Genomic DNA, 51749 nt, shown 5'->3' with positions numbered 1-51749 from the left:
TCAATTGGCAGAGCATTCGACTGTTAATCGAAGGGTTGCTGGTTCAAGTCCAGCAGGAGGAGCAAACCGGAAAATCCCCGTCCCGCCGCTGGCAGGACGGGGATTTTTTGTTCCCTAGGCAAAGTCCATTTCAACCTGGAGGAAGCGCTCAGCTTCAACAACCGCGGCCAGGAAGGCTTCCTGTTCGGTGGGGGAGGTGCGCGGCTGGCGCGGGTTCCATTCGTGGGGCGCTGAATGGACGCGGACGAAGCCGGCATCGGCGGGCGCGTAGAAGATCCCGAAGCGCTGCACGGGCCATTCAGGGGACGTTTCCGGGGCTACCAGCAGCGCGGCGTTGAAGGCCGGATTGAACCACTGGGCGATGGGCCGCCGCCGGTCCCCGTTGAACAGGCCTGCAGCGTACAGGGCAGCGGACTGCTGGCCTGTCTGGGCGCACAGCCGGTCCCACCACAGTGGCAGTATCTGGTTATCGCACCGTTGCCATGTGGCCGGTAGTGGCGGCTGGTCCTGCCGTTTGGGCACGGGCCCATTTTATCGCGGATCAGCCGATTATCGGCGGCCGTTGTGGTTTCCGGTGCGTCATCGCCGCTTGCGGGGTCCGGGATTAACCCGGTAGAGCACTGCGGAGCCCACCAGCGCGCCCAGCACGATGCCAACGGCCGGGCTGCCCAGCATCCGGCCGGCAAAATAGCCGGCGACGGCGCCCAGCACCGCGCCGAGGAAAAGGCCCCTGCCGTTGCGGTGCGGACGGCCGCGGGTCATGCCGGGCTCCCGGGCTGTGCCGGGCGTGCGGGTGTCACTGGATGGCCGGAACGGTGCGGGGCCGGACCACCAGCCACAGGGACGCGATGGAAAGCAGGATGCAGGCGGCCTGCACCGCACCCATCGGGGTGGCGCTCTCGATCCCCAGCCAGCCCACCACAGGTGAAATCAGCCCGGCGGCCATAAACGTCGCGGCACCCAGCAGGGACGCCGCCGTGCCGGCCTGGGCTGCGTGGTTGGCCAGCGCCAGGACCTGGACGCACGGGAACATAAAGCCAGTACCCAGGATGTAGAACCACAGCGGCACCAGGACGCCCCAGAGCCCGAAGCCCAGCTGGTCGAACACCACAATCAGCACAGCCATCACAAACATCCAGGCGGTGGCGCAGGCCAGGATCCACTGCGGGGGCACCCGGCGGATCAGCCGGGAGCTGGTCTGCACACCTGCCACAATCCCCAGCGAGTTGATGCCAAACAGGAGTCCGTACTCCTGCGGGGAAAATCCAAACACGTCCTGGAACAGGAACGGCGAGGCAGAAAGGTACGTGAACAGGCCACCGAAGTTCATCCCTGCAACGATGAGCAGGCCCACAAAGATCCGGTCGCTGAACAGCACCCGGTACCGCTGCCGCATGGTCAGGCCGCTTTGGCCCCGCTTTTCGGGTGGAAGCGTCTCGCGGACCAGGAACAGGGCCGCGATGATCACCAAGGTGCCGTAGGAGGCGAGGAACACAAAGATTCCCGGCCACGGCATCACCAGCAGCAGCTGCGAGCCGATGACGGGTGCCAGGATCGGGGCAAGGCCGTTGACCAGCGCCATCCGGGAGAACATCCGCACCATGGCGTACCCCGAGAACAGGTCCCGCACCATTGCCATGGCCACCACGCCGCCGCCGGCGGCACCGATGCCCATCAGGACACGGAAGATACCCAGCGTGGTGATGTCCGTTGACAGCGCTGCGCCGAGGGACGCCATGATGTGAAGGGCAGTGGCCAGGATCAGCGGCGCCCGGCGGCCAAACCTGTCACTGATGGGTCCCACCACCAGCTGCCCCAGGGCAAAGCCCACCGTGGTGCCCGCCAGGGTCAGTTGCACCTGGGCTTCCGTGACTCCAAGGCTCGCCTCCAGCGCCGGGAACGCAGGCAGGTACAGGTCGATGGTGAACGGGCCCAAGGCCGTCAGGGCGCCGAGGAGAAGGATGTACAGGAGTTTCCGGCGCCGGCTCAGCAGGTCGCCCGGATTGGCGGAAGTGGTCACGGACAACAATCCTAGGCCCGCCGGCGTACCTTTTTTCAGCGTTGTAGTCCGCGCCGCTCCGGCAAGCCCCGAAGTTCGCCCTGAACCTGAATGATAGTTTTGGTGGCGGGGAAGGTGCACGTGCACCATCCCGCAGCGCAGGGAAGCAATATTGACCCCCAGATTTTTAGTAAGGCGGAACCGATGAGTGGACGTCACAGCGGGCGGACCAGCCCGGGATTGCGCTTCACCGCGCTGCCGGGGACGCTGAAGCTCCTTTCCCGGCTGGCGCCCCGCCAGCTGAACGACGAAATCGCATTCGCCAAGGTGGAGCTCAAACGCAAGGGGATCCAGCTGGGCGTCGCCGCTGCGTTCTTCGGCGTGGCCCTGGTGTTCGTGCTGATGCTGGTGGTTGCCCTCATCGTGGCAGCGATCATGGGGCTGGCCACCATCATGCCGGCGTGGCTTGCCGCGCTGGCCGTGGCCGGTGTGTTCCTGCTGATTGCCCTGATCGGCGGCCTGATCGGACTCAGGAAACTCAAGCAGGCAATGCCGCTGGTGCCGGAGGAAACCATCCGCGGCATCCGCCATGACCTCGGCGTCGCCAAGGAAGGTTCCGCCTTCAACCCGGCAATCCTGGACCCCAACAGCCCCGAAGCCAAGGCAGCGAAGGCCGCCAAGGAAGAGGCCGCGGCAAAGGCCAAGGCCGAAAAGGAAGCCAAGGAGGCGGAGCACCGGAAGGAATTCCCACACGCCTCCGAACCCGAACTGGCCCGCCGCCTGGGCCAGCGCCGCCACCACCTGGCCGAGGTCCGCGACGACCTCGGCACCCAGCTGGACGTCCGGACCCAGTCCCGGTACCTGTTGGGTGTGGCGCAGGACAAGGCCCGCGAGGGACAGGCCGCAGCCGCGCACGGGGCGGACGTGGCCGGCCGGAAGCTGGCCGGTTTCTCCGAATCGACTGACTTGCCCAACCGGTGGAAGCCGCTGGCAGCCCTGGCCGCCGCAGGCGCCGCCCTGGTGGTCCTGATCCGGAAACTCATCCGCACCTACTAGCCCCCGCAGCACGCAGCGGCCGCCGGATCACAGCACAACAAGAAAACCGCATGACGCGGAACAAGGGAAGGGGACCTGGTGAAGTTTATTGGCGCCGGTTCCAGCCCAGACCGCCCCCAGGTGGACCACGACCTCATCTTCACCATTCCCAACCTGCTCACCGTCATCCGGTTCATGGGTGTCCCGCTGTTCATCTGGCTGGTCCTGGCCCGGCAGGAGTACGGTGCCGGGGTAGTGGTCCTGGCGGTGATGGCCGGCACCGACTGGGTTGATGGCTATGTGGCCCGCCGCTTCGACCAGGCTTCCAGACTGGGCCGGGTCATGGACCCCATCGCCGACCGCCTGGCGCTGATCGCCGTCGCGGTCACCCTGGTGATCGCCGGTGTTGTGCATTGGCTGTACCTGGCCGCACTGGTGGTTCCGGACGCCGTGCTCCTGGTCCTTACGCTGTTCTTCTTTCGCGGCCACCCGGACCTGCCGGTCAGTTCCGTCGGGAAGATCCGCACCGGCCTGCTCCTGCTGGGCACGCCCATGCTGCTCCTATCCCGGCTGGATACCGGATCCTCCGCCGCTTTGTTTACCGCGGCCTGGATTGTGCTCATCCTGGGCCTGATCGGCCACTGGATTGCCGCCTACAACTATTTCTGGGCCATCCTGCGTAAAGGCCGGCTGCATGCCGCTACCGACGGCGGGAACGCCTGATGGTGTGGCTTGCCGTCATCCTGGCGGTCCTGGGCGCCTTCTGCCTGGCGCTGGGCGCCCAGCGCCAGGGGAGCGCCGTCAAGGCCGATACCGGCGGCCTTGCCTTGAGCTCGAACAGTTTCCTGCGCCTGCTGCGGAACCCGCGCTGGGTTTTCGGGCTGGTCCTGCTGGCGGTGGGCATGGGCATGAACGCCGTGGCGCTGGTGTCTGCACCCCTGACGGTGGTCCAGCCCATCGGGGCCATTGCCCTGGTCATCACCACCATCGTCAATGCCAGGGACCAGGATCTCACCATCAACCGGGCCACGGTGGTGGCCATCAGCGCCTGCGTGGCAGGCTCCGCCCTGTTTGTGCTCCTGGCGGTCAACGTCACCCAGGAAAACCACCACGTGAGCGTGGACAACGAGCTGACCATCGTGCTGCTGCTGGCGCTGGCCGTGGGGCTGTTCGGCACCCTCGCCGTCCTGTTCCGGCACCGGCTGAACGCATTCGTCTACATCCTGGGCGCCGGCGTGCTTTTTGGTTTTGTCGCCGTCCTTACCCGCATCATCGGCAAGCACCTCCTCGACCCGAACGGGCAGTTCCTGCTGAACGTCCAGTGGTACACCGTGGTGGCCATCATCGCTGCCGGCGGACTGGGGTCCTGGTTTGTGCAGAGTGCCTACTCGGCAGGACCGCCGGACCTGGTGATTGCAGGGCTGACGGTCATCGACCCGATCGTGGGCATCGCGATCGGCATTGTGATCCTCGGCGAACTGCGCCCGGATGTGCACGCCGTCATGGCGATTGCCATGGGAACCGCCGCTTCCCTTGCTATCGTTGGGGTGATTGCCCTTTCGCGGCACCATCCCGAGGTCACCAAGCGCAGGAAGGACGCGCGGAAGGCCGCGGGCCGGCCGCCGTCGTGAACCGCACCAGCGTGAACCAAACCAGCCCAGCAGTCGAGTAAGCCCAGCAGTCCAGTAAGCCCACGAGGCCCGGCGCCACCCCTGCCGGCAGCCAACCGTGCTGTCAGCCTCCGCTGTCCGCACCGTGACCATCAGGAGAAGTCCCCATGACCACGCCCGCAGACCAGCAGAAGCTGACAATTCTTATTGCCGCCGAAACCTACCCGCCCAATGTCAACGGCGCCGCCCAGTTCGGTTACCGCCTGGCAAAGGGGATGACCGGGCGAGGCCACAACGTGCACGTGCTGGCCGGCCGCCCGGAGAGCGGGAAGAGCTACACCGAATTCCGGTCCGAGGCCACCGTGCACCGGCTGCGCTCCCACCGGGCCTTCACCCACGAATCGTTCCGGATCTGCCTGCCGTGGGAGATCAAAAAGGAGATCAGCCTCCTCTTCGACCGGGTGCAGCCGGATGTGGTGCACATCCAGAGCCACTACATGATCGGCGAGCACGTCCTGTACGAGGCCGCAAAACGCGGCATCCGGATCATTGCCACCAACCACTTCATGCCGGAAAACCTCAACCCGTTCCTGCCGTTCCCGCAGTGGTTCAAGGACATTGTGGGCAAGGTGTCCTGGCGGGACATGGGCAAAGTGATGGGCCAGGCGGACGTGATCACCACCCCCACCCCGCTGGCAGCCAAAGCCATGCACGAACACGCCTTCCTGGGCAAAGTCCTGCCGCTGTCCAACGGGATCGATTCGGCCGCCTACGAACTGCAGCCCGGGGAGCAGCTGGAGCCGCACCCGCATCCCACGGTCATGTTTGCCGGCCGGCTGGCGGAGGAGAAGCACGTTGATGTGTTGATCCGGGCCATTGGCAAGACGCCTCCGGAACTGAACGTTCACCTGGAGATCGTGGGCGGTGGCGAGGTGCGTCCTGCCCTCGAAGCGCTGGTCCAAAAGCTTGGCCTTGGCAACCGGGTGAAGTTCCTGGGCCTTGCCACCGACGAGGACCTGCGGAAGGCCTACATCCTGGCGGACCTGTTCTGCATGCCCGGCACCGCCGAGCTGCAGTCCCTGGTGACCCTGGAAGCCATGTCGGCGTCCACGCCCGTGGTCCTCGCGGACGCCATGGCCCTGCCGCACCTGGTCCGGGACGGCGCCAACGGTTACCTCTTCATCCCCAACGACAGCGATGACCTGGCCAAGAAGATCACCCAGATCCTCGAACTGCCGGCTGACCAGCGGGCCGCCATGGGCCAGGCGAGCCGCAGGATGGTGGAACCGCACAGCATCGAAGGGACGCTGCAGACTTTCGAGGACCTCTACCGGGGAGCCTGCTACGAGGACAAGGTGGTCTGAACGCTTTCGCAGGTTTGCTAGAGTGTTTTTGCCCTCCGGTCCACCGGCAGGCGCCCACCCGGCGCCGGGCATCACGGGGCTATAGCTCAGCTGGTTAGAGCGCGGGACTCATAATCCTAAGGTCCTCGGTTCAAGTCCGAGTAGCCCTACCGCTCAAGTAATGCCCGGTTCCCGACACCTGTCGGCGGACCGGGCATTTTTTCGCTTTCCAGAGCCGGCGTTAGGGTCAGTGCCCTGCGCCCCCGCCGGATCAGTTCGCATCGTCGCTGAGCCTATGCCCAATGGCTCCACAGGGTGAGTCAACTGCGGAAGGGTGGCCGCGGTGCTTGGCTATTCAGCCTTCGTGCGGTAAGTTACTGACCAGTAACATCTGCTTTTTCGGGCGATCCCCGGTCAACGACGATTCCGCTGTGAGGTAACCATGTCCGCCACCCCTGCAGGCCTTAATACCCTTCCGTACGCCGACGGCGACTTCTTCGCGTTCGAGCAGCTCCTCACGCAGAAGGAGCAGGACCGGCTGGCTGAGATCAGGGACTTCCTGGCCCGCGAAGTAAAGCCCATCGCCGTTGACTGCTGGAACCGCGGCGAGTTCCCCATGGACCTGATTCCCAAGCTCGCGGAAATCGACCTGATCAGCCCCGTCCGGCGGCAAGGCCACTCGAACCTCTTCGCGGGGCTGGTTCACGCCGAACTGACCCGCGCCGACGCCTCCATCGCCACCTTCCTCGGCGTCCACGATGGCCTGTTTACCGGCTCCATCGAAGCCCTTGCCTCGCAGGAACAAAAGGATGCCTGGCTGCCGGACATCTACGCCATGAAGAAGATCGGCGCGTTTGGCCTGACCGAGCCGCTGGGCGGAAGCGACGTGGCCGGCGGGACCCGCACCACAGCCCGCCGCGACGGCGATTCCTGGATCCTCAACGGTGAAAAACGCTGGATCGGCAACGCCACCTTCTCGGACTGGGTGGTCATCTACGCCCGGGACCTGGACGACAACAAGGTCAAGGGCTTCCTGGTGGACACCAGCCTGCCGGGCTACTCGGCCACAAAGATCGAGAACAAGATCTCCCTGCGCACCGTCCAGAATGCCGACATCACCCTGACCAACGTGGTGGTGCCCGACTTCTTCAAGCTGGCGCACGCCAACAGCTTCCGCGACGTCAACAAAGTCCTCAAGGTCACCCGCCTCGGCGTTGCGTGGCAGGCAGTAGGCCAGCAGCTGGCAGCGTTCGACGTGGCCCGGAGTTATGCCGTGGAGCGCCAGCAGTTCGGCAGGCCGCTGGCATCCTTCCAGCTGGTCCAGAGCCAGCTGGTCAGCATCCTGGGCAACGCCGTCAGTTCCATGGGCATGATGGTCCGGCTGTCCCAGCTGGAGGACGCGGGTCAGGCCAAGGATGAGCAGTCGGCCCTGGCCAAGGCCTTCACCACCGAACGGATGCGGGACAGTGTGGCAATCGGCAGGAACATCCTGGGCGGCAACGGGATCGTCACCGACTACGGTATGGCCAAGATCTTCGCGGACGCCGAAGCCATCTACTCCTATGAGGGAACACACGAGATCAACACCCTGGTGACCGGCCGTGCCGTTACCGGGATCTCAGCGATCGTCTGACCGGGGCCCACTCCGCTGTCCCTCTTTAGCGATCCGTGCCTCACGGCGGTTCGCCGCTTAGCGGCAGCAGGACGGATGGGCGCAGGTCCATCACAAACTCCAGCGGGTCCAGGTAGGCGCCTCCCTGCCGGACGCCCCAATGCAGGCAGGGAACGGAGCCGCAGTGCCCGCCCGCGGCGGTCCCCGCCAGCTGCCCCACCACCTGTCCGGCGGTCACGGCCGTGCCCGTCGGAAGGGTGCTGAGTACCGGTTCGAAACTGCTCCGCAGTCCGTTTCCGTGGTCGATGGTCAGCACCGGCCGGTCAACCACCACCCCGGCGAAGGACACGGTGCCGGCGGCAGGCGAGGCGACCGGGGCGCCGTCGAACGCTGCGACCAGGTCCACCCCGCGGTGCCCGCTGAGCCACGGTTGGGGCGGCGGTGCGAACGGACGCAGCACCTGCGGACGGGGGGAGAGCGGCCACTGCCAGCCGGCCCGCGGCGTATCCGCCGGCACCGTGGTTCCGGCCACCAGTACCAGTGCCGCCAGGAGCAGTAAGCTCTTCATCAACCCAGCATCCACCTGCCGGGGACGCCCCGGAAGCTGCCGGCCTGGCCATGTGGAAAACGTCCTGCCGGGCCGCTCCCGGTGTCCAGCGGAAGCGGGCGGCTGTAGTACACTTGACGGAGCAGTTTGCTGCGCCCTCAACGCCTCCCGTCCCGGTGGTCCACCCCAGCGGTGTACACCCCTGTCCGGGGCGCGTCGGCACATCTCATTCAGGAGTGTGGGGGAGCGGTGGCTGACTACGCGCATCCAGCCCTCCTGCAGGAAAGCTCCGGCTTTCCCTGGGAGGATCGCGCCTCCTGCGGTCAGGACCTTACCGGTCCTGATGGGAAGCGTGATGGATGCCAGGAGCACGGCCCAACCCGGGTCACGCTAAACCAACCGTCAACAATTGGCAGGGTAAGAGAGCCATGGGCTCTCTCATGAATGACCTGCCGGAAGGAGCGTCGGCATGCCCGTCGTAACTATGCGCCAGCTGCTTGACAGCGGCGTCCACTTTGGACACCAGACCCGCCGTTGGAACCCGAAGATGAAGCGTTTCATCTTCACGGAGCGCAACGGTATCTACATCATTGACCTGCAGCAGTCGCTGTCCTACATCGACCGTGCCTACGAGTTCGTGAAGGCCACCGTTGCACACGGCGGTACCGTACTCTTCGTCGGCACCAAGAAGCAGGCGCAGGAATCCATCGCCGAGCAGGCAACCCGCGTGGGCCAGCCCTACGTGAACCAGCGTTGGCTCGGCGGTATGCTGACCAACTTCCAGACGGTCTCCAAGCGCATCCAGCGCATGAAGGAACTCGAAGAGATCGACTTCGACGACGTCGCCGGTTCCGCGTACACCAAGAAGGAACTGCTGCTCCTTCGCCGTGAACTGACCAAGCTGGAAACCAACCTCGGTGGTATCCGCAACCTGACCAAGGCACCCTCCGTGCTCTGGATCGTGGACACCAAGAAGGAACACCTCGCCGTTGACGAGGCCAAGAAGCTGAACATCCCGGTTGTGGCCATCCTGGACACCAACTGCGATCCGGACGAAGTCGACTTCCCGATCCCGGGTAACGACGACGCCATCCGCTCCGTCAACCTGCTGACCCGCGTTGTTGCCGACGCCGTTGCTGAGGGCCTGATCGCCCGCAACCAGCGTGCAACCGGTACCACGGAAGCTCCGGAAGAGCCGCTGGCCGAGTGGGAGCGCGAGCTCCTCGAAGGCAACAAGGCCGAGGAAGCCGCAGCTGCTGCTCCCGCCGCCGAAGAAGCTCCGGCTGCAGCCGCTGCAGAGGAAGCCCCGGCTGCTGCCGAGGCTCCCGCCGCCGAGGCTCCTGCCGAAGAAGCCAAGTAACACAAGTAAATCCGGACTCTCCGCGCTGCGTGCAGCCGGAGCCACTGACAGGATGGCCGCCCACGGTGTGGGCTGCCATCCTGTCAGTCCGTACACCACATCAAATTTCTAGACAGAGGGGTTCACATGGCGAACTACACTGCCGCGGACATCAAAGCCCTGCGTGAGCGCACCGGCGCCGGCATGATGGATGTCAAGAAGGCTCTTGACGAAGCCAACGGTGACGCCGAGAAGGCCATCGAAATCATCCGCATCAAGGGCCTCAAGGGTGCCACGAAGCGCGAAGGCCGTTCCACCGCTGAAGGCCTGGTTGCTGCCAAGGTCAGCAACGGCGTCGGCATCATGATCGAAGTCAACTGCGAAACCGACTTCGTGGCCAAGGCCGACAAGTTCATCCAGCTCGCCGACCAGGTCCTGGCTGTTGCTGTCGAGTCCGGCGCTGCCGATCTCGAAACCCTGCTGGCCACCGAAGTTGACGGCAAGCCGCTGTCCGAGGTTGTCGTCGAAGAGGGCGCCATCCTGGGTGAAAAGGTTGTTGTCCGCCGGATCTCCCGCATCGAAGGCGGCACGGTTGACGCCTACCTGCACAAGACCTCCAAGGACCTTCCGGCCCAGGTCGGCGTGCTGTTCGCTGTTGACGGTGCAGGCGAAGCCGCCGCCACCGCCGCCCACGACGTTGCCGTGCACATCGCCGCGATGGCCCCGAACTACCTCACCCGCGAGGACGTTCCGGCCGACCTGGTTGACTCCGAGCGCCGCATCGCCGAGGAGACCGCCAAGGCCGAAGGCAAGCCCGAAGCCGCCCTCACCAAGATTGTTGAAGGCCGCGTAACGGGCTTCTTCAAGGGTGAGGTCCTGGTTGACCAGTCCTTCGCCAAGGACGCCAAGAAGTCAGTGGCACAGGTCCTCGAAGAGGCCGGTGTCAAGGGAACCGCGTTCGCGCGCTTCCGCGTCGGCTCCTAGCCGATCCTGCCAAGGGGCGGCCACTTCGGTGGCTGCCCCTTTTGCATGCAACCGGCCGTTACCGGGCATCGGCCCCGGCAGGATAACCTTTTTTCAGACTCATCAACGGGAAGGCATCATGGAAGCCGTCAACAGTGTAATCCAACCGGAAAAAAACAAGCGGCGGGTCCTCCTGAAGCTCTCGGGTGAGGTCTTCGGCGGCGGAAAGCTCGGTGTTGACCCCGAGACCGTCCGCGACGTCGCCAAGCAGATCGCCGCAGCCGTGCCGGACGTTGAAGTGGCCATCGTGGTGGGTGGCGGCAACTTTTTCCGCGGGGCAGAGCTGTCCCAGAGCGGCATGGACCGTTCCCGCGCCGACTACATGGGCATGCTGGGAACCGTGATGAACTGCCTGGCCCTGCAGGACTTCCTGGAACAGGCCGGCGTTGAAACCCGCGTCCAGAGCGCCATCACCATGGGCCAGGTCGCAGAGGCCTACATTCCGCGCCGCGCCATCCGCCACATGGAAAAGGGCCGCGTTGTCATCTTCGGCGCCGGCGCCGGCCTGCCGTACTTCTCCACCGACACCGTGGCCGCCCAGCGCGCCCTCGAAGTCCACGCAGACGTGGTCCTGATGGCCAAGAGCGGCGTGGACGCCGTGTACACGGCGGACCCCAAGAAGGACCCCACCGCCGAGCGGCTGGAGACGCTCAGCTACGACGACGCGCTGCGCCGCGACATCCGCGTGATGGACCAGACCGCCATGACCATGTGCAAGGACAACGACCTCTCCATGGTTGTGTTCGGCATGGAAGGCGAAGGCAACGTCACCCGCGCCATCAAGGGCGAAAAGCTGGGCACCCTGGTCTCCGCCTAGCTGCGGCTAGGATGATTTCAGGACCCTTCCGTTCCCCGCCCTGCAGGCGGGGCCGGAACCAGCAACAGAAGAACCACGTGTGTGCAGGAAACCGGCGCCCCGGACTGCACCCGAACCGTCAGGAGATGCCGTGATCGAAGAAACCTTGCTCGAAGCCGAAGAAAAGATGGACAAGGCCGTAGAGGTAGCCAAGGACGATTTCGCTTCCGTCCGCACCGGCCGCGCCAACCCGGGCCTCTACAACAAGGTCCTGGTGGAGTACTACGGCTCACCCACGCCCCTGCAGCAGCTGGCCTCCTTCGCCATCCCGGACGCCCGCACCATCCTCATCACCCCGTTCGACAAGACCGCCCTGCGCGACATCGAGCGGGCCTTGAGCGACTCCGAGGTTGGCGCCAACCCGTCCAACGATGGCAACGTCATCCGGATCACCATCCCGGAGTTGACCAAGGAACGCCGCAAGGAATACGTCAAGATCGTCAAGAACAAGGGCGAGGACGCCAAGGTGTCCATCCGGAACATCCGCCGCAAGGCCAAGGAAACCCTTGACCGCCTGGTCAAAGACGGCGAGGCCGGTGAGGATGACGGCAACCGTGCCGAAAAGGAACTGGACGGCCTGACCAAAGCGCACGTGGACGGCATCGATGAGCTGCTCAAGCGCAAGGAAGCAGAGCTGCTCGAAGTCTGATGGGCCAGGCAGAACAGGCCCCGGCACCAGGGCCGCGCACCCGGGGGAAGCAGCCCAGGCCCAATCCCACCCCGAAGGCCGGGCGTAACCTGCCCGCCGCCGTTGTGGTGGGGCTGGCCATGCTCATTGCGGTCCTGGGCGGGCTGCTGTTCCTGCCCCTCGGGTTTGTCGCGGTCACCACCGCGTTCGGCGTCTTCGGGGTCTGGGAGATCTACCGGGCGCTGGAAGCCAACGGCACCAGGATGCCCATCATTCCGGTGATGACCGGAACAGTGGCCATGCCGTTTGTGGCCTACCTCGGCGGCATCGAAAGCCTGCTGTTCGCCATGCTGGCGAGTTGCATTGCGGTGCTGTTATGGCGGTCCATCGAAAGCGCCGCTGGCTCGGCCAACAGCATCTTCGCCGGGGTCTTCACTTTGGGTTGGGTGCCGTTCTTCATCAGCTTCGCGGCCCTGCCGCTGCACGTGGCCGGCGGGGCGACCCCGTTGGGCCTGTGGCCGGGCGGAACCATCCCCGAAGGGGCCTGGCAGGTAGCGGTGATGCTGCTTCTGGTGGTCTCCAACGACACGTTCGGATACCTGGTGGGCGCGTCCCTGGGCAAACACCCCATGGCACCCAAAATCAGCCCCAAAAAAACCTGGGAAGGTTTTTCCGGCTCGGTGGCGGGCGCGATGCTGATTGGGATCCTGGCGTGCATCTTCATCCTGGACAAGCCCTGGTGGGTGGGTGTCGCCCTGGCCGTGGGCACGGTCGTGGCCGCCACCATCGGGGACCTGGCCGAATCCATGGTCAAGCGTGAACTCGGCGTCAAGGACATGAGCGACATCCTCCCGGGCCACGGCGGCGTGATGGACCGGCTGGATTCCATCGTTTTTGCCTCGCCCCTCGTTTTTGTCCTGTACGTCCTGTTCTCCGGGGCCTGACCCAACCGCAGCCGGGCCCCGCACAGAAGCCGGGCCGGCCAAAGCATTGAAGGAATGAAAGTGGCATTGGACATTCATCGGCACATCCCCGCGTCCTTCGAGCGCGTACAGCGCAGCGACTACGGCTATAACGCCAAACAGGTGGACAAGTTCCTGCAGCAGGCCAGGGTGTCCCTCGAGGCACCGGAACCCGCCAACCGGCCGGTGCACAGCTCGGACGTGCGTGCAGTGTCCTTTGACCCGGTCAAGGGCGGCTACTCCGCCACCGTGGTGGACGCCGCGCTGGACCGGCTGGAAGACGCCTTCGCCCGCCGGGAACGCGATGAACTGATCGCCGCCAGCGGCGAAGAAGCCTGGCTGCGGGAGATCGGCAACCTGTCCGGCATCCTCCGGGGCCGTCTGCACCGGCCTGACGGCGAAAGGTTCCGCCGGCCCGCCAAGAGCAAAGTCCGCAGCTACAACACGGCTGACGTGGACAGCCTTTGCAGCGAACTCGTGGCCTACCTCGAAAACGACAAGCCCTTGAGCGTGGACAACGTCCGCCGCGCCGTCTTCCGCCCCGCCGCCGGCGCCGACGGCTACGAGGAAACCCAGGTGGACGCGTTCCTGGACCGCGTGGTTGAACTTATGGCGGCCATCGACTGACCCAGCGCTACGCTGCGGGAGCTACGCCGCCGGGTGGACCGCTCGCCGGTGTACCGTCCTCCGGTGTACCGTCCGCCTGCCGGCCAATCACCGGCCAATCACCGGCCAGGGGTCACGTCACGGGCCCGGGGCGGCCGGCGTGGGGGAGAGTGGCGTGTGGCGCCGCAGGATTCCTTGGTAGGAGCGCGCGCCGCTCACCGATGACCACGCGATGAACGCCAGGCCGACGGCAGCGCCGGCGAGGAACGACGTGATCGTGCCTGCACCGAGGACCGCCAGCAGGACGCCTGCCAGCATACCCAGGAGGGCGCCGTTAGCGGTGATGATAAACAGCATGCTGCTGCCTGCCACGTGGCTGAACTTGCTGCGGCCCCCGAAGAAGTAGTAAGTAGTGTCCATCCCGGCCTGGTCGTCGTGGTAACCGGCCATCAGGTAGGGAGCCACGCCGGGATCCAGGTCAACGTAGGCGCCGCGCAGCCGGTTCATGGCCGTCACATACATCAGGTCCTCGTGCGCCACGTTGATGACCCGCACCTGCGTGAGCAGACCCATGGCAACGTCGATGCAGAGCACGGTCGCGGCAAGCAGGAAAAACGGCTCGGAGAATTTTGTGGCCTGCCCCACCAGGGCCACGCTCACCACACTGGCGGAGGTGAATGTGAGGAACATGCTGATCCTGGTCAGGACCTCACTTTGGGCGGTGCTGCGGGATGCCAGCAGTCCCCAGTGCTCCGTGGCCAGCAGCTGGGCCCGCACAGCGGCCGGGACTGCACCGGCCGGCGCCGCGGCAGGCCCCGCACCGGTATCGGGCAGCTGGACGGGCGGCGCCCCGTCCTGCTGCCGTGGAGTGCTTCCGGCGTCGGTGGACATGCCGTAATTGTGCACCGATCAGCGTTCGGTTGCCAGCGGCCGTTCCGGCGTGTGCAAGCGGGTCATCACCCGTGGCATCGTCCCGGGCACCCGCCGGGCTGTGGCACGGGAGACCAGCACCATCACGGCGAACGCGGCCGGGACGGTCCAGGCGGCGGGCTGCGCCAGCCACACCGGGATGTTCGCGGCGCCGGAAACCGCGCCGGCGATCATCGCGCCGCCGCAAAGGAGCCCGCCGGTGGCCATACCGGCGATGGCCCCGACGTCCGTTAGTCCCCGCCACCAGATGCCCAGCAGCAGCACCGGGCACACCGTGGAGGCGGTAAACGCAAACACCAGGCCCACGCTGCCGGCCAGGGCCAGGGAGTCCGTCATGAAGGCAAAACCCAGGGGCACGACGGCGGACAGCACCGCCGCGAGCCGGAACCCGCCGACGCCGCCGCCCAGGACGTCCTGGCTGATGACGCCGGCCAGCGACACCACCAGCCCCGATGTGGTGGACAGGAACGCGGCAAACGCGCCGGCCACTACAAGGGCCGAGAGCAGGTCACCTGCCACCCCACCCACAAGTTCGCCAGGGAGCAGCAGCACCATGGCATCCGCCTGCCCGGCCCGGGCCAGGCCCGGTGCGAAGACCCGGCCCACCAGCCCATACGCGGTGGGGAAGAGGTAAAACACGGACAGCAGGCCAAGGACAATCAGCGTGGTCCGGCGCGCTGACTGCCCGTCCGGGTTGGTGTAGAACCGGACCAGCACGTGCGGCAGCCCGAGCGTGCCGAACAGGAGTGCCACGAGCAGCGACACGTTCTGGTACAGCCCGGTGGGGGCAGCGCCGGTGGGGTTGGCCGCGGGCGGCGCCAGTGCTGGGGTTCCTGTTCCAGCCAGGTAAAAGATGATGAACAGGATGGGCAGCGCCAGGGCCGTGAGCTTGAGCCAGTACTGGAACGCCTGGACAAAGGTGATGGACCGCATCCCGCCGGAGACCACCGTCAGGCAGACCACCACCACCACCGCCACGGAGCCGGCCCAGGACGGCAAGCCGGTGGTGATCCGGATGGTCAGTGCGGCGCCGTGCAGCTGCGGCACGATGTAGAGCCAGCCCACCAGTACCACCACCAGGCTGGTGACCTTCCGGACGGCCTTCGAATCGAGGCGAGCCTCGGTGAAGTCGGGGATCGTGTAGGCGCCCGAGCGGCGCAGCGGCGCAGCCACAAACAACAGCAGCATCAGGTAGCCGGCCGTGTAGCCCACGGGGAACCACAGGGCATCGGTCCCGGAGAGCAGGATGAGCCCGGCCACCCCCAGGAAGCTCGCGGCGGACAGATACTCGCCGCCGATCGCCGAGGCGTTCCACCATGGCCGGACCGTCCGGGAGGCAACGTAGAAGTCGCCGGTGGTGCGGGAGATCCGCAGGCCATAGAAGCCGATCGCGGCCGTGGCCAGCGACACCACGGCCACGGCTGCCAGCGCCACGCCGGGGTTCACAGCCGCCTCACCTGTCTCCGGCCAGGTCCCGGTAGCGGGCTTCGTTCCGGGCCGCGGAGCGGACGAACAACCAGGCGCTCAACCCGATGACCGGGTAGATGCCCGCACCCAGGAGCAGCCAGCCGAAGGGGATCCCGGCCAGCCGGGATTCAGCCAGGCCCGGCACGGCGGCCAGGGTCAGCGGAAACGCCGCCAGGATCACCAGGAACCCGCCGGCTACCACCAGCGCCAGCCGCAGCTGCGAACGGATCAGGGACCGGACAAAGACCTGGCCCACGTCTGAGTCCTGGGCAGCTTCACGGCTTTCGGGGCCGGGGCCGGAAGCGGGGGCGGTCAGCGGCGTGGTGACCCGGATCCGGGTCATGCGTGCGGCCTGATCCGGGTGGCTTCGAGTTTCTCCCGCACTGTGGGCAGGTGGCGGCGGCTGATGGGCAGCCCCGCGCCGGCAACCGTGACGCTGGGTCCGTCAGCGGCCAGCTTCATTGACGTCACATGCTTCAGGGCCACCAGGTAGGAGCGGTGGGTCCGGATGAAGCCGGCCTCCGCCCACTGCTGTTCCAGGTCGGCCAACGGCACCCGGATCAGGTAACTCGCCTCGGCGGTGTGGAGGCGCGCGTAGTCGCCCTGCGCCTGGACGTACGTGACGTCGTCGCGCCTGATCATTTTGGTGCTGCCGCCCAGGTCCACGGTGATCATCTCAGGCGCCGCGCCGCCGTCGCGGAGTTCACTGATCCGGCCCACCGAACGGGCCAGCCGTTCGGAGCGGACGGGTTTGAGCAGGTAGTCGACGGCGGCCAGTTCGAAGGCGGCCAGCGCGTGGTCCTCATCCGCCGTCACAAAAACCACCGCGGGCGGGTTGCTGCTCGCGGCGATGGCCCGGGCAATGTCCAGGCCGGAGACTGCAGGCATGTGGATGTCCAGGAACACGGCGTCCACGGGCGCCGTGGCCAGCGCCAGCAGGGCTTCGCTGCCTGAGGTGGCCCGGAAAACCCTGCCGATCCGTTCGTCCCGGCCCAGCAGGAACGCCAGTTCCTCAACGGCGGGTAGCTCATCATCAACGACGAGGACGTTAATCATGCTCCAAGGGTACTTTCCGCCGGGGCCGCCGGCTCACGCGTCGTGGCCGGGCTGGGACTTGGGCACGCGCATGGTGATGAGGGTGCCTTCGCCGGGCGCGGTGTCGATCACCAGGCCATGCTCGTTCCCGTAGACCTGGCGCAGGCGGGCATCAACGTTCCGCAGCCCCACATGGTCGCCGTCGGCGTGGCCTGCCAGCACGGCCCGGAGTTGCGCCGGGTCCATACCCACGCCGTCGTCCTCGATGGTCACCTGGGCGAACGCGCCGGCGTCGTCGGCGGTGATGGTGATGTGGCCAGGCCCTTCCTTGGCCTCCAGGCCGTGGCGGACGGCGTTTTCCACGAGCGGCTGCAGGCTCAGGAACGGGATGACGGTGCTGAGCACCTCCGGTGCCACCCGGAGGCTGACCTGCACCCGCTCTCCGAACCTGGCCCGCTCCAGCAGCAGGTAGCGGTCAATGCAGCGCAGTTCCTCCGCGAGGGTGGTGAAGTCACCGTGCCGCCTGAAGGAGTACCGGGTGAAGTCCGCAAACTCCACCACCAGGTCACGGGCCCGGGCGGGGTCCGTATTGATGAAGGATGCGATGGCGTTGAGCGAGTTGTAGATGAAGTGCGGGCTGATCTGCGCCCTGAGCGCGCGGACCTCTGCCTCCATCAGCAGGGAGCGGGAGGCATCGAGTTCGGCCAGTTCCACCTGGACGGCCACCCAGTCCGCCACTTCGCCGGTGGCCCGGACCAGCCCGGCGCCGGCCGACGGGGCAAACGCCGCCACCACACCCACCACGCGGGTGCCGGCCCGGACGGGGGCTATCACGGCGGCCAGCCTGCTGCCCGTGCCGTCAGGCCCGGTTGCAGCCTGCCCGGCTGGAGCCTGCCCGGCTGGAGCCTGCCCGGCGCCGGCGGGCAGCACGGCCGTCCGGCCGCCAGCCAGGACCCCGGCGGCAAGTTCCATCAGCCGGGGTTTGAGGTCCTCCGCCGCGCCGTCCCAGGCCAGCACACCCGTGGTGTCCGTGATGGCCAGCGCCTCACACCCCAACAGGGTGCGCAACTGGCGGCTGGCCTTCGCCGCTCCGGCCGGGTTGAGGCCACGGCGCAGGTGCTGTCCCGCCTCGGAGGCGGCGTGGAGGGTTTTGTAGGTGGCGCGTTCGGCGTCCGTGCCCAGGTCGCGGAAGGAACGGAGCACCTTGAGGCCAACACCCACAACGACGGCAATGGCCAGGGCGATCACTGCCACTGCCGCGGCGGTCAGGAGCGGGGAGTCGGGCATGGTGCCCAGCGTAGCGGCGGGTGCCGCTCGCCGCAGCATTCCCGCCGTTGAGCGACCACCCGGGGGCAGGCACTGGATTGTGGGCGGCGCCGCACCGCAGAGTGATTGCAGTCACATCTGCGCAGGCCTCTACCCCGGCCCGCCGCCGCGTGTGAACCTTACGTCTCAATGAGGAGGAACGATGGGTAACGACGCCCACACTCCGGACGCCACCGCGTCCGTGGACTTTGAACAGGTCCAGAAGACAGAACAGTTCCAGGAGCTCCGCAAACGCCACCGCAGCTTTGTGTTTCCCATGGCCGTGGCCTTCCTGCTCTGGTACTTCGCCTACGTATTGCTGGCGGACTACGCCGTGGACTTTATGTCCACCAAGGTGTGGGGCAACATCAACGTGGGCCTGATCCTGGGCCTGCTCCAGTTTGTGTCCACCTTCGCCATCACCGGCTGGTACGTCAGCTACTCCAACCGCCGGCTCGATCCCATCGCAGCGGACATCAGGAACGAAATCGAAGGCCACGAGTTCGATAAAGACGGCAACCGAGTGAGCGGAGCGAACAAATGATCACCGTCCCCCTCGCTGTCGATGTTGCAGCCCTCAAGGACACCACCCTGCTGAATATGGGAATCTTTGGCCTCTTTGTGGCAGTGACCATGGTCATCGTGTTCCGGGCCAGCAAAAACAACAAAACGGCCGCCGACTACTACGCGGCCGGCCGGTCCTTCACCGGATCCCAGAACGGCACCGCGATTGCCGGCGACTACCTGTCGGCAGCGTCCTTCCTCGGCATCACCGGTGCGATCGCCATCAACGGCTACGACGGGTTTATGTACTCCATCGGCTTCCTGGTGGCCTGGCTGGTGGCGCTGCTCCTCGTGGCGGAACTGCTGCGCAATACCGGCAAGTTCACCATGGCCGATGTGCTGTCCTTCCGCCTGAAGCAGCGCCCGGTACGCATCGCGGCGGCCATCTCCACGCTGGCCGTGTGCTTCTTCTACCTGCTGGCGCAGATGGCCGGCGCCGGAAGCCTGATCTCCCTGCTGCTGGGCATCAGCGACTGGGGCGGGCAGGCACTGGTGATCATCGTCGTCGGCGCCCTGATGATCATGTACGTCCTGATCGGCGGCATGAAGGGCACCACCTGGGTGCAGATCATCAAGGCCATCCTGCTGATTGCCGGGGCCGCTGTGATGACCCTGTGGGTCCTCGCCATTTACGGCTTCAACCTCTCCACCCTGCTGGGAGCGGCCGTGGAGACCGCCAACAACCCCGCGGTCCTCAACCCGGGCCTGCAGTACGGCAAAACGAACACCTCCAAGCTGGACTTTATGTCGCTTGGCCTGGCTTTGGTCCTGGGCACGGCAGCGCTGCCCCACGTGCTGATGCGGTTCTACACCGTCCCCACCGCCAAGGAAGCCCGCAAGTCCGTGGTCTGGTCCATCTGGCTGATCGGCCTGTTCTACCTCTTCACCCTGGTCCTGGGCTACGGCGCAGCGGCACTGGTCGGGGCGGAAACCATCAAGTCGGCCCCCGGCGGCGTGAACTCCGCAGCACCGCTGCTCGCGTTCCACCTGGGCGGGCCGCTCCTGCTGGGCTTCATCTCGGCCGTCGCGTTCGCCACCATCCTGGCCGTGGTGGCCGGCCTGACCATCACCGCCGCGGCGTCCTTCGCCCATGACATCTATGCCAGCGTCATCGCCAAGGGGAAGGCCGACGCCGCCACGGAAGTTAAGGTGGCCCGCCGCACGGTGGTGGTCATCGGCGTCCTGGCCATCCTGGGCGGCATCTTCGCCAACGGCCAGAACGTGGCGTTCCTGGTGGCGCTTGCGTTCGCCGTGGCCGCCTCCGCCAACCTGCCCACCATCATCTACTCGCTGTTCTGGCGCCGCTTCACCACGCGGGGCGCCGTCTGGAGCATGTACGGCGGCCTCGGGTCGGCGATCATCCTGATCATCTTCTCCCCGGTGGTGTCCGGTGCGGCCACGTCCATGGTCAAGGACGCCAACTTCGCGATCTTCCCGCTCAGCAACCCGGGCATAGTGTCCATCCCGCTGGCGTTCATCCTGGGCTGGTTGGGCACCATCCTGGACCGGAACAAGGAAGACAGCGCCAAGCAGGCCGAAATGGAGGTCCGTTCCCTGACCGGCGTCGGGGCGGAAAAGGCCACCAACCACTAACCCCGCCCGGACACAAAGCCTCCGTGCACTGGACAGTGCACGGAGGCTTTGTGGTGTGGCGGGTTGGTGGTGTGCAGGGTTCCGCTACCCGGCGGGCCGCAGCTTGATGTTGGTCATCTTCAGCTGGTCAGTGCCTTCAAAGTGGTAGGCCAGGTCAACGTTCCCGCCGTCGCAGGCGATGACACCGGCGATGTCCGCCGACTTGCTGCCATTCTCCGTGGCCACGTTGACGCTGTTGTAGTCCGGCTTGCAGCTGGCGTCCATATCGAGGCTTTCGATGCCGGCAATGAACGATTCCTTGGAGATCTGCTTCTGCAGGGCAGGGTCCAGGTAATCGTCGTAGGCCGTCGAGGTGTCGCCGGCGATGACCAGGTCCGTGAACCCATCCGCGAGTCCCTTTGCCTGGTTGGTGGCTCCGCCCACAACATTGATCAGGACAATCACGCCGATGGCAACAAGCACCAGGAAACCGCCCACGGCTGCAAGGATGATCCACAGCGTCCTGCGCCGCTTCGGCCGGGGTGCCTCCCCGGGGAGGCCAAACGGGGTGGGACCCGCCTGGGCGTAGGGGTTCTGCGCGTACTGGTTCTGGGCATGCTGGCCGGGTTGTTGCTGGCCGGGGACCCCGGTGCCGAAGGGTTGTTCCTGGCCTGGCTGTGCCGGATATGGTCCGGGCCCGAACGCCGGTGGTGGTGGCGGAACGGGGGGCTGCCCGGGAACGTCCGGCTGCCGGGGTTCGGAGCCTGACGGGCCGGACTGGTTCGGTTCCTGGGGACTGCTCAAGGTAGAGCCTTTCCGGACGTGGTGCGCTGCACCGTCTGAGGGGCCCGCTGCCGGGCCGCCAATATCTGCCACCAAGCCTATAACCCCCCGCTGTCCCGGGCGTGGCCGGCGGGCGTGCGGCACAGAACGCGTGCCGGGGCTAGCCGGCCGCGGACCCACGGTCCAGCAGTGGCTGGACCCGGAACGGAATCAGTTCCCCCATGGCGAGGGCAGTGTCGGTCCGGTCCACGCCGTCACAGCCCAGGATCTTCCCGTTGATCCGGAACAGGTCCTCGGCGTCGAGCGCCACCACGCGCAACAGGAGGTCGGCGGAGCCGGTGAGCCCGTACCCTTCCAGGATTTCCGGGATGCCCGCAAGTTCGCCGGCCAGGCCGGCGAGTTTCTGCTGCTGCACATGCACCGAAATGAAGGCCATCAACGGATAGCCCAGCGCGGCAGGATTGATCCGCCGCTCAAACGACAGGAAGGCGTGCTTCTTCTCAAGCTGGGCCATCCGGGCCTGCACGGTGTTCCGGGACAGGCCAAGCTTCTGGGCCAGGGCCACCACGGTCCGGCGGGGATCCTGCGCCAGGGCGGATAAGAGGCGGGTGTCAGTGCCATCCAGAGCTTGCATAATGCGCAACGCTAGCACGGTGCAGATACTCCGGACAGGGCACTTTGCTCAATGATCCGTGCAGTGGTTGTACCTTGTGGTGGTTGTGAGTAGGGTCACAATATCCGGGGCAACGGCGCCCGGGCGGCCCGCGGTGGGCAGGGCCAAAAGCCCCGCAACCGCAGGTCAAACGACGTAAGAAGGTGCGGGCTATCGTGTCTACAGACGAAACGGGCCAGGGCGCGGCAGCAGCCCCGGAAATGGCGGAAACCAGCCCTGCGGTGGCACACCGCCTGATCCAGCTGATCACTCCCGCGGGGGAGCGGGTCAGCCATCCGGAATTCGACTTCTGGGTCAAGGATGTCAGCGACGAACAGCTCTGCTCCCTGTTCGAGGACATGACGGTCATCCGGCGCATCGACGTGGAGGCCACCGCCCTGCAGCGCCAGGGCGAACTCGCCCTTTGGCCGCCACTGCTGGGCCAGGAAGCGGCACAGATCGGTTCCGGCCGTTCGCTCCGCCAGGACGATTTTGTGTTTTCCAGCTACCGGGAAAACGGCGTGGCGTACTGCCGGGGCGTGGACCTCACGGACCTGGTCCGGGTGTGGCGGGGCAACGCTTCATCTGGCTGGAATCCCTACGCCATCAACATGGCCACGCCGCAGATCATCATCGGCGCCCAGACCCTCCACGCCACGGGGTATGCCATGGGCATCCAGTACGACGGCGCGGACGCCGTTTCCGTGGCGTACTTCGGTGACGGCGCCACCAGTGAGGGCGACGTTAATGAGGCAATGGTCTTCGCGGCGAGCTTCCAGGTGCCGGTTGTTTTCTTCTGCACCAACAACCACTGGGCCATTTCCGAACCGGTGCGGCTGCAGTCCCATATCCAGCTTGCCGACCGTGCTGCCGGCTTCGGCATCCCCAGCCTGCGGGTGGACGGGAACGACGTCCTGGCCGTTATGGCCGTCACCCGGCTCGCACTGGACCGGGCGCGGCGTGGCGGCGGCCCCACGTTCATCGAAGCCGTCAGCTACCGGATGGGTCCGCACACCACAGCCGATGACCCCACCCGGTACCGGGACGCCAACGAACTTGAAGACTGGGCGGCGAAGGATCCCATCAGCCGGGTGGCGGCGCTCCTGGAACGGAAGGGCCTGCTGACGGCGGACTTCCAGCAGCACGTCAGGGACCAGGCCGACGCCGTTGCCCACCGGATGCGTAAGGGCTGCACCACCATGCCGGACCCTGAGCCCATGGACGTTTTCCGGCATGTCTACAGCACTCCCAACTCGTGGCTGGACCGGCAGCAGGAGCATTACGCCCGATATCTGGCCTCCTTCGGGGAACCCGCCGGAGCCGCAACCCAGGAAGGTGCACGCTGATGACCCGCATGACCTTCGCCCGCGCCATCAACGCGGGCCTGCGCAAATCGCTGGAAAACGATCCCAAGGTGATCCTGATGGGGGAGGACATCGGCGCCCTCGGCGGCGTCTTCCGGATCACGGACGGCCTGCAGAAGGACTTCGGCACACACCGCGTGGTGGACACGCCGCTGGCGGAGTCAGCCATCCTCGGAACCGCGGTTGGCCTGGCCTACCGCGGCTACCGCCCCGTGGTGGAGATCCAGTTCGACGGCTTCATCTACCCCGCCTTCGACCAGATCGTCAGCCAGGTGGCCAAGCTCCACTACCGCACCCAGGGCGCCGTCAGGATGCCCATCACCATCAGGGTCCCGTTCGGCGGCGGCATCGGCTCCCCGGAACACCACTCCGAATCCCCGGAGGCTTACTTCACGCACACCTCCGGCCTGCGCGTGGTCAGCGTCTCCAACCCGCAGGACGCCTACACAGTGATCCAGCAGGCCATCTCCTGTGATGATCCCGTCCTCTACTTCGAACCGAAGCGCAGGTACCACGACAAGGGCGAGGTGGATGAAGGGGTTGACCCTGCCGCAGCGCTGCCCATGGGACAGGCCAGGGTCCTGACGCAAGGCACCGACGTGACCCTGGTGGCGTACGGGCCGCTGGTCAAAACCGCCCTGGACGCCGCCGCGGCGGCCGCGGACGAAGGGATCTCCCTGGAGGTCATTGACCTGCGCTCGCTGGCCCCTGTGGACTACGACACCGTGGTGGCCTCGGTCCGCAGGACCGGCCGCCTGGTGGTCACACACGAAGCAGGGCAATCCGGTGGCCTCGGCGCCGAAGTCGCAGCCAGCATCACCGAACGGTGCTTCAACCATCTGGAGGCGGCACCCGTCCGGATCACCGGCTTTGACATCCCCTACCCCTATTCCAAGCTGGAGATGCACCACCTGCCCGGCCTGGACCGCATCCTGGACGGCGTTGACCGTGCCCTGGGCCGGCCCAACTCCCTGAGCGGGCTGGAAGGATGAGCGCCACCATGATCAAGGAATTCCGGCTCCCGGACCTGGGCGAGGGCCTTACCGAATCAGAAATCCTCAGCTGGAAGGTGGCGGTGGGGGACACTGTCACCCTCAACCAGGTGATCGCCGAAGTCGAGACGGCAAAGGCCGTGGTGGAACTGCCGTCGCCGTTTGCGGGTGTCATCAGGGAACTGCATGAGCAGCCAGGCTCCGTGGTGGCGGTAGGGAACCCCATCGTTTCCTTTGAGGTGCCGGACGACGCCGCCCTCCCGCCGGCCGCTGCAGCCAAAGGTCCGGCCAACGGTGCAGCCGCAACCGAAGGCGCCGCTGGGACCGTCACCGCTGTGCCAGAAGAGGGCGCGACGGAAGATGCCGTGGCAGCAAGTGCCGCGCGCGGGCAGTCGGCAGTGGACGCTGTGCCGGCCCCGCCCAAGCGGGAGCCCAACCTCGTCGGGTACGGGGCCGTCGTCGAAAGCTCCGGCAGGCCGGCCCGGCGGCCCAGGATTTTCGCGCCCGCTGGTTCGAGCGCCGCCGATCCATCCCCGGTCACGCCGGGCCAAGCAGGTCCCGCCGCAGCCAAACCGGTGGAAAGCACCGTGGAGCGGCCGCGGTCCACCCCACCGGTCCGCAAGCTGGCCCGCGACCTCCAGGTGGACCTCGCGCAGGTTGCTGGCACCGGACCGCAGGGCCTGATCACCAGGGAAGACGTCCAGGCTTTTGTCCACGGTGCGCCCGGGGAGACGGGAACCCCCGCGGAGCATCGGGCGGCGGAGCAGCAGTCAGGTGAGCAGCCCGGGAAGCAGCCTGTGGTGCAGGGGGCCGGTGAACGTGAATTCCGCACGCCCATCAAGGGAGTGCGGAAATACACTGCAGCGGCCATGGTGGAAAGTGCCTTCACGGCCCCGCACGTCACGGAGTTCCTCACGGTCGATGTCACTCCCACCATGGAGCTGCTGGGCCGGCTGAAGGCAAGCAGGGAGTTCGGTGCACTCCGGCTGACGCCGCTCACACTCGCGGCGAAAGCGGTGCTCATCGCCCTGCGGCGCAACCCGTCACTGAATTCGCGCTGGGACGGTGCCGCCCAGGAGATCGTCACTTATAACTACGTGAACCTGGGGATAGCCGCCGCTACTCCAAGGGGCCTTACCGTTCCGAATATCAAGGACGCGGACCGGTTGTCCCTGGCTGGGCTCGCGGAAGCGCTGGCAGCACTGACCGACACGGCGAGGGCCGGCCGGACCGCGCCCGCCGAGCTGTCCGGTGGGACGCTCTCCATCACCAACATCGGTGTGTTCGGCATTGATGCCGGCACGCCCATCCTGAATCCCGGTGAGGCGGCGATCCTGGCGCTGGGGGCTGTCCGGACTGCGCCGTGGGAGTACCGCGGGGAAGTGGCCCTCCGGCAAGTCATCACGCTCAGCCTGTCCTTCGACCACCGTCTGGTGGACGGTGAGCAGGGCTCCCGTTTCCTTGCCGATGTCGGCGCCATCCTGGCCGAACCCGGCATGGCCCTCACCATGGTCTGAGGGCTTTGTCGGGCCGGGCCTGGTCGGGACCCCGGCCAGGCCTCGGCCGGGCTGATCAGCAACCCTGACCAGGAACCCTGATCAGTGGGCCTGACCAGCAAGCCGTGGTCAGCAAGCCGCGGTCAGGAAACAGGTTCCGGCGTCCCAACCGTGAGGGCAGCCACGGCCATGGCCTCTAGCAGCGGGCGGGCGGTCTTCGAAGCAACCCGCCGGCCTTGCCCGGATACGGAATGCGGCGTGGAGTTGATCAGGCCGAAGGTGGCCTGGGCACGCATGCGGAGCTCTGCAGGGTCAGTGCCCGGATGGAGCTGCACCAGGACATCCACCCACACCTCCACGTAGCTGCGCTGGAGCAGGCGCACCGCCGCCTGGTCGGGCCCGGCCAGGGCGCTGAAGTCACGGTCCTGCACCCGGATAACGTCCGGTTTGCCCAAGGCGAACTCCACCTGGAACGCCACCAGCCGGCGCACGGCGGTGAGGGGATCGGGGTGCCGGTCCACTACCTGTCGGCCGCCCGCCAGCAGGTCCTCGCTCACAGTCACCAGCAGCGCTGCCAGCACCGCCTGCTTGCCCGGAAAATGCCGGTACACAGCGGGTCCGCTGATGCCTGCCGCGGCGCCGAGGTCCTCCAGCGATACCCGGGTGAACCCGTCGCGGGCGAACAGGGAAGCGGCAGCGGCCAGCAGCGCCTGCCGGCGGTTCTCCTTGGCCTGGCTCCGCTGGGTGGTTCCTGCCGTGGTGGCGGCACCACCGGGCAGTGGACCGCTGTTCCCGCCCATGTGCGTGGTGTCATTGCTTGGCACTTTTCCTCCTTGGACCCGCAGATTCTAGCAAGGCAGCACCTGTGTTGGACATCACAGTTAATAGAGACTAACCTGAATTTCAGTTATTAGTCACTAACCGAGTTGGCTTTTGCCGGTCGGAAAACATGGGAATGGACGCGTCGATGGAGACCCTTGCCAGCCGCCTGCAACCAGGCAGCGAAGCGTTCACCGCCAACCGGGAGGCGCAGCTCCAACTGGTGGCTGAGCTGAAAGAACGGCTGCAGACCGCCGCCCTGGGTGGCCCGGAAAAGTCCCGCCAGCGCCATGTGGCCCGCGGCAAGCTGCTGCCCCGGGAACGCATCGACGGCCTCCTGGATGACGGCAGTCCCTTCCTGGAGATCGCCCCGCTGGCAGCGGACGGCATGTATGGTGGCGACGCGCCCGGCGCCGGGGTCATCGCGGGCATCGGAACGGTCCACGGCCGCCAGGTGCTGGTCATCTCCAACGACGCCACCGTCAAGGGCGGAACGTATTACCCGCTGACGGTCAAAAAACACCTCCGGGCCCAGGAAATCGCCTTCGAAAACAGGCTGCCCTGCATCTACCTCGTTGATTCGGGCGGGGCGTTCCTGCCCATGCAGGACGAGGTCTTCCCGGACCGGGACCACTTCGGCCGGATCTTCTACAACCAGGCCCGGCTGTCCGCAGCCAAAATCCCGCAGCTCGCTGCGGTGCTGGGCTCCTGCACCGCGGGCGGAGCCTACGTCCCGGCCATGAGCGATGAAACGGTCATCGTCCGCAACCAGGGCACTATTTTCCTGGGCGGTCCGCCGCTGGTGAAGGCCGCCATCGGCGAGGTGGTAACGGCAGAGGAACTGGGCGGCGGCGACGTGCACTCACGGATTTCCGGCGTCACCGACCACCTGGCGGACAACGACCGGCACGCCCTGCAGATCCTTCGGGACATCGTCGCCACCCTCCCGCAGCCGGCCGCACCGGCTTGGCAGGTGGAACCGCCCGTGCCGCCCGTGGTGGACGAGGACGAACTCTATGGAGCGGTCCCCACGGACGTGAACGCCGCCTACGACGTCCACGAAGTCATCGCCCGGCTGGTGGACGGCAGCACGTTCCACGAGTTCAAGCGGGAATATGGCACCACCCTGGTGACGGGCTTCGCCAGGCTGCATGGCCACCCGGTAGGCATCGTGGCCAACAATGGTGTCCTGTTCAGCGAGTCCTCGCTCAAGGGCGCCCATTTTATTGAACTCTGCGACCAACGCGGGATCCCGCTGGTCTTCCTGCAGAACATCTCCGGTTTTATGGTGGGCAAGGACGCCGAGCACGGCGGCATCGCCAGGAACGGCGCCAAGATGGTCACCGCGGTAGCCACGGCACGGGTGCCCAAGCTGACGGTGGTGATCGGCGGTTCTTTCGGAGCCGGAAACTACTCCATGTGCGGCCGGGCCTACTCGCCCCGGTTCCTCTGGATGTGGCCCGCGGCCCGGATTTCCGTGATGGGCGGCAACCAGGCGGCCAGCGTGCTGGCCACCGTCAAACGGGACCAGTATGAGGCCGCAGGGGAAGACTGGCCGGCGGCCGATGAGGAAGCCTTCAAAGCCCCCATCAAGGAGCAGTACGAGGATCAGGGCAGCCCGTATTACTCCACTGCCCGGCTGTGGGACGACGGCGTGATCGACCCTGCAGATACCCGCACCGTGCTGGGCCTCGCCCTCGACGTTGTCTCCCGAACCCCGTTGCCGGATACCTCTTTCGGCCTCTTCCGGATGTGAGCCCTATGACCACGCCAGCAACCACCCGCCCCGCCAAGGAAACGGGTGCCCTTTTCGGCACCGTCCTGGTGGCGAACCGCGGCGAAATCGCCTGCCGCGTCATCCGGACGCTCAAAACGCTGGGCATCCGCTCCGTCGCCGTCTACAGCGATGCCGACGCCGGCGCCCGGCACGTGCGCGAAGCCGACACCGCCGTCCGGATCGGCCCCGCCGCAGCGGCGGAGAGCTACCTGAACATTGACGCCGTTGTGGACGCCTGCCGCCGCACCGGCGCGGACGCCGTCCACCCGGGCTACGGCTTCCTGAGCGAAAACGCCGATTTCGCCCGCGCGCTGGCCAAGTCCGGCGTCGCCTTCATCGGGCCGGGGGTGGAAGCACTGAACATCATGGGGGACAAGATCCGGTCCAAGAACCACGTGGCCGGGTACGGCGTCCCCGTGGTCCCCGGTGTTGCCAGGCCGGGCATGACCGATCAGGACCTCCTTGACGCTGCGGCCGCCGTCGGCTTCCCCCTGCTTATCAAGCCGTCGGCCGGCGGGGGTGGTAAAGGAATGCATGCCGTGGAGTCCCCGGCAGAGCTGCCGGGGGTGCTGGCCACCGCCCGGCGCGTTGCAGCCAGCGCCTTCGGCGACGACACCCTCTTCCTGGAACGCCTGGTCGGTACGCCCCGCCACATCGAGGTCCAGGTCCTGGCGGACAACCACGGCAACGTGATCCACCTGGGCGAACGCGAATGCTCCCTCCAGCGCCGGCACCAGAAAGTCATCGAGGAAGCACCCTCACCCCTGCTCGAGGGACTCCCGGACGGGGCCGCCATCCGCGCCAGGCTCGGGGAGGCCGCCTGCAACGCCGCCCGCAGCGTGGCGTACAGCGGCGCCGGAACGGTGGAGTTCCTGGTCTCGGACGACGCCCCGGACCAGTTTTACTTCATGGAAATGAACACCCGCCTGCAGGTGGAGCACCCGGTCACCGAGATGGTCACCGGCATCGACCTGGTGGAGTGGCAGGTGCGGATCGCTGCCGGCGCACCGCTCACTGTCCGGCAGGCCGACGTCGTGCTGTCCGGCCACGCCGTGGAAGCGCGGGTCTACGCCGAAGTGCCGGCGAAGAACTTCCTGCCCGCCACCGGGACCGTCCATGTGCTGGCCGAGCACGCCCCGGGCCAGGGCGGCAACGTCCGCGTGGATTCCGCGCTGGTGCCGGGGCTGGAGCTCTCCGCCGACTACGATCCGATGCTGGCCAAGGTCATCGCCTGGGGCGACGACCGCCCGGCTGCCCTGGCAGCCCTGGAAGCGGCGCTCGCCGGTTACGTCGCGCTGGGCGTGGACACCAACGTGGAGTACCTGCGCCTGCTGCTCAACGACCCGGATGTCCAGGCCGGCCGCCTGGACACCGGGCTGATCGAGCGGAAGCTGCCGGAGCTCGCTTTCCGGGGGGTCACTGACAGCGAACTGGCGGCTGCGGCCCTCTATGCGCTGGGGACGGAGGAACAAGGCCCCGCCGGTCCTTGGCAACGCCGGGACAGCTGGCGGCTGGGCGGCAGGCCGCCACGCCACATCACGTTTGCGCTGCCGGACGGCGGTGCGGCCACCGTCACGGTGGCCGGGAACCCGCAGGCGGGTCCGGTGACAGTGACCGTCGACGGCGGCGCACCGCATCGTGCCGCGCTCCGTCCCGCCGGGCCGTACCAGGCAGAGGTGACGCTCGACGGCGTACCCACCCGATACAGCGTTGCCCCCGTTTTCCCCGGAAACGGAATGCCCCAACCCGGCCAGCCGGCGTCGGACGTTCCCCTGCAGGTTTTCCTGGGTAACGGCGGCTGGTCCTGCCGGCTGGAGGTCCTCACCCGGGAAGCCCGGCTGGAACGCCTCCGCGCAGCCATCCAGCGCGAGGAAGGCGCCACGGATCCGGAAGTGCGCTCGCCGATGCCCGGCACCGTGGTGTCCGTCCCTGTAGAAAACGGCGACACCGTGGACGCGGGGCAGGTGCTGCTGTCCGTGGAGGCCATGAAGATGGAGCACCAACTGGTGGCGCCCCTGGCGGGGATCGTGAAGCTGGCCGCACAACCCGGCGACCTGGTCAAAGCGGACCAGGTCCTGGCCACCATCCACCCGCACCCAGGCAGCGCATCCGCTCCTGACACCCCGGAAACACCATCCACCCCACATCCCACAGGAGAAGGAGCCCGGCCATGACCGGTTTTGAACTCACCGAGGAGTACCAGGACCTGAGCGACACGGTCCGGGACTTCGCCGACAACGTGGTGGCACCAGTGTCCGCCAAGCACGACGAAGAGCACAGCTTCCCGTACGGCGTGGTCAAGCAGATGGCGGAGATGGGCCTGTTCGGCCTGCCGTTCCCGGAGGAATTTGGCGGCATGGGCGGGGACTACTTTGCCCTGGCCCTCGCGCTGGAGCAGCTGGGCCGGGTGGACCAGTCAGTGGCCATCACCCTCGAAGCCGGCGTCTCCCTCGGCGCCATGCCCGTGTACCGGTTCGGAACGGACGCGCAGAAGCAGGAATGGCTGCCCATGCTGGCGTCCGGGGAGGCCCTGGCGGGCTTCGGGCTCACCGAACCCGAAGCCGGATCGGACGCGGGCGGCACCAAAACCCACGCCCACCGTGACGGCGGAAACTGGGTGATCAACGGCAACAAGGAGTTCATCACCAACTCCGGGACCGACATCACCAAACTGGTCACCGTCACGGCCGTGACCGGCGAAAGCGAGCGCGCTGACGGCAGCGTCCGGAAGGACATCTCCACCCTCCTGGTGCCCACCTCAACGCCGGGCTTCCGGGCAGAGAAGGCCTACAACAAGGTGGGTTGGAATGCCTCGGACACCCACCCACTGACGCTGAAGGACGTCCGCGTCCCGGAGGCCAACCTGCTGGGGGAGGAGGGCCGCGGCTATGCCAACTTCCTCTCCATCCTGGACGAGGGCCGGATCGCCATTGCAGCCCTGGCCACCGGCGCCGCCCAGGGGTGTGTTGACCTGTCCGTGAAATACGCCCGGGAGCGCAGCGCGTTCGGGCACACGATCGGTAAATACCAGGCCATCTCCTTCAAGATCGCCCGCATGGAAGCCCGGGCCCACACCGCCCGGCTGGCCTACTACGACGCCGCAGCCAGGATGCTCGCGGGCAAGCCGTTCAAGACGCAGGCGGCCATCGCTAAGATGGTCGCAGGCGAGGCGGCCATGGACAACGCGCGGGATGCCACCCAGGTATTCGGCGGCTATGGCTTCATCAACGAGTTCACCGTGGCACGCCATTACCGCGACTCCAAGATCCTGGAAGTGGGGGAGGGCACCACCGAAGTCCAGCTGATGCTCATCGCCCGCGAACTGGGACTGTAGTCCCCCCGCAGGCGCCGGTCTGAAAGGATCCCCCGATGATTGACAAAGTAGTCGCCAGCGCCGATGAGGCAGTCGCGGACATCCCCCACGGCGCCTCCCTGGCAGTGGGCGGGTTTGGGCTCTGCGGCATCCCGGTCGCGTTGATCGACGCCCTGCACCGGGCCGGAACCTCAGACCTGGAAACGGTCAGCAACAACTGCGGTGTGGACAGCTGGGGCCTGGGGCTGCTGCTCCGTGACGGCCGGATCCGGCGCACCATCAGCTCCTACGTTGGTGAAAACAAGGAATTTGCCCGCCAGTACCTCGCCGGCGAACTCGAAGTGGTCCTCACACCGCAGGGAACACTCGCGGAGAAGCTGCGGGCCGGCGGCGCCGGGATCCCTGCGTTCTACACCAAGGCGGGGGTGGGCACCCAGGTGTCCGACGGCGGCCTGCCGCAGAAATACGACTCCGCCGGCGGGATCGCGGTGGCCTCCGCAGCCAAGGAAGTCCGCTCCTTCGGCGGCGTCGACTACGTCCTGGAGGAATCGCTGACGCCGGACTTTGGCCTGGTCCACGCCTGGAAGGGAGACCGGCACGGCAACCTGGTGTTCCACGCAGCCGCGATGAACTTCAACCCGCTGTGCGCCATGGCCGGCCGCATCACCATCGCCGAGGTCGAAGAGCTGGTTGAACCGGGTGACCTGGACCCCGAACACGTCCATGTACCCGGGATCTTCGTCCAGCGTGTGGTCCTGGCGCCGGACGGCGAGAAACGGATCGAGAAGCGGACAGTGGCCCTGGCTGCCACCCCGGCACCCGGCAGCAGCGCGCAGGCAGGAGCATAACCATGGCGGACCCCAACAGCATTGACGCGCCCCGGCCCGAGGCCATCCGGCCCGGTTACCGGCGGGCAACCCACCAGGGCGGCCCGGGTTCAGGGGCAGCCGGCGGCCAAGGGGCGGCCGCCGGGGAACCAGGGCAACAGGGCGCCGCCAAGGGCTGGAGCCGGAACGAGCTCGCTGCCCGGGTGGCCCGGGAGCTGCGCAACGGGCAGTACGTGAACCTGGGGATCGGCATGCCCACCCTGATTCCCAACTACATTCCGGTTGGCGTCGAAGTGGTCCTCCACTCCGAAAACGGCATCCTGGGGGTGGGCCCGTACCCGGCCGAGGACGCGGTGGACCCGGACCTGATCAACGCCGGCAAGGAGACCGTCACCGTCAACAGGGGAGCGGCGTTCTTCGACTCCGCAGCCTCCTTCGGCATGATCCGGGGTGGCCATGTGGACGTCGCCGTCCTCGGCGCCATGGAAGTCGCCGCCAACGGCGACCTGGCCAACTGGATGATCCCCGGCCGGATGGTCAAAGGCATGGGCGGCGCCATGGACCTGGTGTTTGGCGCCAAAAAAGTGATTGTGATGATGGAGCACGTGGACCGCAGCGGTAACCCCAAAATCGTCCAGGAGTGCTCGCTGCCGCTCACCGGCAAGGGCTGCGTGGACCGGATCATCACCGACCTCGCCGTGATTGACGTGGTCCGTGATCCTTCCGGGTCCCGGCTGGTACTCCGCGAACTGGCACCGGACGTCTCGCTGGCCGACGTGGCAGCGGCCACCGGCGCCGAACTTTTCGAGGAAGACCAGGAACTGACGGTATGAGCACCGGAACCAGCGGCACGCACCGGCCCCCGGAAGGCCAGCAGGAGCGGCGCGTCATTGAACAGCGGGGCCTCTACTTCGACGAACTCGAAGAAGGCGTGCTGTACGCCCACCGGCCGGGCCGCACCGTCACCGAGGCGGACAACGTCCTGTTCACCACCCTCACCATGAACACCCAGGCCCTGCACCTCGATGCCGCCTGGAGCGCCGGCCAGCCCTTCGGCCAGCGGCTGGTCAACTCCATGTTCACGTTGGCAACGGTGGTGGGCCAATCCGTCACGCAGCTGACCCAGGGCACCATCGTGGCCCAGCTGGGCCTCACGGACGTCTCCTTCCCGCACCCGCTGTACCACGGCGACACGCTCTACACGGAGACGGTCATCACGGGGAAGCGCCTGTCCGGTTCGCGGCCGGGGCAGGGCATCGCCACCATGGCGCACACCGGCCGCAACCAGGACGGTACCGTGGTGGCCCTGGCCACCCGCAGTTGCCTGATGTGGACCCGGGAGGCGCACGCCGGCCAGCAGGGCAACGCCCGGGAAGCCACCACAGCGGCTGGCGGACAAGGCACAATACCGGTATGACTTTTTTGATGGGACCCGCCCTGCTCTTCTGCCCTGCGGACCGGCCGGAGCGGTACCAGAAGGCTGCTGACCGAGCGGACGCCGTCATCCTGGACCTCGAGGATGCCGTGGCCCCGGCGGAGAAACAGCGTGCCCGCGGCGCTATCCTGGCCCAGCTCGGAGCCGGGGAGGGCCCGGAGCTGGACCCGAGCAGGACCATCGTCCGCATCAACCCCGCCGGCACGGAAGAGTTCGCCAAGGACCTGCACTGCCTGGCCCACACGCCGTACCGGACAGTCATGCTGGCCAAGGCGGAAAGCGCCGCGCAGCTCGAGGCCCTTGAGGGCTACCAGGTCATCGCCCTGTGTGAAACGGCACTGGGGATCCTTAATGCACCGGCCATCGCGGCGGCCCCCAACGTTGTGGCACTGATGTGGGGTGCCGAGGACCTGCTGGCGACCTTGGGCGGCACCTCCAGCAGGATGGCCGACGGCGGCTACCGTGCTGTGGCACTGCACGCGCGTTCAGCCGTGCTGCTGGCCGCCCGGGCCTTCGGCAAGGAGACAGTGGATTCCGTCTACGTGGACATTCCGGACGTGGCTGGGCTGGCAGTGGAATCAGCGGACGCCGTGGCATCCGGGTTCGGGTCCAAAGCCTGTATCCATCCGGCACAGGTGGCTGCCGTCCGGGCAGCCTACGCCCCATCGGCGGCGGATATCGAAGCGGCGCAGGCCCTGCTGTCGGCTGCGGCGGCGGCCAACTCCGGCGTCTTCGCGTTTGAAGGAAAAATGATCGACGGGCCCATCCTCAAACATGCCGAGGCCACCCTGCGCCGCGCCGCCCAAAACGGCTGATGCAGTAACGCCGACCTGCCTGCCTTCACCGGCTGACCCGGCCTGCCTTCACCGGCCGGCCCGCCGCAGGGACGTGGGCGGCACCGATTCATGCAGGAACGTGCGGACCCACCGCGCGCCGGTGGCCCGGTACTCCTCCCGGCTGGCGAAACGGTAGTGGTAGCTGTGCACCCGCACCCATTGTGGCGGGACGCCGTCGAACGGGTCGTGGCGGAGGAGCCGCAGGGTGGCCCGGTCCGCCTCCAGCAGCCGGGTAAGGAACGCGTAAAACCAGTCCTCGTGCACCGTCCGCAACGGCAGGAACCACATCAGCCAGTCCAGCCGCAGGTGGTACGGCGCCCACTGCCGGGGAATCCGGTTGACGTCCCCGGGCTTTCCCTTAAAGGCATACTCGAGCCACTGCGAGCCGGCACCGGGGCTGCTGTCCAGGGTTCCTTCCACAACAATTTCCACGCGCCGGCGGGTAACGGTGCCGAACGCCCCGTACGCGTTGACCAGCTGCCAGCGGTTGAAGCTGGCGTTCATCAGCTGCCGCCGGGAGAGCAGGTTGCGCAGCGGCCGGTAGCTGAGGACCAGCAGCAGCACCGTGGCGGCCAGGGTGATGGCCAGCCACCACAGCGGAGTCGCCGGCGCGGGGCCCACCGGGCCCAGGCCAGGACCCTGCCCGCCCACGGGGACGGCCGGTATCAGGGCGTGCACCACAGGGTCGCTGACCGCCGCGAACGCGAGCACCATGGCCATCCAGTTCAGCCACGCGAAGTTCCCGGTGGCCACCAGCCACAGCTGGGTCAGGACCACAACGGCGGCGGCCGCCGAGGCCAGGGGCTGGGGCGCAAAAAGGAAAAACGGAACCACCAGTTGCGCGAAATGGTTGCCCAGCACCTCGATCCTGTGCAGCTGCTTGGGCAGCAGGTGCGCCTGGCGGCTCAGCGGCCCGGGCATCGGCTGGGTCTCATGGTGGTAGTACAGGGCTGTTAAATCGTGCCATTCGCGCCCGCCCCGGATCTTGATCATGCCGGCCCCGAACTCCAGCCGGAACACCAGCCACGCGAGGAGGAGCAGGATGGTCCGCGGCGGGTCGGTCTGGTCCGAACCGAGGAACGCCACCGTAAAGCCTGCCTCCAGCAGCAGCATCTCCCAGCCAAAGCCGTAAAACGTACGGCCAACATTGACGATCGACATGTAGAGCGCCCACAAGGCAAGGAACGCCAGCAGTGGAACCCAGGGCGGGCCCCACTGGGGGACGCCGGCCACCAGCAGCGCCGAAATCCCCAGGCCCGCGGCGCACACACCCCGCAGCAACCCGTCCGAGTAATGCAGGCTGAACAGTGTTGGCCGCCGCAGCCTGCCGCGGGCCAGGTAGCCGGGGACGGGTAAGAGTCCATGCGTCCCAACCAACGCGGGGAACTGGTTCAGGGAGGACAGGAACGCCACAAAGTACAGGCCCGCCACACCCCGTTGCAGCACCTGCCGGGCGAACCCGTATTCCGGCGCATCAAACCAGCCCAGCCAGTCCACACGGTCCACGCTACGCCGCCCCGTCCGGAGGTCAAGGTTGGTGCGGGATACTTAACCCATGCAGCCACGCAGAATCGTCATCCTCGGATCCACCGGTTCCATCGGCACCCAGGCGATTGACGTCGTCGACGGCGCCCCGCACCTTTTCGAGGTTGTGGCCCTCAGTGCCGGCGGGGCCAACCTGGACCTCCTGGCCAGGCAGGCCGTCCACACCGGCGCCGCCGCCATAGGCATCGCTGCCGGGGATCCCGGCGTCCTGGCCCGGCTGATCGCGGAAGCAGCCGCCGCCGCGGGCCGCCCCGGCTACCGGCCCCGGATCCTCTCCGGCCCGGACGCCGCCGCGGACATCGCAGGCCTGGACGCGGACGTGGTCCTGAACGGCATCACCGGATCAATCGGACTGGCGCCCACGCTGGCAGCGCTGAAGTCCGGCGCAACCCTGGCCCTGGCGAACAAGGAGTCACTGATCGTAGGCGGCGCCCTGGTGAAGGCCGCCGCCCGGCCGGGCCAGATCGTGCCGGTCGACTCCGAACACTCGGCTATCGCGCAGTGCCTGCGCGCGGGGTCCGCCGGGGAAGTGGAAAAACTCATCCTTACGGCCTCGGGCGGGCCGTTCCGGGGCCGCACCCGGGACAGCCTGCACGGTGTCACGCCCAGTGAAGCCCTGGCGCACCCCACCTGGGACATGGGCGTAATGGTCACCACCAACTCGGCCACCCTGGTGAACAAGGGGCTGGAAGTCATCGAGGCGCACCTCCTCTTCGACGTTCCGTTGGACCGGATCGACGTTGTGGTCCATCCGCAGTCGGTGGTGCACTCCATGGTCCAGTTCGTTGACGGCTCGGTGATCGCCCAGGCCTCTCCGCCGGACATGCGTCTGCCCATCGCCCTGGGTCTTGGCTGGCCGGACCGGGTACCCCAGGCGGCGTCGGCCTGCGACTGGACCAAGGCCGCCAGTTGGACTTTCGAACCGCTGGACGTGGCGGCCTTCCCCGCCGTTGACCTCGCCAAGGACGCCGCCAAACAGGGCAGCACGTTCCCCGCGGTCTTCAACGCCGCCAACGAGGAAGCCGTCACGGCTTTCCACGCCGGCCGGATCCGGTTCACTGACATTGTGGACACCGTTGAGGCCGTCCTCAGCGAACATTCAGGTTCCTCCGGGCTGACGGTGGAATCCGTGTTGGATGCTGAAGGCTGGGCACGCGCCCGCGCCCAGGATCGTTTAGCACTTCGCAGTCTCTAAGGAAGCAGCAGCACCGCCATGACCACCGTTCTCCTTTTTATCCTCGGCGTCCTCGTCGTGGCACTCGGCATCGCCGCCTCCATCGCGCTGCACGAGGTGGGCCACCTCCTGCCTGCCAAGCTCTTTAAGGTCCGCGTGACCAAGTACATGATCGGCTTCGGCCCCACCCTGTGGTCCCGGCGGAAGGGCGAGACCGAGTACGGCGTCAAAGCCATCCCGCTGGGCGGCTACGTGTCCATGATCGGGATGTATCCGCCAAACAAGGACGACGGAACGGTCCGGCCCTCCAGCACCGGCATGTTCCAGACCCTGGCCACCGAAGCCCGGTCAATGGCCCATGAGGAAGTTGGTCCGGAGGACGGCAACAGGGTGTTTTACCGGTTGCCGGTCTGGAAAAAAATCACCATCATGCTGGGCGGGCCCGCCATGAACTTCGTGCTGGGCATCCTGTTGACGGCCGTCCTGTTGATGGGATTCGGTTCGCCCACAGCAACCACCACCATCTCCGATGTCTCCAAATGCCAGGTCGCTGCCGGCGAAACCGTGGATCCGGATTCGGCAGACTGCCAGCTGACGCCCGCTGCGGCGGCCGGCCTCCAGCCCAATGACACGGTGACCTCGTTCGACGGCTGGACCGTCACCGGCTGGGACCAGCTCACCGAAAGGATCCGCGCTTCGGCGGGCCGGGAAGTTCCCATCACCGTTGAGCGGAACGGCGCCGAAGTGGCCACCACCGTGACGCCGGTCCTGTCCGCCCGTCCCATCGTGGGCGCTGACGGCCGCCAGGCAACCGACGACGCCGGTACCCTCCGCTATCAGGACGTCGGCTTCCTGGGCATCGGTGCGCAGACCGCCCTGGTGCCCCAGCCGGCGTCGTCCGTCCTGCCCATGGCCGGGGAAAACATCCGGCAGGTGGCAGGGGTCATCCTGAACCTCCCCGCCCGCGTGGTGGGGGTGGCGAAAGCCGCCTTCAGCGAGGAACCACGCGATCCCAACGGGCCCATCTCCGTGGTGGGCGTGGGACGCGTCGCCGGCGAGGTGGCGGCCATGGAGGAGGTTCCGGCGGATGCGAGGATTGCCACCCTGATCGGGCTCCTGGCCGGCCTGAACTTTGCCTTGGGCGTTTTCAACCTGGTGCCGCTGCTGCCGCTCGACGGCGGGCACGTGGCCGGTGCGCTGTACGAAGGTGCGAGGCGCCGGCTGGCCAAGCTGTTCGGCCGGCCGGACCCGGGAGCCTTCGACATCGCCAAGCTGTTGCCCGTGACCTATGTGGTGGCCGTCCTGTTGATGGGGATGAGCGCGCTGTTGATTTACGCGGACATTGTCAAACCCGTCAACCTGTTCGGCTGACAAAGCACCACACGGCTGATTTCAGGTAATCAGTCATAAATGATTGATTCCCAATAGTAAGACGCATATGGTTGTGGCATGTTCGTGATGACCATCGACCAGCGCGGCAGTACCGGTGACCGGGACCGTGTCCCGGACTTCATTGCGGCGTTGGCGCGCCTTGGCCCCACCGGCTTTGAACGGTCCGTGGGCGACGAGGTCCAGGGGGTGGTGCCGGACGCCGCGCACGTGGTGGACATCGCCCTGTTCGCCCTCCGCACCGGGCACTGGTACGTGGGCATCGGCGTGGGAACGGTGGAGCTCGACGCCGGCGCGAGCCCCCGGGAGGGGGCCGGAACAGGATTCGTGGCGGCCCGGAAAGCCGTGGAACAGGCCAAGGCCGCCGGCTCGCAGGTGCCATTGTCAGTGGTCCCCGGGACCATGGGCAGGGAAGCAAGGAACCGGGCGGACAAGGACGGAGGTGCCGGCATGGGAACACGTGAATGCGCCAATGCCGAGGCCGTGCTGCGGCTCCTGGGCAGGATCGTCCAGGAGCGGACCGAGGCCCAGTGGCGGGTGGTGGACGCCCTGCACCGCCACGGACCCGGCCGGCATGGCACCCAGAAGCAGGTTGCGGCGGAACTGGGAATCACCGAGCAATCCGTGAGCCGGACCGTGCTGAGGTCCGGCTGGCAGGAGGAATGGGCGGCCAGGCCGGCCGCGGAAATGCTGTTGGACTTCGCCCGCCTGCGGGTTGGCGGGAATCCTGCCGGAACCGGCGCGTCAGGGGAGGGGATCTGATGGATGCCTTCTGGGTTGTCAGCGCGCTGGCCGTTGCCGGTTTCGCCGGCTGGCCGGTCACGGCGCTGGTCTTCAGGCTGGCCAGGACCATCGACGAAAGGGCGGATGCGGCCAAGGCTGCGGAGGATTCCCGGCGGAAAGCCGAGGACCCTGCCGCTGACGTCACCGTGGACCCGGTGCGGCCGGCGCGCCCTGCCCCGGACCGGGGGTCCCAGAACGTGGACGGTGAACTGACCGCCCCGCGGGACCAGCCGGCGTCGTCCGCTCCCGGCCCGCAGGGGAGCGGCCAGCGCATCCTGCGCGGCGGGGCGATCATTGGTGTGCTGGAGCGGCTCGGCGTGTGCCTGGCGATCCTCACCAGCCAGCCGGTGGCCATCGCCTACATCGTGGCCATCAAGGGCCTGGGCCGGTTCGCCGAGCTGAAGGAAACTCCTGTCGCGGCGGAGCGGTTCATCATCGGAACCCTGACGTCGATGCTCTGGGCCGCCGGAACCGGCGCCGTGGTCAAGGTCCTCTTCCTCTCCTGAACGGCCCACAAGCCTGGCGGGCGGATGGGTGCGGGCCGGAGTGGAGATAGGGTATCGGTATGACAGTTTTTGCCGTTGAGTACGTGTACACCGCCAACTCCACCGAAGACCGGAACCAGGCCCGGCCGGCCCACCGGGAATGGACCGCTGGCCTCGCGGACGACGGCGCCATCCTGGCCAGTGGCCCCTACGGTGACGGCGCAGGCGCGCTGCTCATCTTCAAGGCAGCCGATGAGGCAGCGCTGAATTCGATCCTCAAGCAGGATCCCTTCGCCGCCGCCGGCGTGATTGCCGGCACCCGGATCACCGAATGGTCACCCGTGACCGGCCAGCTGGCCGGACACAGCGCGTAGCCCCTCTCCACCCCTCAAACTCAAGGAGCCTCTCGTGACCTCGGTCAGCCTGGGAATGCCGTCAGCACCGCCGCCCGTCCTTGCCCCCCGCCGCAAGACGCGCCAGATCAAGGTCGGCTCTGTCGGGGTGGGTTCGGACTCGCCCATCAGCGTGCAGTCGATGACCACCACCCCCACCACCGACATCAACGCCACGCTGCAGCAGATTGCTGAACTGACGGCGTCCGGCTGCGACATTGTGCGCGTGGCCTGCCCGTCCGCGGACGATGCCGAGGCGCTGCCCATCATCGCGCGGAAGTCGCAGATCCCGGTCATCGCGGACATCCACTTCCAGCCCAAGTACGTGTTCGCCGCCATCGAGGCCGGTTGCGCGGCAGTGCGCGTGAACCCGGGCAACATCCGCAAGTTCGATGACCAGGTCAAGGAAATCGCCCGCGCCGCGAAGGACCACGGCACCTCCATCCGCATCGGTGTCAACGCCGGCTCGCTGGAACCGGGAATCCTGAAGAAGTACGGCAAAGCCACTCCCGAAGCCCTGGTGGAATCCGCGGTCTGGGAAGCCTCGCTGTTCGAGGAACACGGATTCCACGACTTCAAGATTTCCGTGAAGCACAATGATCCCGTGATCATGGTGGCCGCCTACGAGATGCTGGCCGAGCAGGGTGACTGGCCGCTGCACCTCGGCGTCACCGAGGCGGGCCCCGCCTTCCAGGGCACCATCAAGTCAGCCACCGCGTTCGGCGCCCTGCTCTCGCGCGGCATCGGCGACACCATCCGGGTTTCCCTCTCGGCCCCGCCGGTGGAGGAAATCAAGGTGGGAAACCAGATCCTGCAATCGTTGAACCTGCGCCCCCGCAAGCTCGAGATTGTCTCCTGCCCCTCCTGCGGGCGCGCGCAGGTGGATGTCTACACGCTCGCCGAGCAGGTCACCGCCGGCCTGGAGGGCATGGAGATCCCGCTGCGGGTGGCCGTCATGGGCTGCGTTGTCAACGGTCCCGGCGAGGCCCGCGAGGCGGATCTTGGTGTGGCCTCAGGCAACGGCAAGGGCCAGATCTTTGTGAAGGGCGAAGTCATCAAGACTGTGCCCGAAAGCGAAATTGTTGAGACACTGATCGAAGAGGCCATGCGTATCGCGGAAGAGATGGGGGAGGCCGATGGCGAAGATGCTGTCAAGGGTAGCCCCGTGGTTAGCGTCTCGTAAGGACGCCCCGGACCCGCCGGGTATTTCGGTCCGGACGCTGGACAGCCAGGACACGGCTGCCCTTCGCCGCCTCGCGGAGCAGGACCCCGTCACCAACGTGTTTATCCTGGCGCACCTGAAAACGACGGGGACGGCCGCGCCCACCACCGGCGGCGCCGGGATCATTGGAGTCCTCGACGACGGCATCCTGGTGGGTGCCTGCTGGGCCGGGGCCAACCTGGTCCCGGTCCAGCTGGATCCTGCCCTGGCCGGCCCAGTGGCTGAGGTGGCCAGCACCTCAGGGCGCCGCTACGCCTCGGCCTTCGGGCCGGCGCCGGCCGTGCTGGCCCTCCACGCCGAACTGGTCCAGCGCGGCCACCGCGCCCACGAGGTCCGGGACGAGCAACCTCTGATGACCATTGCCGGTCCGCCGCAGGTGGAACCCAATCCGGGCCTGCAGCGGGGCAACCTGGCCGACTTTGACCGGATCCTGCCCGCATGCGCCGCCATGTTTGAAGAGGAAGTAGGCTACTCGCCGTTCCTTGGCGGCAGGGAGTTCTACAGCCGCCGGGTGGAGGGCCTCATCCGGCAGGGACACTCGCTGGCGCACCTCAACTACGCCGGGGACGTGGTGTTCAAGGCCGAACTCGGCGCTGTCACCCAGGACGCCACCCAGGTGCAGGGCGTCTGGATGAACCCGGACTACCGCGGCCGCGGCCTGAGTGCCGGCTATATGGCCGCCGTGGTGGAACACGCACGTGCCTTCGCGCCTGTAACCAGCCTGTACGTCAACGGGTTCAACGCCCGTGCCCGGTCAACCTATGAACGTGTCGGCTTCCGGCAGGTGGGAACTTTCGCTACAGTGCTTTTCTAGTGGGCCATCGGGTCCTGCTTTAAATCCATTGGGGGAAATGATGAAGTTCACGGCACCGCTGACACTCGGGGCGACAGCCCTGCTCGCACTTGTTGTATCCGGATGTTCAAGCCCTGCAGCTGCTCCGGCAGACGGCGCTTCGGCGTCCGGCGGCCCGGCTTCAGGCGGCTCATCCGCAGCGGCCGCCAGCGAACCGGCCAAGACCGAAGAGGCCAAGGAATACACGGCGGCTGACCTGGCTGGCATCCTCGAACAGCTTGAGGACACGGCCGGCAACAAACTTCAGATCCTGCCCGTCACTGACGTCGAAACCACCCTGGCCCAGACCAAGGAACTGATTTCCTCCATCGAGGTGGAGCCGGCAGAGTGCAAGCAGCTGGCCGCCGGCGGGACGGTGCCGGACGCCGAAGGCCTCGCCTTGGCCGCAGGCCAGAGCACCGACGCGGCCACCGGCGGCGTGGTTGCGCTGTCCCTGGTTTCCGGCCAGGACCAGGCCTTCCTGGAGAAGGCCATGTCCCAGGGCGCCGACCTGAAGAACTGTGCTGAAATGACCATGACGGTGCAGGGAACCGCGGTCGCGGTGAAAATCGAGGTCCTCGACGGCGTTGGCACCTCGCCGGACACGGTGGCCTACCGCACGGACACCACGGTTCCGGGTGGCACCGTGCAGTCCGTGGTGACCGCGATGGTGGCCAAGAACGGTGTCCTGGTGTCGTCTGTGGCCACCGGCGGAGCCACCGAAGCTGATGCCGCGGAACGGGCCGGCGCGCTGCTCGACTCCGCCGCCGCGCTGATCAAGTAACGCCGGCGCCATCACTTAGGGCCGGCGCCATCCGGTAAGCCGGCCGCGGGACCCAGGTCACCGGTCAGGTACCGCTGGACGTTCGGGGCTATCAGGCGGACCACCTCCGCCGGTGCCGCGGACGCCAGCGGTTCCAGCCGGATAACGTAGCGCACCATCATCAGGCCAACCATCTGCGTTGCCACCAGGTCCCCGCGGAGTGCCACTTCCGCGGGTGTCCCGGGCAGGCCGGTCACCACACGGCGGATGATCCTGCGGCTGACCAGGTCGCGCAGCAGCGCGGTCCTTGCCGTGGATCCCAGGGTCCCGCGGATGAACGCCACCAGGCTCGGCTGGGCAGGGCTTTCCCATAGCCGCAGCACTGCCTGGACAATCAGCTCCGCACGGTGCTCCGGGTCGGAGCCGGACACCCCGGCCAGTACCAGTTCGGGATCGGCCGGCAATTCGACGCTGAGCGTAAAAAGTTCTTCCTTGCTCTCGAAGAAATGATGGACCATGGCGGGATCAACCCCGGCCAGCCTGGCCACCTGACGCAGGCTGGTCCCCTCGAACCCGTGTTCTGCGAACAACCGCCGGGCGGCATCGAGGATGTGGGCGCGGGAAGCCCCGGCGCCGCCACGGCGGCCGCGCCGGGTGCCGCCGGTACCGCCGGCGGATGGACTCACGCGCTGCGCCGGCGCAGCGTCATCGCGGCCAGCACCAGGACGCCCAGCACGATGGCCGCCATAATGCCCGCATCCTGCCAGAGCCGTTCCGTCGCTGCCTCATTTCCGGCGATCTCCTGCAGCGCGTCCACGGAAAACGTCAGCGGCAGCACATTGGAGATTGCCTCCAACACCTCGTTCATCCGGTCCCTGGCCACAAAAAGCCCGCACAGCAGGATCTGTGGAACCACCACCACCGGCATGAACTGCACCGCTTGGAACTCGGTCCGGGCAAACGCCGAACACAACAGCCCCAGCGCCACCCCCAGGACGGCGTTGAGCACGGCGATCAGCACCACATAGCCGGGGGAGCCCTTGATCGCCAGGCCAAAGATCCAATACGCCACGGCCGTGGCCACCAGCGACTGCAGGGCAGCCATGATGGAGAACGCCAGGCCGTAGCCGAACAGCAGGTCCGCCTTGTGCACCGGCGTGGTGAGCAGCCGCTCCAGCGTCCCGGTGGTCCGTTCCCGGAGCATCGTAATGGAGGTGACCAGGAACATCACCACAAACGGGAAGATCACCAGCATCATCAGGCCAACCCTGTCGAAGGTCCGTGGCTGGCCGGGCAGGAGCGTCTCGTTTTCATACAGGAAGTAGACGGCGGTCAGCAGCAGCGCGGGAACCACCAGGATCAGGCCCACGCTGCGGTGGTCGTGGCGCAGTTGCTCCAGGACCCGCCGGGCGGTGGCCATCAGCATTGCAGCATCCATCACAGCACCTTCCCGTCCAGGGCGTCGACCCTCTGCTCCGATTCGCGGATGATGGCCAGGAATGCTTTCTCCAGGTCCTGGCTGCGGCCACGCAGGCTCAATTCGGCCGGCGTCAGCTGGGCCAGCAGTTCCCCTTCGCGCAGCAGCAGCAGTGTCCCGCAGTGGCTGGCCTCCTCCATCACGTGGCTTGATACCAGCAAGGTGGTGCCGGAATCGGCCATGGCCCGGAAGCGTTCCCAAAGTTCGGCGCGCAGCACCGGGTCCAGGCCCACCGTGGGTTCGTCCACGACCAGGAGCCGGGGGTGCGCCACCAGCGCGCAGGCCAGCGACACCCGGCTGAGCTGCCCGCCTGAGAGATCGGCCGCCTTGCGCCTGGCCAACTGGTCGAGTCCGACGGCGGCAATCGCCTCCGCGACATCGGCTTTCTTCTTTTTGTGCATGGCGCCGAAATAACGGACGTTCGCCTCAACGCTCAGGTCCGGGTAGATGCTGGCTGACTGGGTCACGTAACCCACCCGGTGCCGCAGGGCTGGGTCACCTGCAGCCAGCCCAAGGACCTGCACCGTTCCGGCGGAGACCACCTGAACGCCAACGATGGCCCGCATGAGGGTGGTTTTGCCGCTACCTGAGGGACCCAGCAGGCCGGTGATGCGGCCCGAGGGGATCTCGAAATCCAGGCCGCGCAGCACGGGGATTTTCCCCCGGATTACCTGCAGGCCTCGGGCCGAGACCGCCACGCCGGCCGTCCCGATGCCGTTTCCGGCTGCTGCCGAATGAGTCATGTCCGCCTCCATGCGGGGGAGCAGGCTGCCAGGTACCACCGCACCTAATTCATCACCTGATGAATTAAAGTTAAGCCCACGAAAGGTCCGGGTCAATGGGTCGGTAGCCAAGAGGAAACTTGTGAATGTGGGCGGCATCACATAGGTTCGACCTAGCTGCGCTGGAGTGGTGTGGGCGGTCTCAGCGGTCCACGCCGGAACAACGGCGGTCACGGCGTTGAGCCACGCCCGGATGCGATGACCAGCCTTTTGGGGGCCAGGGGCTTTGCAGTACCGGGCGTGGCTCTACTGAGGCGGGCAGGTCGCCGCCGGGATAGGGCGCGCTGAACCGGTAGATTGGTTCCCAGACAAAACATGCCCGGCTTTGCTGATCCAGCACCTCCCCAGAAACGGATACCACCCGTGGTCCAAAGAATGTCCCAGCTTTTCCTGCGCACCCTGCGTGAAGATCCCGTCGACGCCGAGGTGGCCAGCCACAAGCTCTTGGTCCGCGCCGGGTACATCCGGCGGGCAGCGCCCGGCATCTACACCTGGCTGCCGCTGGGCCTGAGCGTGCTGCGCAAGGTCGAGGAAATCATCCGGCAGGAAATGTCGGCCATCGGCGCGCAGGAAGTGCATTTCCCCGCGCTGCTGCCCCGCGAGCCCTACGAGGCCACCAACCGCTGGACCGAGTACGGCGAGGGCCTGTTCCGGCTCCAGGACCGCAAGGGTGCGGACTACCTGCTGGCCCCCACGCACGAGGAAATGTTCACGCTGCTGGTCAAGGATCTGTACTCCTCGTACAAGGACCTGCCCCTGAGCCTCTACCAGATCCAGAACAAGTACCGCGATGAAGCCCGTCCCCGGGCAGGGTTGCTGCGCGGCCGCGAGTTCATCATGAAGGATTCGTACTCCTTCGACGTGGACGACGCCGGCCTGGACGCCAGCTACGCTGCCCACCGCGGTGCATACCTGAAGATCTTCGCGCGCCTCGGCCTTGAAGTCCTTCCCGTCTCCGCCACCGCCGGTGCCATGGGCGGATCCCGGAGCGAAGAGTTCCTGTTCCCCACCGAGATCGGCGAAGACACGTTTGTGCGCTCCGCCGGCGGATACGCCGCGAACGTCGAAGCCGTGACCACCGTGGTGCCCGCGGACATCGACTTCAGCGCCGCGCCCGCCGCCGAGGTCCTCGATACGCCGGACACGCCCACCATCGAGACCCTGGTCAACGCCGCCAACCAGCTCGCTCCGCGCAGCGAGGCCGACGGCGGTCCCTGGACTGCCGCGGACACGCTGAAGAACGTGGTCATCGCCGTGACGCTGCCCACCGGCGAGCGGCAGCTTGTGGCCATCGGCCTGCCCGGCGACCGGAACGTTGACCTTAAGCGCGTTGAGGCCAATATCGGCTCGTACCTGCCCATCAGCGGCGAAATCGGCCTGGAAGCCGCCAACGATGTGGACCTCAAGAAGAACCCGCTGATCGTCAAGGGCTACCTTGGCCCCGGCATGAGCCTCGACGCTGCCCTGCTGGGCGCCGAAGGCACTGCCGGGATGCTGTACCTCGTGGATCCCCGGGTTGTCAGTGGCTCCGCCTGGATCACCGGCGCCAACGAAGCCGGCAAGCACGTCTTTGGCCTGGTGGCCGGCCGGGACTTCGGCTGGGACGGCGCCATCGAGTGCACCGACGTCCGCGCCGGCGATCCTGCCCCTGACGGCTCCGGCCCCCTGGAGACCGCCCGCGGCATCGAGATGGGCCACATCTTCCAGCTCGGCCGGAAGTACGCCGAAGCCCTGGAACTGAAGGTCCTGGACCAGAACGGCAAGCAGGTCACCGTCACCATGGGCTCCTACGGCGTGGGTGTCACCCGGGCCGTGGCGGCACTGGCCGAAGCCAACCACGACGACCGGGGCCTCGTGTGGCCCCGCGCGGTGGCACCGGCGGACGTCCACGTGGTCGCCGTCGGCCGCGGTGAGGAAATCTTCGCTACCGCCGGCCAGCTGGCACAGGACCTGGAAGCTGCCGGACTGGACGTCATTTACGATGACCGGCCCAAGGTTTCCCCCGGGGTGAAGTTCGGCGACGCCGAACTCCTGGGTGTGCCCACCATCCTCGCCGTGGGCCGCGGCCTGGCGGACGGCGTGGTGGAGATCAAGGACCGCCGCAGCGGCGACGCGGAAAACGTGGCGGTAGAGAAGGCTGTGGACTACGTCGTCGCAGCCGTCCGCGGCAACTGACCCGGGCCCGCGGTGGGTCTTGAATCCCTGGAGCTGACAACGCTCCTGTTGTTGGTGCTGGCCGGATTCGCGGCCGGCTGGGTGGATGCGGTGGTGGGCGGCGGCGGCCTGATCCAGTTGCCGGCCCTGCTGCTGGTCCCGGGCATCACGCCCGTGCAGGCGCTGGCCACCAACAAGTTGGGTTCCATTTTCGGAACGGCCACCAGCGCCACCACCTATTACCGCCGGGTGCGGCCGGATCTCCGGACGGCCCTGCCCATGGCGGCGATCGCGTTGGCGGGCAGCTTCGGCGGTGCCATCCTGGCGGCCACCCTGCCCGCCGGGGTGTTCAAGCCCATCATCATCACGGCGCTGGTGGCTGTGGCCCTGTTCACGGCGTTGAAGCCGGACATCGGCGGGATCACGGCGCTGCGCCATGACGGGCACAAGCATTATGTGGTGGCGTGCCTGATCGGTGCCGTCATCGGTTTTTATGACGGCCTGATCGGGCCCGGCACGGGGTCCTTCCTGGTGATCGCGTTGGTCTCCGCCATGGGCTACGCATTCCTCGAGGCCAGCGCCAAGGCCAAAATCGTCAACATGGCCACCAATGCCGGTGCCCTGCTGTTTTTTATGCCGCACGGATCCATCCTCTGGGGCCTTGGCCTCCTGCTCGGCGCGGCGAACATGGCCGGCGGGTACCTGGGCGCCAGGACCGCCGTCAGCAAGGGCAGCAAATTTGTCCGGGTGGTGTTCCTGGTGGTGGTGGCTGCCCTCATCATCAAACTCGGCCTGGACGTGTGGCAGGAAAACTTCGCCTGACGCCTGCCTGGCGGCCTGCCGCCGGGCGTAGCATGCTGGTATGTCAAACGGCGACGACGGGTATGCCCCGGCCCTGGACGCGGCAGCCCGCCATGCGGCTGCCTGGCTGCAGAGCCTTCCTGACCGGCCCGTAGGTCCCAGCGCCACCGCCCACGACCTCGCAACAGCTTTCGGCGGACCAATACCTGCCCGGGGGATGCCCGCCGGCGATGTGGTGGACCTCCTGGCCCGGACCGCCGAACCGGGATTGATGGCCATCCCCTCGGGCAGGTTCTTTGGTTGGGTCATGGGCGGCACCCTTCCCGCCGCCCTGGCCTCTGACTGGCTGGTCAGCGCCTGGGACCAGAACGCCGGGCTCCGCTACGCCACGCCCGCCATGGCGGCCATTGAAGAGAGCGCCGGGGCGTGGATCCTGGAACTGCTGGGCCTCCCGGCCGGTGCCGACGTCGGATTCGCCACGGGGGCCACCATGGCCAACTTCACCGGGATGGCCGCCGCAAGGTGGCGGCTCCTGGCCGATGCCGGGTGGGACGTGGACCGCGACGGGCTGACGGGGGCGCCCAAAGTGCGGTGCTTCGTGGGCAGGGAACGGCATGACACCGTGGACCTGGGCCTGCGCTACCTGGGGCTGGGCCGGCCTGACGTGGTGGCTGCCGACGCGCAGGGCCGGTTGGAACCGGCGGCCCTTGAGGCGGCCCTGGCCGCGGGGTCCGGCCCGGCGTTGGTGTGCCTGCAGGCGGGAAACCTGCACTCGGGCGCCTTCGACCCCTTCCCCGAGGCCATCAGCGTGGCCCGCAGGCACGGCGCGTGGGTCCACGTGGACGGGGCCTTTGGCCTGTGGGCGGCGGCAGCGCCGGGGCTCCGGCACCTGACCCGCGGCTACGAGGACGCCGATTCGTGGGGAACCGACGCGCACAAGACCCTCAACGTGCCCTACGACTGCGGGATTGCCATTGTCCGGGACGCCTCGGCGCTCCGCTCAGCCATGGGCCTGCACGCCAGCTACCTGATCCACGACGCCGAAGGCCCCGGCGATCCGTTCGAAAAAGTCCCGGAACTTTCACGCCGCGCCCGCGGTGTACCCGTGTGGGCCGCGCTGAAGAGCCTGGGCAGGGACGGCGTGGCCGCCCAGATCGAGGGGCTCGCGACGGCGGCCGCGGATATCGCGGCAGGGCTGGCCGGCGTGGACGGTGTGGAAGTCCTGAACGACGTCGGCTATACCCAGGTGTGCCTCGCGTTCGGCGACGATGCCACCACAAGGGCCGTGACCGCCCGCATCATCAGCGACGGCAGGGTGTGGATGTCGGGCTCGCGGTGGCGGGACCGGGACATCCTGAGGGTATCGGTGAGCAACTGGCACACCGCTGCGGCGGAAGTGGACATCGCAGTTGAAGCCGTCCGCTCAGCCTTGGACGCGGTGCGGTCCGGCTGACGTTCCAGGGGCGCCCGTCCGCTCAGCTCGCAGCGGCCCCCGGCTCGGGGAGGTCCCGGGCCGGCGGCAGGCCCGGAAGGGTCCGGCCGGCCAAGGTGCTGGCGACCCACAGTGAACGCAAGAGGTCGCCCTGGTGTCCGGCTTTCCCGGCATACCACAGGGCATTGTCCACTTCCCGGGCCACCGCCCACTGCCGGGCGACGTCCGGGTCCAGCCCGGCAGCGAGGCTGAAATCAGCGCAGCGTTGCCGCAGCCCTGCAGCCTGCTGGGCTGCCGGCAGGTCAAAAAGGCGGTTCCAAAGCAGCGGCGCCACCGCAAACTCCGGTTCCCCGATCATGGGCTGCGGGTCGATGGCGGCGTAGCCGGCAGCAGCGGACGGATGACCCGCGGGCGGGCAGGAGCTTCCGGCCAGGACGTTCAGGAAATGCAGGTCCGTGTGTACCAGGACGTCGGTGGCGGTCCGCCGCCCCACTGCACCGCGGGTCTGGCACACCTCCAGTGCAGCTTCGAGGAGCCAGCGCGGGAAGGGCCGGCCCAGTTGCTCCCAGTCGGCCGGCAGGTCATCGCTCCACTGCTCCGCACGGGCCGCGATGTGTTCGAGTTGATGCCACTCCGGCCGGTCGTCCGGCCGGATGCCAAGCCGGGGAACCAGCCCGCCCCAGACCTCCACGGCGTGGTCCATGGGCGCGGTGTACAGCGACCGGCCGGCCTCGAGCCGGTCCAGCAGCATGGCGCAGGTGCCGGCGTCCGCTTCGAGGAGTGCCACGGCGCCGTTGCCGTCCCACAGCTTCAGCGCGAGCCGTTCCACCTTGGCCTCATCATGCGGGAAGGCGATCTTCAGGGCCGCCCGGGATCCGTCTGCGCGGAGCACCGGGATCACAATGCCGCCGTGCCCATTCCATGGCAGGGTGCCCGGGGCAAGGTCCGGGGTCAGCTGCCAGTGGTCCAGCCGGCCGTCAATGAGGTCCGGCAAGGATGCCAGCCAGGCCCGGCCCGCGCTGCTCCGGCCATAGCGGGCAGCGAGGTCCGGCGGGATGGGTATTGCCACGGGCGGGGTCATGGCTTCCAGCCTAGGCGCGCAGCGGCGCGGTGCGGCGAAAGGGCGCGGTTCCTGGGTCCCGGTGACCTGTCCCGGGCTGCTTGGCCGGGGCTTCTTGGACCCGGCTTGTTGGTCCCGGTGACCTGTCCCGGGCTACTTGGCCGGGATTTCTTGGACCCGGCTTGTTGGTCCCGGTGACCTGTCCCGGGCTACTTGTCCCCGGGCGGGCTTTCGACGGGACCGGCGGGCAGCATGGATTCGTCCAGCACCAGACCCGGCACCGGGCCGGGGTCGGCGCCCCAGTCCACGGTACGGCGGGCGGCGGCCTCCAACCCGGCAAGGGCCCAGGCCCGGTCCGGGGAGTCGGCCAGCGACACCACGTCGCCGTAGGCCGGCAGGATGTCCGCTTCAAGCCGGCCAAGTGCGTCGGCGGGCGCGGCCAGGAACGCCGCGTCCAAGTTGTACCCGGGGTCCGGTGTTGCCGGGCGGCCGCAGTCCGCAAGGCTACGGGCCCGGGCGCCGGCAGCCTGTTCGCGGTGCAGGGCCAGGAACTCCGAGGCCGGCCCCACCGCACCAGGGGGAAGCCGGGTCAATGCCGCCTGGTAGCCGTAGACGGCCTGCTCTTCAAGCCTGGCCATGCGGGCCAGCGCCGCGCCTGCGTCCGGGACGCCGGATGTCATGGCGGGGCAGGGGAGATCCTGCGCAGTGGGGGAGTCCGGCGTAGGGGAGGG

At 67.2% G+C, this 51749-nt stretch carries 52 protein-coding genes and 2 tRNA genes; 36 read left to right on the top strand and 18 right to left on the bottom strand.

Features of this window, described 5'->3' with window-relative positions; all coding sequences use genetic code 11:
* Window positions 1-59, top strand: a tRNA-Asn gene (locus ASF72_RS11495).
* 55 nt (window positions 60-114) lie between these two features.
* On the opposite strand, the gene ASF72_RS11490 is transcribed toward ASF72_RS11495, so the two are convergent.
* The 3 genes from ASF72_RS11490 to ASF72_RS11480 are packed head-to-tail and all read right to left on the bottom strand — an operon-like array spanning window position 115 to window position 2020.
* Window positions 115-522, bottom strand: a complete 408-nt coding sequence (locus ASF72_RS11490; protein ID WP_056598989.1) for a hypothetical protein — start codon at window positions 520-522, stop codon at window positions 115-117.
* Window positions 523-579: 57 nt separating this feature from the next.
* On the bottom strand, window positions 580-762 hold the full coding sequence (locus ASF72_RS11485; protein ID WP_050685450.1) for a hypothetical protein: 183 nt from the start codon (window positions 760-762) through the stop codon (window positions 580-582).
* A 34-nt stretch (window positions 763-796) separates the two neighbouring features.
* Window positions 797-2020: a multidrug effflux MFS transporter gene (locus ASF72_RS11480; protein ID WP_432245861.1), complete on the bottom strand. Its 1224-nt coding sequence runs from the start codon at window positions 2018-2020 to the stop codon at window positions 797-799.
* Window positions 2021-2203: 183 nt separating this feature from the next.
* On the opposite strand from ASF72_RS11480, the gene ASF72_RS11475 reads away from it, so the two are divergent.
* The 6 genes from ASF72_RS11475 (at window position 2204) to ASF72_RS11450 (ending at window position 7620) form a co-directional block, all read left to right on the top strand.
* Window positions 2204-3055: a phage holin family protein gene (locus ASF72_RS11475; RefSeq protein WP_050685452.1), complete on the top strand. Its 852-nt coding sequence runs from the start codon at window positions 2204-2206 to the stop codon at window positions 3053-3055.
* A 78-nt stretch (window positions 3056-3133) separates the two neighbouring features.
* Window positions 3134-3757 (top strand): CDP-alcohol phosphatidyltransferase family protein, encoded by a 624-nt coding sequence (locus ASF72_RS11470; protein ID WP_056598986.1) that lies wholly within the window; start codon window positions 3134-3136, stop codon window positions 3755-3757.
* Window positions 3757-4665: a DMT family transporter gene (locus ASF72_RS11465; protein ID WP_050685454.1), complete on the top strand. Its 909-nt coding sequence runs from the start codon at window positions 3757-3759 to the stop codon at window positions 4663-4665. The genes ASF72_RS11470 and ASF72_RS11465 overlap by 1 nt, the downstream gene beginning before the upstream one ends.
* A 146-nt stretch (window positions 4666-4811) precedes the next feature.
* Entirely contained in the window at window positions 4812-6008 is a 1197-nt protein-coding gene (locus ASF72_RS11460; protein ID WP_056598983.1) for a glycosyltransferase, read from the top strand.
* A 75-nt stretch (window positions 6009-6083) separates the two neighbouring features.
* Window positions 6084-6157: transfer RNA gene (locus ASF72_RS11455), tRNA-Ile, on the top strand.
* A 272-nt stretch (window positions 6158-6429) separates the two neighbouring features.
* Window positions 6430-7620 (top strand): acyl-CoA dehydrogenase family protein, encoded by a 1191-nt coding sequence (locus ASF72_RS11450; RefSeq protein WP_050685456.1) that lies wholly within the window; start codon window positions 6430-6432, stop codon window positions 7618-7620.
* 40 nt (window positions 7621-7660) lie between these two features.
* On the opposite strand, the gene ASF72_RS11445 is transcribed toward ASF72_RS11450, so the two are convergent.
* A complete protein-coding gene (locus ASF72_RS11445; RefSeq protein WP_050685457.1) occupies window positions 7661-8167 on the bottom strand; it encodes a M23 family metallopeptidase in 507 nt (168 codons plus the stop codon).
* Between the two features lie 448 nt (window positions 8168-8615).
* Here ASF72_RS11445 and rpsB point away from each other — a divergent pair, with 448 nt between their 5' ends.
* From rpsB to ASF72_RS11415, 6 genes are all read left to right on the top strand, one after another.
* Window positions 8616-9506 (top strand): 30S ribosomal protein S2, encoded by an 891-nt coding sequence (gene rpsB, locus ASF72_RS11440; protein ID WP_056598980.1) that lies wholly within the window; start codon window positions 8616-8618, stop codon window positions 9504-9506.
* A gap of 126 nt (window positions 9507-9632) precedes the next feature.
* Window positions 9633-10469, top strand: coding sequence for a translation elongation factor Ts (gene tsf / locus ASF72_RS11435; protein WP_050685459.1), 837 nt, complete (start codon window positions 9633-9635; stop codon window positions 10467-10469).
* Between the two features lie 118 nt (window positions 10470-10587).
* Window positions 10588-11325: a UMP kinase gene (pyrH, locus tag ASF72_RS11430; RefSeq protein WP_050685460.1), complete on the top strand. Its 738-nt coding sequence runs from the start codon at window positions 10588-10590 to the stop codon at window positions 11323-11325.
* A gap of 130 nt (window positions 11326-11455) precedes the next feature.
* Window positions 11456-12013, top strand: coding sequence for a ribosome recycling factor (frr, locus tag ASF72_RS11425; protein WP_050685461.1), 558 nt, complete (start codon window positions 11456-11458; stop codon window positions 12011-12013).
* A complete protein-coding gene (locus ASF72_RS11420) occupies window positions 12013-12936 on the top strand; it encodes a phosphatidate cytidylyltransferase (RefSeq protein WP_050685462.1) in 924 nt (307 codons plus the stop codon). The genes frr and ASF72_RS11420 overlap by 1 nt, the downstream gene beginning before the upstream one ends.
* 60 nt (window positions 12937-12996) lie before the next feature.
* Window positions 12997-13581 carry a DivIVA domain-containing protein gene (locus tag ASF72_RS11415; RefSeq protein WP_056598977.1) on the top strand — a complete coding sequence of 195 codons (585 nt, stop codon included), beginning with the start codon at window positions 12997-12999 and terminating at the stop codon, window positions 13579-13581.
* Window positions 13582-13698: 117 nt separating this feature from the next.
* On the opposite strand, the gene ASF72_RS11410 is transcribed toward ASF72_RS11415, so the two are convergent.
* Genes ASF72_RS11410 through ASF72_RS11390 form a run of 5 tightly spaced genes read right to left on the bottom strand, consistent with a single transcriptional unit; the run spans window position 13699 to window position 18279 of the window.
* On the bottom strand, window positions 13699-14451 hold the full coding sequence (locus tag ASF72_RS11410; protein WP_235504711.1) for a hypothetical protein: 753 nt from the start codon (window positions 14449-14451) through the stop codon (window positions 13699-13701).
* 18 nt (window positions 14452-14469) lie between these two features.
* On the bottom strand, window positions 14470-15936 hold the full coding sequence (locus tag ASF72_RS11405) for a sodium/solute symporter (RefSeq protein ID WP_056598975.1): 1467 nt from the start codon (window positions 15934-15936) through the stop codon (window positions 14470-14472).
* A 7-nt stretch (window positions 15937-15943) separates the two neighbouring features.
* Window positions 15944-16300, bottom strand: coding sequence for a hypothetical protein (locus ASF72_RS11400; protein WP_050685464.1), 357 nt, complete (start codon window positions 16298-16300; stop codon window positions 15944-15946).
* The gene (locus ASF72_RS11395) at window positions 16297-17013 is read right to left on the bottom strand and encodes a LytR/AlgR family response regulator transcription factor (protein ID WP_050685465.1); all 717 of its coding nucleotides are present in this window, start codon (window positions 17011-17013) and stop codon (window positions 16297-16299) included. Before ASF72_RS11395 ends, ASF72_RS11400 begins: the two co-directional genes overlap by 4 nt.
* 33 nt (window positions 17014-17046) lie before the next feature.
* Window positions 17047-18279: a sensor histidine kinase gene (locus tag ASF72_RS11390; protein ID WP_056599062.1), complete on the bottom strand. Its 1233-nt coding sequence runs from the start codon at window positions 18277-18279 to the stop codon at window positions 17047-17049.
* A 181-nt stretch (window positions 18280-18460) separates the two neighbouring features.
* Here ASF72_RS11390 and ASF72_RS11385 point away from each other — a divergent pair, with 181 nt between their 5' ends.
* Both ASF72_RS11385 and ASF72_RS11380 read left to right on the top strand, forming a co-directional pair.
* On the top strand, window positions 18461-18841 hold the full coding sequence (locus tag ASF72_RS11385) for a DUF485 domain-containing protein (protein ID WP_050687555.1): 381 nt from the start codon (window positions 18461-18463) through the stop codon (window positions 18839-18841).
* Window positions 18838-20454, top strand: coding sequence for a solute symporter family protein (locus ASF72_RS11380; protein WP_056598972.1), 1617 nt, complete (start codon window positions 18838-18840; stop codon window positions 20452-20454). The genes ASF72_RS11385 and ASF72_RS11380 overlap by 4 nt, the downstream gene beginning before the upstream one ends.
* 84 nt (window positions 20455-20538) lie before the next feature.
* Here the strand turns inward: ASF72_RS11380 and ASF72_RS11375 are convergent, their stop codons facing one another.
* Complete coding sequence (locus tag ASF72_RS11375) at window positions 20539-21237, bottom strand: hypothetical protein (RefSeq protein WP_056598969.1); 699 nt, start codon at window positions 21235-21237, stop codon at window positions 20539-20541.
* Between the two features lie 139 nt (window positions 21238-21376).
* Window positions 21377-21850, bottom strand: coding sequence for an Lrp/AsnC family transcriptional regulator (locus tag ASF72_RS11370; protein WP_050687561.1), 474 nt, complete (start codon window positions 21848-21850; stop codon window positions 21377-21379).
* Between the two features lie 194 nt (window positions 21851-22044).
* Between ASF72_RS11370 and pdhA the strand changes: the two genes are divergently transcribed.
* The 3 genes from pdhA to ASF72_RS11355 are packed head-to-tail and all read left to right on the top strand — an operon-like array spanning window position 22045 to window position 25741.
* A complete protein-coding gene (gene pdhA / locus ASF72_RS11365) occupies window positions 22045-23214 on the top strand; it encodes a pyruvate dehydrogenase (acetyl-transferring) E1 component subunit alpha (protein WP_056598966.1) in 1170 nt (389 codons plus the stop codon).
* The gene (locus ASF72_RS11360) at window positions 23214-24224 is read left to right on the top strand and encodes an alpha-ketoacid dehydrogenase subunit beta (RefSeq protein ID WP_056598963.1); all 1011 of its coding nucleotides are present in this window, start codon (window positions 23214-23216) and stop codon (window positions 24222-24224) included. Before pdhA ends, ASF72_RS11360 begins: the two co-directional genes overlap by 1 nt.
* Window positions 24221-25741 (top strand): dihydrolipoamide acetyltransferase family protein, encoded by a 1521-nt coding sequence (locus ASF72_RS11355; protein ID WP_056598960.1) that lies wholly within the window; start codon window positions 24221-24223, stop codon window positions 25739-25741. The genes ASF72_RS11360 and ASF72_RS11355 overlap by 4 nt, the downstream gene beginning before the upstream one ends.
* A gap of 122 nt (window positions 25742-25863) precedes the next feature.
* Here the strand turns inward: ASF72_RS11355 and ASF72_RS11350 are convergent, their stop codons facing one another.
* Window positions 25864-26520: an SACE_7040 family transcriptional regulator gene (locus ASF72_RS11350; RefSeq protein ID WP_056598957.1), complete on the bottom strand. Its 657-nt coding sequence runs from the start codon at window positions 26518-26520 to the stop codon at window positions 25864-25866.
* A gap of 167 nt (window positions 26521-26687) precedes the next feature.
* On the opposite strand from ASF72_RS11350, the gene ASF72_RS11345 reads away from it, so the two are divergent.
* The 7 genes from ASF72_RS11345 to ASF72_RS11315 are packed head-to-tail and all read left to right on the top strand — an operon-like array spanning window position 26688 to window position 34706.
* Entirely contained in the window at window positions 26688-28295 is a 1608-nt protein-coding gene (locus ASF72_RS11345; protein ID WP_050687572.1) for a carboxyl transferase domain-containing protein, read from the top strand.
* Window positions 28296-28300: 5 nt separating this feature from the next.
* Window positions 28301-30490, top strand: a complete 2190-nt coding sequence (locus ASF72_RS11340; RefSeq protein WP_056598954.1) for an ATP-binding protein — start codon at window positions 28301-28303, stop codon at window positions 30488-30490.
* A complete protein-coding gene (locus ASF72_RS11335) occupies window positions 30487-31650 on the top strand; it encodes an acyl-CoA dehydrogenase family protein (RefSeq protein ID WP_056598952.1) in 1164 nt (387 codons plus the stop codon). Before ASF72_RS11340 ends, ASF72_RS11335 begins: the two co-directional genes overlap by 4 nt.
* 35 nt (window positions 31651-31685) lie before the next feature.
* The gene (locus tag ASF72_RS11330) at window positions 31686-32477 is read left to right on the top strand and encodes a CoA transferase subunit A (RefSeq protein WP_050687579.1); all 792 of its coding nucleotides are present in this window, start codon (window positions 31686-31688) and stop codon (window positions 32475-32477) included.
* A 2-nt stretch (window positions 32478-32479) separates the two neighbouring features.
* Entirely contained in the window at window positions 32480-33289 is an 810-nt protein-coding gene (locus ASF72_RS11325; RefSeq protein WP_050687581.1) for a CoA transferase subunit B, read from the top strand.
* Window positions 33286-33873, top strand: a complete 588-nt coding sequence (locus tag ASF72_RS11320; RefSeq protein ID WP_050687583.1) for a MaoC family dehydratase — start codon at window positions 33286-33288, stop codon at window positions 33871-33873. Before ASF72_RS11325 ends, ASF72_RS11320 begins: the two co-directional genes overlap by 4 nt.
* Window positions 33870-34706 carry an HpcH/HpaI aldolase/citrate lyase family protein gene (locus tag ASF72_RS11315; protein ID WP_056598949.1) on the top strand — a complete coding sequence of 279 codons (837 nt, stop codon included), beginning with the start codon at window positions 33870-33872 and terminating at the stop codon, window positions 34704-34706. Before ASF72_RS11320 ends, ASF72_RS11315 begins: the two co-directional genes overlap by 4 nt.
* 48 nt (window positions 34707-34754) lie before the next feature.
* On the opposite strand, the gene ASF72_RS11310 is transcribed toward ASF72_RS11315, so the two are convergent.
* Entirely contained in the window at window positions 34755-36224 is a 1470-nt protein-coding gene (locus tag ASF72_RS11310) for a lipase maturation factor family protein (RefSeq protein ID WP_056599060.1), read from the bottom strand.
* Window positions 36225-36282: 58 nt separating this feature from the next.
* On the opposite strand from ASF72_RS11310, the gene dxr reads away from it, so the two are divergent.
* The 8 genes from dxr to ASF72_RS11270 all read left to right on the top strand — a co-directional run bounded on the left by dxr (window position 36283) and on the right by ASF72_RS11270 (window position 43333).
* Window positions 36283-37467, top strand: a complete 1185-nt coding sequence (gene dxr / locus ASF72_RS11305; protein ID WP_056598946.1) for a 1-deoxy-D-xylulose-5-phosphate reductoisomerase — start codon at window positions 36283-36285, stop codon at window positions 37465-37467.
* A gap of 18 nt (window positions 37468-37485) precedes the next feature.
* Window positions 37486-38817 carry a M50 family metallopeptidase gene (locus tag ASF72_RS11300; protein ID WP_050687589.1) on the top strand — a complete coding sequence of 444 codons (1332 nt, stop codon included), beginning with the start codon at window positions 37486-37488 and terminating at the stop codon, window positions 38815-38817.
* Between the two features lie 78 nt (window positions 38818-38895).
* Window positions 38896-39597 carry a MarR family transcriptional regulator gene (locus tag ASF72_RS11295; RefSeq protein WP_056598941.1) on the top strand — a complete coding sequence of 234 codons (702 nt, stop codon included), beginning with the start codon at window positions 38896-38898 and terminating at the stop codon, window positions 39595-39597.
* The gene (locus ASF72_RS11290) at window positions 39597-40124 is read left to right on the top strand and encodes a hypothetical protein (RefSeq protein ID WP_056598940.1); all 528 of its coding nucleotides are present in this window, start codon (window positions 39597-39599) and stop codon (window positions 40122-40124) included. The genes ASF72_RS11295 and ASF72_RS11290 overlap by 1 nt, the downstream gene beginning before the upstream one ends.
* Before the next feature lie 59 nt (window positions 40125-40183).
* Window positions 40184-40477 carry a YciI family protein gene (locus ASF72_RS11285; RefSeq protein ID WP_050687595.1) on the top strand — a complete coding sequence of 98 codons (294 nt, stop codon included), beginning with the start codon at window positions 40184-40186 and terminating at the stop codon, window positions 40475-40477.
* Between the two features lie 34 nt (window positions 40478-40511).
* On the top strand, window positions 40512-41678 hold the full coding sequence (gene ispG / locus ASF72_RS11280; RefSeq protein WP_028272164.1) for a flavodoxin-dependent (E)-4-hydroxy-3-methylbut-2-enyl-diphosphate synthase: 1167 nt from the start codon (window positions 40512-40514) through the stop codon (window positions 41676-41678).
* Window positions 41641-42531 carry a GNAT family N-acetyltransferase gene (locus tag ASF72_RS11275; protein ID WP_050687597.1) on the top strand — a complete coding sequence of 297 codons (891 nt, stop codon included), beginning with the start codon at window positions 41641-41643 and terminating at the stop codon, window positions 42529-42531. The genes ispG and ASF72_RS11275 overlap by 38 nt, the downstream gene beginning before the upstream one ends.
* A 37-nt stretch (window positions 42532-42568) precedes the next feature.
* Window positions 42569-43333, top strand: a complete 765-nt coding sequence (locus tag ASF72_RS11270; protein WP_235504710.1) for a hypothetical protein — start codon at window positions 42569-42571, stop codon at window positions 43331-43333.
* An 11-nt stretch (window positions 43334-43344) separates the two neighbouring features.
* On the opposite strand, the gene ASF72_RS11265 is transcribed toward ASF72_RS11270, so the two are convergent.
* Genes ASF72_RS11265 through ASF72_RS11255 form a run of 3 tightly spaced genes read right to left on the bottom strand, consistent with a single transcriptional unit; the run spans window position 43345 to window position 45532 of the window.
* Window positions 43345-43998, bottom strand: coding sequence for a TetR/AcrR family transcriptional regulator (locus tag ASF72_RS11265; RefSeq protein ID WP_050687599.1), 654 nt, complete (start codon window positions 43996-43998; stop codon window positions 43345-43347).
* Window positions 43995-44738, bottom strand: a complete 744-nt coding sequence (locus tag ASF72_RS11260) for an ABC transporter permease (protein ID WP_050687601.1) — start codon at window positions 44736-44738, stop codon at window positions 43995-43997. The genes ASF72_RS11265 and ASF72_RS11260 overlap by 4 nt, the downstream gene beginning before the upstream one ends.
* 11 nt (window positions 44739-44749) lie before the next feature.
* Window positions 44750-45532: an ABC transporter ATP-binding protein gene (locus tag ASF72_RS11255; RefSeq protein ID WP_056598937.1), complete on the bottom strand. Its 783-nt coding sequence runs from the start codon at window positions 45530-45532 to the stop codon at window positions 44750-44752.
* Between the two features lie 402 nt (window positions 45533-45934).
* Between ASF72_RS11255 and ASF72_RS11250 the strand changes: the two genes are divergently transcribed.
* The 3 genes from ASF72_RS11250 to ASF72_RS11240 are packed head-to-tail and all read left to right on the top strand — an operon-like array spanning window position 45935 to window position 49979.
* Window positions 45935-47746 (top strand): proline--tRNA ligase, encoded by a 1812-nt coding sequence (locus tag ASF72_RS11250; protein WP_050687605.1) that lies wholly within the window; start codon window positions 45935-45937, stop codon window positions 47744-47746.
* Window positions 47747-47758: 12 nt separating this feature from the next.
* Window positions 47759-48547 (top strand): sulfite exporter TauE/SafE family protein, encoded by a 789-nt coding sequence (locus ASF72_RS11245; RefSeq protein ID WP_056598933.1) that lies wholly within the window; start codon window positions 47759-47761, stop codon window positions 48545-48547.
* Window positions 48548-48587: 40 nt separating this feature from the next.
* Window positions 48588-49979 (top strand): pyridoxal phosphate-dependent decarboxylase family protein, encoded by a 1392-nt coding sequence (locus ASF72_RS11240; protein WP_056598928.1) that lies wholly within the window; start codon window positions 48588-48590, stop codon window positions 49977-49979.
* A 22-nt stretch (window positions 49980-50001) separates the two neighbouring features.
* Here ASF72_RS11240 and ASF72_RS11235 read toward each other — a convergent pair whose 3' ends face one another.
* Window positions 50002-51039: an aminoglycoside phosphotransferase family protein gene (locus ASF72_RS11235; RefSeq protein WP_056598925.1), complete on the bottom strand. Its 1038-nt coding sequence runs from the start codon at window positions 51037-51039 to the stop codon at window positions 50002-50004.
* Window positions 51040-51227: 188 nt separating this feature from the next.
* Window positions 51228-51749: DUF4439 domain-containing protein (locus ASF72_RS11230; RefSeq protein WP_235504709.1), on the bottom strand; the 522-nt coding region annotated here is incomplete at its 5' end.

The organism is Arthrobacter sp. Leaf141, from assembly GCF_001424565.1.
In the GTDB taxonomy this organism is placed as follows: domain Bacteria; phylum Actinomycetota; class Actinomycetes; order Actinomycetales; family Micrococcaceae; genus Arthrobacter.
This window is presented reverse-complemented; position numbering and strand designations above follow the sequence as displayed.

Excerpts from the sequence above, each read along its gene's own strand:
- ASF72_RS11275 (WP_050687597.1), top strand. The coding sequence starts at position 41,641 with ATGCTGTCAAGGGTAGCCCCGTGGTTAGCGTCTCGTAAGGACGCCCCG.
- ASF72_RS11340 (WP_056598954.1), top strand. The coding sequence starts at position 28,301 with ATGACCACGCCAGCAACCACCCGCCCCGCCAAGGAAACGGGTGCCCTT.
- ASF72_RS11350 (WP_056598957.1), bottom strand. The coding sequence starts at position 26,520 with ATGGGCGGGAACAGCGGTCCACTGCCCGGTGGTGCCGCCACCACGGCA.
- ASF72_RS11410 (WP_235504711.1), bottom strand. The coding sequence starts at position 14,451 with ATGTCCACCGACGCCGGAAGCACTCCACGGCAGCAGGACGGGGCGCCG.
- ASF72_RS11235 (WP_056598925.1), bottom strand. The coding sequence starts at position 51,039 with ATGACCCCGCCCGTGGCAATACCCATCCCGCCGGACCTCGCTGCCCGC.
- ASF72_RS11395 (WP_050685465.1), bottom strand. The coding sequence starts at position 17,013 with ATGATTAACGTCCTCGTCGTTGATGATGAGCTACCCGCCGTTGAGGAA.
- ASF72_RS11475 (WP_050685452.1), top strand. The coding sequence starts at position 2,204 with ATGAGTGGACGTCACAGCGGGCGGACCAGCCCGGGATTGCGCTTCACC.
- pyrH (WP_050685460.1), top strand. The coding sequence starts at position 10,588 with ATGGAAGCCGTCAACAGTGTAATCCAACCGGAAAAAAACAAGCGGCGG.
- ASF72_RS11240 (WP_056598928.1), top strand. The coding sequence starts at position 48,588 with ATGTCAAACGGCGACGACGGGTATGCCCCGGCCCTGGACGCGGCAGCC.
- ASF72_RS11345 (WP_050687572.1), top strand. The coding sequence starts at position 26,688 with ATGGAGACCCTTGCCAGCCGCCTGCAACCAGGCAGCGAAGCGTTCACC.
- ASF72_RS11465 (WP_050685454.1), top strand. The coding sequence starts at position 3,757 with ATGGTGTGGCTTGCCGTCATCCTGGCGGTCCTGGGCGCCTTCTGCCTG.
- dxr (WP_056598946.1), top strand. The coding sequence starts at position 36,283 with ATGCAGCCACGCAGAATCGTCATCCTCGGATCCACCGGTTCCATCGGC.
- ASF72_RS11295 (WP_056598941.1), top strand. The coding sequence starts at position 38,896 with ATGTTCGTGATGACCATCGACCAGCGCGGCAGTACCGGTGACCGGGAC.
- ASF72_RS11460 (WP_056598983.1), top strand. The coding sequence starts at position 4,812 with ATGACCACGCCCGCAGACCAGCAGAAGCTGACAATTCTTATTGCCGCC.
- ASF72_RS11330 (WP_050687579.1), top strand. The coding sequence starts at position 31,686 with ATGATTGACAAAGTAGTCGCCAGCGCCGATGAGGCAGTCGCGGACATC.
- ASF72_RS11285 (WP_050687595.1), top strand. The coding sequence starts at position 40,184 with ATGACAGTTTTTGCCGTTGAGTACGTGTACACCGCCAACTCCACCGAA.
- rpsB (WP_056598980.1), top strand. The coding sequence starts at position 8,616 with ATGCCCGTCGTAACTATGCGCCAGCTGCTTGACAGCGGCGTCCACTTT.
- ASF72_RS11390 (WP_056599062.1), bottom strand. The coding sequence starts at position 18,279 with ATGCCCGACTCCCCGCTCCTGACCGCCGCGGCAGTGGCAGTGATCGCC.
- ASF72_RS11485 (WP_050685450.1), bottom strand. The coding sequence starts at position 762 with ATGACCCGCGGCCGTCCGCACCGCAACGGCAGGGGCCTTTTCCTCGGC.
- ASF72_RS11290 (WP_056598940.1), top strand. The coding sequence starts at position 39,597 with ATGGATGCCTTCTGGGTTGTCAGCGCGCTGGCCGTTGCCGGTTTCGCC.
- ASF72_RS11260 (WP_050687601.1), bottom strand. The coding sequence starts at position 44,738 with ATGCTGATGGCCACCGCCCGGCGGGTCCTGGAGCAACTGCGCCACGAC.
- ASF72_RS11300 (WP_050687589.1), top strand. The coding sequence starts at position 37,486 with ATGACCACCGTTCTCCTTTTTATCCTCGGCGTCCTCGTCGTGGCACTC.
- ASF72_RS11385 (WP_050687555.1), top strand. The coding sequence starts at position 18,461 with ATGGGTAACGACGCCCACACTCCGGACGCCACCGCGTCCGTGGACTTT.
- ASF72_RS11360 (WP_056598963.1), top strand. The coding sequence starts at position 23,214 with ATGACCCGCATGACCTTCGCCCGCGCCATCAACGCGGGCCTGCGCAAA.
- ASF72_RS11325 (WP_050687581.1), top strand. The coding sequence starts at position 32,480 with ATGGCGGACCCCAACAGCATTGACGCGCCCCGGCCCGAGGCCATCCGG.
- ASF72_RS11320 (WP_050687583.1), top strand. The coding sequence starts at position 33,286 with ATGAGCACCGGAACCAGCGGCACGCACCGGCCCCCGGAAGGCCAGCAG.
- ASF72_RS11400 (WP_050685464.1), bottom strand. The coding sequence starts at position 16,300 with ATGACCCGGATCCGGGTCACCACGCCGCTGACCGCCCCCGCTTCCGGC.
- ASF72_RS11445 (WP_050685457.1), bottom strand. The coding sequence starts at position 8,167 with ATGAAGAGCTTACTGCTCCTGGCGGCACTGGTACTGGTGGCCGGAACC.
- ASF72_RS11355 (WP_056598960.1), top strand. The coding sequence starts at position 24,221 with ATGAGCGCCACCATGATCAAGGAATTCCGGCTCCCGGACCTGGGCGAG.
- ASF72_RS11370 (WP_050687561.1), bottom strand. The coding sequence starts at position 21,850 with ATGCAAGCTCTGGATGGCACTGACACCCGCCTCTTATCCGCCCTGGCG.
- ASF72_RS11315 (WP_056598949.1), top strand. The coding sequence starts at position 33,870 with ATGACTTTTTTGATGGGACCCGCCCTGCTCTTCTGCCCTGCGGACCGG.
- ASF72_RS11255 (WP_056598937.1), bottom strand. The coding sequence starts at position 45,532 with ATGACTCATTCGGCAGCAGCCGGAAACGGCATCGGGACGGCCGGCGTG.
- ASF72_RS11380 (WP_056598972.1), top strand. The coding sequence starts at position 18,838 with ATGATCACCGTCCCCCTCGCTGTCGATGTTGCAGCCCTCAAGGACACC.
- tsf (WP_050685459.1), top strand. The coding sequence starts at position 9,633 with ATGGCGAACTACACTGCCGCGGACATCAAAGCCCTGCGTGAGCGCACC.
- ASF72_RS11270 (WP_235504710.1), top strand. The coding sequence starts at position 42,569 with ATGATGAAGTTCACGGCACCGCTGACACTCGGGGCGACAGCCCTGCTC.
- ASF72_RS11335 (WP_056598952.1), top strand. The coding sequence starts at position 30,487 with ATGACCGGTTTTGAACTCACCGAGGAGTACCAGGACCTGAGCGACACG.
- ASF72_RS11420 (WP_050685462.1), top strand. The coding sequence starts at position 12,013 with ATGGGCCAGGCAGAACAGGCCCCGGCACCAGGGCCGCGCACCCGGGGG.
- ASF72_RS11450 (WP_050685456.1), top strand. The coding sequence starts at position 6,430 with ATGTCCGCCACCCCTGCAGGCCTTAATACCCTTCCGTACGCCGACGGC.